Source organism: Cryobacterium psychrotolerans (assembly GCF_900101115.1).
GTDB classification, from domain to species: domain Bacteria; phylum Actinomycetota; class Actinomycetes; order Actinomycetales; family Microbacteriaceae; genus Cryobacterium; species Cryobacterium psychrotolerans.
The window spans coordinates 1-56,840 of sequence record NZ_FNFU01000009.1; the positions used below are offsets into that span (position 1 = coordinate 1).

General features: G+C 69.2%; 51 protein-coding genes, 4 tRNA genes and 2 riboswitches (1 of these 57 running past the window's edge). Of the genes, 17 read left to right on the top strand and 38 right to left on the bottom strand.

The features are described from left to right. Positions 1-192: 192 nt before the first annotated feature. From BLQ39_RS09095 to thiO, 9 genes are all read right to left on the bottom strand, one after another. Complete coding sequence (locus BLQ39_RS09095; RefSeq protein ID WP_092323437.1) at positions 193-435, bottom strand: acyl carrier protein; 243 nt, start codon at positions 433-435, stop codon at positions 193-195. Next, positions 432-1,919: a dihydrolipoamide acetyltransferase family protein gene (locus BLQ39_RS09100; protein ID WP_092323439.1), complete on the bottom strand. Its 1,488-nt coding sequence runs from the start codon at positions 1,917-1,919 to the stop codon at positions 432-434. The genes BLQ39_RS09095 and BLQ39_RS09100 overlap by 4 nt, the downstream gene beginning before the upstream one ends. Continuing rightward, entirely contained in the window at positions 1,912-2,892 is a 981-nt protein-coding gene (locus BLQ39_RS09105; RefSeq protein WP_092323440.1) for an alpha-ketoacid dehydrogenase subunit beta, read from the bottom strand. Before BLQ39_RS09105 ends, BLQ39_RS09100 begins: the two co-directional genes overlap by 8 nt. A gap of 13 nt (positions 2,893-2,905) precedes the next feature. Then, entirely contained in the window at positions 2,906-3,907 is a 1,002-nt protein-coding gene (gene pdhA, locus BLQ39_RS09110) for a pyruvate dehydrogenase (acetyl-transferring) E1 component subunit alpha (RefSeq protein ID WP_241982892.1), read from the bottom strand. Further along, on the bottom strand, positions 3,904-5,709 hold the full coding sequence (acsA, locus tag BLQ39_RS09115; protein WP_092323442.1) for an acetate--CoA ligase: 1,806 nt from the start codon (positions 5,707-5,709) through the stop codon (positions 3,904-3,906). Before acsA ends, pdhA begins: the two co-directional genes overlap by 4 nt. A 523-nt stretch (positions 5,710-6,232) precedes the next feature. Continuing rightward, on the bottom strand, positions 6,233-7,402 hold the full coding sequence (gene moeB / locus BLQ39_RS09120; RefSeq protein ID WP_092323443.1) for a molybdopterin-synthase adenylyltransferase MoeB: 1,170 nt from the start codon (positions 7,400-7,402) through the stop codon (positions 6,233-6,235). Positions 7,403-7,437: 35 nt separating this feature from the next. After that, positions 7,438-8,229 carry a thiazole synthase gene (locus BLQ39_RS09125; protein WP_092323445.1) on the bottom strand — a complete coding sequence of 264 codons (792 nt, stop codon included), beginning with the start codon at positions 8,227-8,229 and terminating at the stop codon, positions 7,438-7,440. 2 nt (positions 8,230-8,231) lie between these two features. Beyond that, positions 8,232-8,486 (bottom strand): sulfur carrier protein ThiS, encoded by a 255-nt coding sequence (gene thiS / locus BLQ39_RS09130; RefSeq protein WP_092323446.1) that lies wholly within the window; start codon positions 8,484-8,486, stop codon positions 8,232-8,234. Further along, entirely contained in the window at positions 8,483-9,715 is a 1,233-nt protein-coding gene (gene thiO / locus BLQ39_RS09135; RefSeq protein ID WP_092323448.1) for a glycine oxidase ThiO, read from the bottom strand. The genes thiS and thiO overlap by 4 nt, the downstream gene beginning before the upstream one ends. Positions 9,716-9,785: 70 nt before the next feature. On the opposite strand from thiO, the gene thiE reads away from it, so the two are divergent. Further along, the gene (thiE, locus tag BLQ39_RS09140; RefSeq protein WP_241982893.1) at positions 9,786-10,430 is read left to right on the top strand and encodes a thiamine phosphate synthase; all 645 of its coding nucleotides are present in this window, start codon (positions 9,786-9,788) and stop codon (positions 10,428-10,430) included. Between the two features lie 14 nt (positions 10,431-10,444). Here the strand turns inward: thiE and thiD are convergent, their stop codons facing one another. The 4 genes from thiD to BLQ39_RS09160 form a co-directional block, all read right to left on the bottom strand. Then, positions 10,445-11,968: a bifunctional hydroxymethylpyrimidine kinase/phosphomethylpyrimidine kinase gene (thiD, locus tag BLQ39_RS09145; protein ID WP_092323562.1), complete on the bottom strand. Its 1,524-nt coding sequence runs from the start codon at positions 11,966-11,968 to the stop codon at positions 10,445-10,447. Then, positions 11,960-12,058, bottom strand: a riboswitch (TPP riboswitch). It overlaps the preceding gene by 9 nt. Before the next feature lie 37 nt (positions 12,059-12,095). Beyond that, positions 12,096-14,411: an ATP-binding cassette domain-containing protein gene (locus BLQ39_RS09150; protein WP_166784452.1), complete on the bottom strand. Its 2,316-nt coding sequence runs from the start codon at positions 14,409-14,411 to the stop codon at positions 12,096-12,098. 55 nt (positions 14,412-14,466) lie between these two features. Further along, complete coding sequence (locus BLQ39_RS09155; RefSeq protein ID WP_092323452.1) at positions 14,467-15,135, bottom strand: ECF transporter S component; 669 nt, start codon at positions 15,133-15,135, stop codon at positions 14,467-14,469. Between the two features lie 96 nt (positions 15,136-15,231). After that, positions 15,232-15,336, bottom strand: a riboswitch (TPP riboswitch). Positions 15,337-15,727: 391 nt separating this feature from the next. Then, positions 15,728-15,817: transfer RNA gene (locus BLQ39_RS09160), tRNA-Ser, on the bottom strand. A 103-nt stretch (positions 15,818-15,920) separates the two neighbouring features. On the opposite strand from BLQ39_RS09160, the gene BLQ39_RS09165 reads away from it, so the two are divergent. Both BLQ39_RS09165 and radA read left to right on the top strand, forming a co-directional pair. Continuing rightward, entirely contained in the window at positions 15,921-16,727 is an 807-nt protein-coding gene (locus BLQ39_RS09165; RefSeq protein ID WP_241986908.1) for an SGNH/GDSL hydrolase family protein, read from the top strand. Between the two features lie 10 nt (positions 16,728-16,737). After that, positions 16,738-18,099, top strand: coding sequence for a DNA repair protein RadA (radA, locus tag BLQ39_RS09170; RefSeq protein ID WP_092323455.1), 1,362 nt, complete (start codon positions 16,738-16,740; stop codon positions 18,097-18,099). Positions 18,100-18,155: 56 nt separating this feature from the next. Here radA and BLQ39_RS09175 read toward each other — a convergent pair whose 3' ends face one another. The 20 genes from BLQ39_RS09175 to tilS form a co-directional block, all read right to left on the bottom strand. Further along, the gene (locus BLQ39_RS09175; RefSeq protein WP_241977143.1) at positions 18,156-18,566 is read right to left on the bottom strand and encodes a dehydrogenase; all 411 of its coding nucleotides are present in this window, start codon (positions 18,564-18,566) and stop codon (positions 18,156-18,158) included. Positions 18,567-18,654: 88 nt separating this feature from the next. Then, positions 18,655-19,293 carry a hypothetical protein gene (locus BLQ39_RS09180; RefSeq protein WP_092323458.1) on the bottom strand — a complete coding sequence of 213 codons (639 nt, stop codon included), beginning with the start codon at positions 19,291-19,293 and terminating at the stop codon, positions 18,655-18,657. A gap of 63 nt (positions 19,294-19,356) precedes the next feature. Next, entirely contained in the window at positions 19,357-19,899 is a 543-nt protein-coding gene (locus BLQ39_RS09185) for an amino-acid N-acetyltransferase (RefSeq protein ID WP_422386354.1), read from the bottom strand. Positions 19,900-20,041: 142 nt separating this feature from the next. Continuing rightward, on the bottom strand, positions 20,042-22,567 hold the full coding sequence (locus BLQ39_RS09190; RefSeq protein WP_092323461.1) for an ATP-dependent Clp protease ATP-binding subunit: 2,526 nt from the start codon (positions 22,565-22,567) through the stop codon (positions 20,042-20,044). An 823-nt stretch (positions 22,568-23,390) separates the two neighbouring features. Continuing rightward, positions 23,391-24,854 carry a cardiolipin synthase gene (gene cls / locus BLQ39_RS09200; protein ID WP_092323464.1) on the bottom strand — a complete coding sequence of 488 codons (1,464 nt, stop codon included), beginning with the start codon at positions 24,852-24,854 and terminating at the stop codon, positions 23,391-23,393. A gap of 6 nt (positions 24,855-24,860) precedes the next feature. Further along, entirely contained in the window at positions 24,861-25,046 is a 186-nt protein-coding gene (locus BLQ39_RS09205) for a hypothetical protein (protein WP_092323466.1), read from the bottom strand. 90 nt (positions 25,047-25,136) lie between these two features. Then, a complete protein-coding gene (locus tag BLQ39_RS15845; protein ID WP_166784453.1) occupies positions 25,137-25,280 on the bottom strand; it encodes a hypothetical protein in 144 nt (47 codons plus the stop codon). Between the two features lie 7 nt (positions 25,281-25,287). Beyond that, the gene (gene lysS / locus BLQ39_RS09210) at positions 25,288-26,826 is read right to left on the bottom strand and encodes a lysine--tRNA ligase (RefSeq protein ID WP_092323467.1); all 1,539 of its coding nucleotides are present in this window, start codon (positions 26,824-26,826) and stop codon (positions 25,288-25,290) included. A gap of 54 nt (positions 26,827-26,880) precedes the next feature. Then, entirely contained in the window at positions 26,881-27,759 is an 879-nt protein-coding gene (gene panC / locus BLQ39_RS15975; protein ID WP_198414454.1) for a pantoate--beta-alanine ligase, read from the bottom strand. Beyond that, positions 27,756-28,496: a Rossmann-like and DUF2520 domain-containing protein gene (locus BLQ39_RS15980; protein ID WP_092323469.1), complete on the bottom strand. Its 741-nt coding sequence runs from the start codon at positions 28,494-28,496 to the stop codon at positions 27,756-27,758. The genes panC and BLQ39_RS15980 overlap by 4 nt, the downstream gene beginning before the upstream one ends. Next, a complete protein-coding gene (locus BLQ39_RS09225) occupies positions 28,493-30,037 on the bottom strand; it encodes a PH domain-containing protein (RefSeq protein WP_092323470.1) in 1,545 nt (514 codons plus the stop codon). Before BLQ39_RS09225 ends, BLQ39_RS15980 begins: the two co-directional genes overlap by 4 nt. Beyond that, complete coding sequence (locus BLQ39_RS09230) at positions 30,034-30,531, bottom strand: PH domain-containing protein (RefSeq protein ID WP_092323471.1); 498 nt, start codon at positions 30,529-30,531, stop codon at positions 30,034-30,036. The genes BLQ39_RS09225 and BLQ39_RS09230 overlap by 4 nt, the downstream gene beginning before the upstream one ends. Further along, on the bottom strand, positions 30,524-31,024 hold the full coding sequence (locus BLQ39_RS09235) for a DUF3180 domain-containing protein (RefSeq protein WP_092323472.1): 501 nt from the start codon (positions 31,022-31,024) through the stop codon (positions 30,524-30,526). The genes BLQ39_RS09230 and BLQ39_RS09235 overlap by 8 nt, the downstream gene beginning before the upstream one ends. Further along, a complete protein-coding gene (gene folK / locus BLQ39_RS09240; protein WP_092323473.1) occupies positions 31,021-31,557 on the bottom strand; it encodes a 2-amino-4-hydroxy-6-hydroxymethyldihydropteridine diphosphokinase in 537 nt (178 codons plus the stop codon). The genes BLQ39_RS09235 and folK overlap by 4 nt, the downstream gene beginning before the upstream one ends. Next, positions 31,554-31,913, bottom strand: a complete 360-nt coding sequence (gene folB / locus BLQ39_RS09245; RefSeq protein ID WP_092323474.1) for a dihydroneopterin aldolase — start codon at positions 31,911-31,913, stop codon at positions 31,554-31,556. The genes folK and folB overlap by 4 nt, the downstream gene beginning before the upstream one ends. After that, on the bottom strand, positions 31,910-32,716 hold the full coding sequence (folP, locus tag BLQ39_RS09250; RefSeq protein WP_092323475.1) for a dihydropteroate synthase: 807 nt from the start codon (positions 32,714-32,716) through the stop codon (positions 31,910-31,912). The genes folB and folP overlap by 4 nt, the downstream gene beginning before the upstream one ends. After that, positions 32,713-33,282 carry a GTP cyclohydrolase I FolE gene (gene folE, locus BLQ39_RS09255; protein WP_092323477.1) on the bottom strand — a complete coding sequence of 190 codons (570 nt, stop codon included), beginning with the start codon at positions 33,280-33,282 and terminating at the stop codon, positions 32,713-32,715. Before folE ends, folP begins: the two co-directional genes overlap by 4 nt. Positions 33,283-33,290: 8 nt before the next feature. After that, the gene (gene ftsH, locus BLQ39_RS09260) at positions 33,291-35,294 is read right to left on the bottom strand and encodes an ATP-dependent zinc metalloprotease FtsH (protein ID WP_092323565.1); all 2,004 of its coding nucleotides are present in this window, start codon (positions 35,292-35,294) and stop codon (positions 33,291-33,293) included. 73 nt (positions 35,295-35,367) lie between these two features. Beyond that, on the bottom strand, positions 35,368-35,940 hold the full coding sequence (gene hpt / locus BLQ39_RS09265) for a hypoxanthine phosphoribosyltransferase (protein WP_092323479.1): 573 nt from the start codon (positions 35,938-35,940) through the stop codon (positions 35,368-35,370). Then, positions 35,921-36,961, bottom strand: a complete 1,041-nt coding sequence (gene tilS / locus BLQ39_RS09270) for a tRNA lysidine(34) synthetase TilS (protein WP_092323480.1) — start codon at positions 36,959-36,961, stop codon at positions 35,921-35,923. Before tilS ends, hpt begins: the two co-directional genes overlap by 20 nt. A 47-nt stretch (positions 36,962-37,008) precedes the next feature. Here tilS and ppa point away from each other — a divergent pair, with 47 nt between their 5' ends. Then, positions 37,009-37,500 (top strand): inorganic diphosphatase, encoded by a 492-nt coding sequence (ppa, locus tag BLQ39_RS09275; RefSeq protein ID WP_092323482.1) that lies wholly within the window; start codon positions 37,009-37,011, stop codon positions 37,498-37,500. A 96-nt stretch (positions 37,501-37,596) separates the two neighbouring features. Here ppa and BLQ39_RS09280 read toward each other — a convergent pair whose 3' ends face one another. After that, positions 37,597-38,904 (bottom strand): M23 family metallopeptidase, encoded by a 1,308-nt coding sequence (locus BLQ39_RS09280; protein ID WP_092323566.1) that lies wholly within the window; start codon positions 38,902-38,904, stop codon positions 37,597-37,599. Between the two features lie 355 nt (positions 38,905-39,259). Here BLQ39_RS09280 and BLQ39_RS09285 point away from each other — a divergent pair. From BLQ39_RS09285 to BLQ39_RS09320, 8 genes are all read left to right on the top strand, one after another. Beyond that, positions 39,260-39,332 (top strand) — tRNA-Glu (locus tag BLQ39_RS09285). A 45-nt stretch (positions 39,333-39,377) separates the two neighbouring features. Beyond that, positions 39,378-39,451, top strand: a tRNA-Asp gene (locus tag BLQ39_RS09290). Positions 39,452-39,519: 68 nt separating this feature from the next. After that, positions 39,520-39,592, top strand: a tRNA-Phe gene (locus BLQ39_RS09295). A gap of 337 nt (positions 39,593-39,929) precedes the next feature. Continuing rightward, positions 39,930-41,477, top strand: coding sequence for a sugar transferase (locus tag BLQ39_RS09300; RefSeq protein ID WP_092323568.1), 1,548 nt, complete (start codon positions 39,930-39,932; stop codon positions 41,475-41,477). 26 nt (positions 41,478-41,503) lie between these two features. Then, positions 41,504-42,124, top strand: coding sequence for an acyltransferase (locus tag BLQ39_RS09305; RefSeq protein WP_092323483.1), 621 nt, complete (start codon positions 41,504-41,506; stop codon positions 42,122-42,124). Between the two features lie 404 nt (positions 42,125-42,528). After that, positions 42,529-44,076 carry a sugar transferase gene (locus tag BLQ39_RS09310; RefSeq protein WP_092323485.1) on the top strand — a complete coding sequence of 516 codons (1,548 nt, stop codon included), beginning with the start codon at positions 42,529-42,531 and terminating at the stop codon, positions 44,074-44,076. A gap of 32 nt (positions 44,077-44,108) precedes the next feature. Next, positions 44,109-44,564 (top strand): FAD synthase family protein, encoded by a 456-nt coding sequence (locus tag BLQ39_RS09315; protein ID WP_092323487.1) that lies wholly within the window; start codon positions 44,109-44,111, stop codon positions 44,562-44,564. Positions 44,565-44,763: 199 nt separating this feature from the next. Further along, complete coding sequence (locus BLQ39_RS09320) at positions 44,764-45,723, top strand: glycoside hydrolase family 16 protein (RefSeq protein ID WP_092323488.1); 960 nt, start codon at positions 44,764-44,766, stop codon at positions 45,721-45,723. Positions 45,724-45,776: 53 nt separating this feature from the next. Here BLQ39_RS09320 and BLQ39_RS09325 read toward each other — a convergent pair whose 3' ends face one another. Further along, positions 45,777-46,679 (bottom strand): glycosyltransferase family 2 protein, encoded by a 903-nt coding sequence (locus tag BLQ39_RS09325; RefSeq protein ID WP_241986934.1) that lies wholly within the window; start codon positions 46,677-46,679, stop codon positions 45,777-45,779. Positions 46,680-46,711: 32 nt separating this feature from the next. Then, positions 46,712-48,007, bottom strand: coding sequence for an O-antigen ligase family protein (locus BLQ39_RS09330; RefSeq protein ID WP_092323491.1), 1,296 nt, complete (start codon positions 48,005-48,007; stop codon positions 46,712-46,714). Positions 48,008-48,146: 139 nt separating this feature from the next. On the opposite strand from BLQ39_RS09330, the gene BLQ39_RS09335 reads away from it, so the two are divergent. The 5 genes from BLQ39_RS09335 (at position 48,147) to BLQ39_RS09355 (ending at position 55,047) form a co-directional block, all read left to right on the top strand. Next, on the top strand, positions 48,147-48,968 hold the full coding sequence (locus BLQ39_RS09335) for a WecB/TagA/CpsF family glycosyltransferase (protein ID WP_092323493.1): 822 nt from the start codon (positions 48,147-48,149) through the stop codon (positions 48,966-48,968). Further along, positions 48,965-50,497, top strand: a complete 1,533-nt coding sequence (locus BLQ39_RS09340; protein WP_166784509.1) for an oligosaccharide flippase family protein — start codon at positions 48,965-48,967, stop codon at positions 50,495-50,497. Before BLQ39_RS09335 ends, BLQ39_RS09340 begins: the two co-directional genes overlap by 4 nt. Before the next feature lie 187 nt (positions 50,498-50,684). Continuing rightward, a complete protein-coding gene (locus BLQ39_RS09345) occupies positions 50,685-51,380 on the top strand; it encodes a hypothetical protein (protein WP_135109298.1) in 696 nt (231 codons plus the stop codon). A 44-nt stretch (positions 51,381-51,424) separates the two neighbouring features. Then, on the top strand, positions 51,425-54,274 hold the full coding sequence (locus BLQ39_RS09350; protein ID WP_092323497.1) for a fibrinogen-like YCDxxxxGGGW domain-containing protein: 2,850 nt from the start codon (positions 51,425-51,427) through the stop codon (positions 54,272-54,274). A gap of 11 nt (positions 54,275-54,285) precedes the next feature. Continuing rightward, a complete protein-coding gene (locus BLQ39_RS09355) occupies positions 54,286-55,047 on the top strand; it encodes a CDP-alcohol phosphatidyltransferase family protein (protein ID WP_092323499.1) in 762 nt (253 codons plus the stop codon). A 27-nt stretch (positions 55,048-55,074) separates the two neighbouring features. Here BLQ39_RS09355 and ypfJ read toward each other — a convergent pair whose 3' ends face one another. Both ypfJ and pip read right to left on the bottom strand, forming a co-directional pair. Continuing rightward, positions 55,075-55,950: a KPN_02809 family neutral zinc metallopeptidase gene (gene ypfJ / locus BLQ39_RS09360; protein WP_092323500.1), complete on the bottom strand. Its 876-nt coding sequence runs from the start codon at positions 55,948-55,950 to the stop codon at positions 55,075-55,077. A gap of 9 nt (positions 55,951-55,959) precedes the next feature. Next, positions 55,960-56,840, bottom strand: partial view of a prolyl aminopeptidase gene (pip, locus tag BLQ39_RS09365; RefSeq protein ID WP_092323502.1) — the 3' portion only. Its footprint extends 76 nt past the window's final position; 881 of the gene's 957 nt are visible here — the last part of the coding sequence; the start codon falls outside the window, past its right edge; the stop codon is at positions 55,960-55,962.

Below are 56,840 nucleotides of genomic sequence, written 5' to 3' on the forward strand. Positions count from 1 at the left end.
GGGGTTTCGGTGGGGGTGTCCATACGTTAAGTCTCCGCCGAACCACCGACATTCCTACCGACAAAGGGCCGGTCAGCCGCATTTTCTGTGGATAACTCCGGCGAGGCGGCCCCTGTGGAGGAATGGACCTCACCTCGCCTCGCCTCACCCTGGCAGCGGCGGCAGTTGTGGGCGAAGTCGGCACGGCGCGTTTCAGCCGTGGGCGGCGACGTATTCGACGAGCCCCTTCACCGTCGACACCTGGGTGTAGTCGCGCTCGGGGACGTCGACGCCGGTCGCCTGCGAAATCGTCTCGATCAGCCGCAGGAAGTCGAGCGAGTCGAGTTCGAGGTCCTGCCTCAGCCGGGAGGTCTCCACGAGGTCTTCCGTGTCGACATCCGGCGCCACCTGGCCGATCGCGGCGTGCACGGCCGCTCGGGCGTCCTGCTCGTTCATAGTTCCTCCGGTTTCTGCAGCAGCTCGTCGACCCGCGCCAGGAATCTTCCTCCGCGCAAGCCGTCGCTCACGCGATGGTCGGCGGACAGGGTCGCGGTGACGGCGGGGCGCACTCCGATCAGGCCATTCTGCGCCCAGGGCTGCTCGACCACCCGGCCGAAGCCGACCAGCGCAACCTGCGGCGGGTAGATGACGCCGAAGACGCTCTCGACACCGAGGTCGCCGAGGTTTGTGACGGTGATGGTCGGGTCGGCCATCTCCGCACGCTGCAGCCGCCCCGCGCGGGCGCGGCTGACCAGGTCGCGCAGGCGCTCCATCAGCAGGTCGATCGACAGGGTGTCTGCGTCGTGGATCGCGGGCGCGACCAGTCCCCCCTGGCGCAGCGCCACCGCCACGCCGAGGTGCACCGCGTCGCTCGGCTGGTAGGCGTCGTCGGTGAAGAACCCGTTGACCTCCGGCACGTCCCGGGCGGCCAGCGCGGATGCCTTCAGCAGCAGCGCCGCGGGGACAAGCCGGGACGCGATGGGCCGGCCGGTGTTGGTCGACTCCATCCAGGCGAGGGCGGCACGCAGGTCAATGGTCGTGCTGAGGTAGTAGTGCGGGATCTCCCTCTTCGACCGGGACATCAGCGACCCGATGGCCCGGCGCAGGCTCGCAGACCGCTCCGCGGCCTCGGCCGGTGTCGGGCCGGGGCGAGTCGCCGCCTTCTCCGGCGCGGCGGCCGGAGTTTGGGCGGCCGGCGCTTCTGCGGCGGGCATTTCGGCGGCCGGCGCTTCTGCTGCCGGGAGCGGCGGCGGTGCGGCCGCGGTTGCAGCCCGTTGGACGTCGGTCTCGGTGATCGCGCCTTCGGGGCCCGTCCCCGACACGGCGGCCAGGTCGACGCCGAGCTCGGCCGCGACCCGCCGGGCACGCGGCGAGGAGCGGACCCGGCCGGCGGCGGCTGCGGGCGGGGCCGGGGCGGCCTGGGCCCGGGCCGCTTCGGGCCCATGCTCCGCCGCGGCGCGCTCGACGTCGGCGTGGGTGATCGCGCCGTGCTTGCCGGTGCCGCGGAGCCGGGCCGTATCGACGCCGAGCTGGCGCGCGAGGTGGCGCACCGGAGGAGAGACGAAGCCGAGTGCCGGCTCCTTCGCGGGCGGCTTCTCGGCGGGCGGCTTCTCGGGCTTTCTGGCGAGCTTCTCGGCGGCTTTCTCGGCGGGCTTCTCCGCCCGCGCCCGGGGTGCCGGCCGGGCCGGTTCGGCACCCTCGGCGGGGGTGCCCGTGATCCGCGCCAGCGGGGTGCCGATCGGAACCGTAGTGCCGACCTCGACGAGCAGGTCGGCGACCACGCCCTCCTCGAAGGTCTCCACGTCCATCACGGTCTTCTGGGTGTCGACGACGGCGACGATGTCGCCGCGGTGCACGTAGTCGCCCGGCTTGACCAGCCATTCGATGATCTTGCCGCTCTCCATGTCCGAGCCGAGTGAGGGCATCCGGAAGTCACCCATGCGCCCCCACCGCCTGCCGTGCCGCCGCGACGACTCGCTCCACCGAGGGCACCGCGGCCAGCTCGAGGTGCCTGGCGTAGGGCGTCGGCACCTCGGCGCTGCAGACCCGGCCCACCGGGGCGTCCAAGTCGAAGAACGCGGCCTCGGTGATCCGGGCGCTGATCTCGGCGGAGATGCTGCCGCTGCGCCAGCCCTCGTCGACCACGACGGCGCGGTGCGTTTTTGCCACGGTGGCAAGGATCGCCGCGTCGTCGAGCGGACGCAGGGTGCGGAGGTCCAGCACCTCGGCGTCGATGCCCTCCTCCGCCAGCTGATCCGCGGCGTCGAGGGTGGTCTGCAGCGTTCCGCCGTAGGTGATCAGGGACACGTCGGCGCCCGTTCGGCGCACGGCGGCGGTCTGGATGTCCACCGCGCCGGCGTCATCGTCGAGGTCGCCGGCCATGTTGTAGAGCGAGCCGTGCTCGAAGATCAGCACCGGGTCGGGATCCTCGAGCGCCGTCCAGAGCATCCCGCGGGCATCCGCGAGGGTCGCCGGGGTGAGGATGCGCAGCCCGGGGATGTGCGCGTACCAGCCCTCGAGGCTGTGCGAGTGCTGGGCGGCGAGCTGGCGGCCGGCGCCCGTGGTCATCCGGATGACGACCGGCACGCTGAATTGCCCGCCCGACATGTGCGAGAGGGTCGCCGCGTTGTTCATGATCTGGTCCAGCGCGAGCAGGCTGAAGTTGACGGTCATGATCTCGACGATCGGGCGCATCCCGCCGAGGGCCGCGCCGATCCCGGCCCCGACGAAGCCGGCCTCCGAGAGCGGGGTGTCGCGGATCCGCTCGGGTCCGAACTCCTCCAGCAGCCCGAGGCTCACCGCGAAGCATCCGCCGTATTCGCCGACGTCTTCGCCCATCAGGAACACCCGGTCGTCACGCTGCATCGCGTCGCGCATGGCGGCGCGCATCGCCTCACGGTAGGTCGTCTTCATGGCAGCACCCCGTTCATGGTGCGCCCCGTTCGCTGTAGACGAAGCGGGTGAGCTCGTCGACGGATTCCGGGGTGCCCGCCTCGGCGAAATCCACGGCCGCCTGCACCTCCGCGTCCACCTCCCGCTGCATGGCGTCCCAATCCTTCTTGCGGAGCTGGCCGGCGGCCTCGAGGGCCGTCCGGAGGTGGTCGATCGGGTCACGCTCGAGCCACTGGGCGACCTCGGCCTTCTCCCGGTACCGCTCGGGATCGAACATCGAGTGCGCCCGGAAACGGTAGGTGCGCAGTTCGAGGAAATGCGGTCCTCCTCCGGCGCGCACGGCGTCCGTCGCCCGGCGCGCGGCCTCCTCCACGGCGAGCACGTCCATCCCATCCACGGCCCAGGCCGGGATTTCGTAGGCGGCCGCCTTCAGGGCGATGTCGGTCTGCGACTCCGAGCGATTCAGCGCGGTGCCCATGGCGTAGAGGTTGTTCTCGCAGCAGAACAGCACCGGCAGCTGCCAGAGCGCGGCGAGGTTGAGGCTCTCGTGGAACTCCCCCTCGGCGACGGCGCCTTCGCCGAAGAAGCATGCGGTGACCCGCGAGCGCCCCGCCATCTTGTCGGCCAGGGCCAGGCCGACCGCGAGGGGCAGGCCGCCGGCCACGATGGCGTTGCCGCCGTAGAACCGAGTGGCCGCGTCGAACAGGTGCATCGACCCGCCGCGCCCGCGGCAGCACCCCTCGGCCTTGCCGTACATCTCGGCCAGGATCGCACCGGCGGAAACGCCCTTGAGGAGCGCATGGCCGTGCTCGCGGTAGGTCGCCAGCACGGCGTCGTCCGGTTGCAGGGTCGCCATCACGCCGGTCGCGACCGCTTCCTCGCCGATGTACACGTGCAGGAACCCGCGGATCTTCGCTTCGCTGTAGAGCTCCACACACTTCTCTTCCAGCCGCCTCACCCGGAGCATCTGGTGGAGCAGATGACGGACGTGCCCCGGGTCGGCGAAGTGCGGCGCCTCGGCCGCCTTGCCGGTCACCGCGGCACCTCCACCGTCGACGTGTCCCCCTCGGGCAGGCCGAGTTCGCGGGCCTTCAGCAGCCGGCGAAGGATCTTGCCGCTGCGGGTGCGAGGCAGCGACTCGGCGAACTCGAGCAGGCGCGGCGCCACGGCGGGGCCGAGCCGCTTGCGGGCGAAGCCGATGATCTCCAGGCGCAGCGCGTCCGTGGGTTCGAACCCCGCGTGCAGCTCGACGAAGGCCTTGACGATCTCGCCGGCGACGGGGTCGGGGACTCCGATCACGCCGGCCTCGGCCACGGCCTCGTGCTCCATCAGCGAACTCTCCACCTCGAACGGTCCGATGAGATGGCCCGACGATTTGATCACGTCGTCCCCGCGGCCGACGAACCAGTAGTAGCCGTCGGCGTCCCGCTTGGCGAGGTCGCCGGTGAGGTACCAGCCGCCGACGAAACAGCGCTGGTAGCGCGCCTCCTCGTTGAGGTAGCCGCGGAACATGGACGGCCAGCCGGGGCGCAGGGCCAGCTCGCCCACGACATCCGGATCGGTCACCAGCACGGCGGTGATGTTGTGCAGCACCGGCTTGCCCTGCTCGTCGCGCGCGACCAGCGCGGCCTCGACGCCGGGCAGCGGCCGTCCCATCGAGCCGGGCCGGATTTCGGTGGCCGCGTAGTTCGAGATCATGATGCCGCCGGTTTCGGTCTGCCACCAGTTGTCGTGCACCGGCTGGCCGAACGCCTCCTGGCCCCAGACCACGACCTCGGGGTTGAGCGGCTCGCCCACGCTGGCCACGAAGCGGAGGGCGGACAGGTCGTGGCCCCTGGCCCGGTCGGCGCCGGCCTTCATCAGCATCCGCAGCGCCGTCGGCGCCGTGTACCAGACCGTGACCCGCTGCTCGGCGAGGATGCGGTACCACCGGTCGGCGTCCAGCTCCTCCTCGTCGACGATGCTGGTCACGCCGTGCACGAGCGGCGCGATCAGCCCGTAGGAGGTGCCGGTGACCCAGCCCGGGTCGGCGGTGCACCAGTAGATGTCGTCGGGGTGCAGGTCGAGCGCGAAGCGCCCGGTGGCGTAGTGCGCGGTCACGGCGTCGTGCACGTGGATCGCTCCCTTGGGCGTTCCGGTCGTGCCGCTCGTGAAGTGCAGCAGTGCCATGTCCTCGCGGTGCGTGGTCGCGATCCCGCCGAACTCCGGGGCGTTGCGCATGAGCTCGGCCAGGTCGAGGGTGCCCGGTTCCGGGGCGCCGTCGGCGTCGACGAGGAGCACGTGCAGCAGCTCGGGAAGTTCGGCGCGGATCGGCGCGACCTTCTTGCGATAGAGCGCCCGGGTCGTGATCAGCGCCCGGCCGGCGCCGAGGTGCAGCCGCTGGCGCACCGGCTCCGGTCCGAAGGCGGAGAAGAGCGGGCAGAAGACGCTCGCGTTCTTCAGGGTGCCGAGCATCGCCACGTACAGCTCGGGGATGCGCCCGAGGAGCGAGAAGACGCGCTCCCCCCGCTCGACGCCGAGTGCGCGCAGCACGCTGGCGAAGCGGTTGGTCTGCTCGAAGAGATCCGCGTAGGTGAGCGCCCGGGTCGTGCCGTCGGCCCGGACGAAGCGCAGCGCATCGCGGGCGGCGTGCGGGCCGGCCGCGTGCCGGTCCACCGCCTCATACGCGATGTTGAGGCCCCGGCCGCCGGGCAGCCCGGACAACCCGCGCCGGGCCGAGTCCCAGGTGAAGGCAGCGCATGTCGCGTCGTAGTCGACGAGATTCGGCTGCACCGGAAAACCGGCGATGTCCTTGTGGATTGTGGGCCAGCGGGTGGCCGACTCGATTCCTGCCGTCATGCCCACATCAAACTCCCGGCGGAGCCTCTGGCATAGGGCACGGAGACCCCCTCGTTCCGGGGTCCCCCGAAATGATGACTTTCGGATTCGGCTCCGCACCTGCAGTATTAGCTACGAAAGCTCCCCGGTTCTTCGTAACCGGAGCTGAGGCAGGGTGACATTCGGGTTGTCGCCCTGCCTCCTTTTTTTTGCCCCGGCCGCCGCGCGCCAGGGAACGAGAAAATCCTCCGCCTGAGATCGCAGCCCTCGGCATCGACCTGGACTCGCTTCACGAAGTCCTCAGACGGCGTTGAAGTGCGCATTCCGCTCTACCGACTCAAGGAACGGAATCCGACCGCCTTCAAGATCGAGAACTGCCACCCTCCCGAGTACCCAGAAGGTCACCGACGAGGGCAGGGGCCGACCCTTCCCCGCATGCGCTGAGTATGCGAGCAGCGAAATCACTGGCAGCAGCATTGCCCTCACTAACCGACGACGTCCTCGACACCGTCACCATCTGGCTTCGAAACGCAGTAGTCACGCCTTAGTACAGGGGCAGGGACGGATCGATTTCCTTCGCCCACGCCAACACGCCTCCCTGCACATGCTGAATACGGCTGTAGCCCTGCCGTCGCAGCTCAGAGAGTGCCTCAGCCGACCGGATTCCCGCCTTGCAGTACAGCACGATGTTCTGGTCCAGCCGTACCTGCGACACGGCGCCCCCGCCGAGGATGAGAGCCACAGGGATGAGCCGCGACCCGGGGATGCGCACGATCTCGTGCTCCCCCGGCTCCCGCACGTCGATGAGTTCGAAGTCGCAGTCACCGCGCCCTCGCGCGGCCAGCATGCCAGCCAGCTCGCGAACAGACAGACCGGCGCTGGCATCCGTGTCCGGCCGGTGGGATGTTCCGCAGAAGAGCTCATAGTCCACGAGTTCGGTGACCGGTTCGCCGGCGGGGTCCCTGGCGACCGTGATTTCGCGCCAAGACGCGCCCAGCGCATTGAAGAGCAAAACCCGTCCGAGCAATGTACGTCCTACGCCGGTGATCAGTTTCACCGCCTCCGACACCATCATCGCGCCGACCACGCCGCACAGCATGCCGAAGACCCCGCCCTCGCCGCAGCTCCGGACCGATCCAGCCGGCGGAGCCTCCGGGTACAGGTCGCGGTAGCTGGGGCCGTGCTTCGCCCAGAAAACGCTGACCTGCCCATCAAAGCGGGAAACGGATCCCCAGACATACGGTTTGCCCAGAATCGCCGCGGCGTCATTGACCAGATACCTGGTGGCGAAGGTGTCCGAACCGTCCACGATCAGGTCGTAGTCGGCGAACAACGTCAGCGCGTTCGTGCTGTCCAGCCGGGCGTGGTGAAGCCGCACTGCCACCAGCGGGTTGAGCTCGGCAACGGCGTCGCGAGCCGACTCCAGTTTCGACCGCCCGACATCCGCGACGCCGTGGATCACCTGGCGCTGTAGGTTGCTGAGGTCGACGATGTCGTCGTCGATGATGCCGAGAGTGCCGACGCCGGCGGCCGCCAGGTAGAGCAGCACCGGCGAGCCCAGGCCGCCCGCGCCTACCACGAGCACCCGCGAGTTCCTCAGCCGGCGCTGGCCGACGGCGCCGATCTCGGGGATGATGATGTGCCGCGAGTAGCGTTCGGTCTCCGCCACGGTGAGATCGGCGGCCGGTTCGACCAGCGGCGCCACGGCCGACATAGACGCGGCGAGCGCGGATGCTGTGGTGGCAGCGTTCACAGGTCCGGCCGTCCGTCCATCGCCGACGAGGCCAGCGCATGTTTCCGTTTGGGGATGCGCCCGGCCTGCGAGGCCATCCGGCCTGCGATGACGGCGTGCCTGAAGGCGTCGGCCATCCTGACCGGGTCCTGCGCGCGCGTGACGGCTGTGGCCAGCAGCACGGCGTGGCAGCCCAGCTCCATGGCGAGCGCAGCGTCAGAGGCGGTGCCGATTCCGGCGTCGAGCACCACCGGGACTCCGGCGCGGGCAACGATGAGCTCGATGTTGTGCGGGTTGAGAATGCCGAGGCCCGTGCCGATCGGCGCGCCGAGCGGCATCACGGCGACGGCGCCGAGGTGCTCGAGCCTCAACGCCAGCACCGGGTCGTCGTTCGTGTACGCGAACACCTTGAAACCGCGCGCCACCAGCTGTTCGGTCGCATCCACCAACTCGACGGCGTCGGGGAGGAGCGTCTGCTCGTCGGCGATGACCTCGAGTTTCACCCAGTCGGTTTCGAGGGCCTCCCTGGCCAGTTCCGCCGTCAGCACCGCTTCCCTGGCGGTGAAGCAGCCGGCGGTGTTGGGCAGAACGCGGATTCCGTGCTCGACCAGCAGCTCGAACAGAGACCCGGCGGCGCCCGGGCTGTGCCGGCGCATGGCCACCGTGGTGAGCTCCGTGCCGGACGCCAGCAGGGCCGCGCCGAGCCCGTCCAGGCTGGGTGCGCCGCCTGTGCCCATGATCAGGCGGGAGGTCAACGGGATGCCGTCGATCACCAGCGGATCTGGGCCCGGTTGCGTGGTCAGCGTCATGGCTAGCCTCCCTGCGTCGCGGTGACGATCTCGACGTCGTCGCCGGGCATGAGTGTGGTTGTGGCCCACTGGCTTCTCGGCACCACGCCGGCGTTCCGGGCGACGGCGACACCGAGTCGCTTCCCGTCAGTCGCCTGCCCGTTCCCCGCGATCCGGCGGCCGGTGATTTCGCCGACCAGTTCGGTGACGGTCTCGCCCTTCGCCAGGATCCGGGCCGAGCCATTGACGGTGATCTCGGCGGGTTGGGGTTCAGTCATGGGCGGACTCCTTCTGGCTGGGCGGCGGGAACGGGGTGGGCTGAGAAACGGTCGGGGAGGAAACGAGCCCATCTGGCGTCCGCCGTGCCGTCGAGCAGGTGCAGGCAATGCTCGGCCGCGATGGGGGTAAGCAGAACGCCGTGGCGAAAGAATCCGGTGGCGATGACCAGGCCCGGAATGTCGCCGGCTGCCCGCCCGGGGCCGCGGGCGACCCGTCCGAGCAGCGGCGCGTTGTCCGGTGTCCCCGGGCGGGCGCGGGCGGTGACCTCGATGAGTTCCAGTTCGGCCACCGCCGGCACCAGCACCTGGGCATCCCGCAGCAACTGGTGCACACCTCCCGCAGACACCGCGGCTGACCCGTCTTCGCGTTGGGTGGCACCGAGAACGACCGTTCCGTCGGAGCGCGGAACGAGGTAGACGGGAAGGCCGCGAACGAGGCCGCGGATGGTGGCGGTGAGGAGAGGGCGGAGATGCTCCGGGACGCGCAGCCGGAGGATCTCGCCGTAGACCGGGCGCAGCGGCAGCGCCAGCCAATCCGGCAGCCCGCCCAGCCGGGCGGCGGCCAGGCCGTTGGCAACGATGACCTCGCCCGCCGTGACCGTGGAGCCGTCCGCCAGGGTGACCCCGACAACGCGGGAGGAAGCATCAGCCGGATTCTCGTGCACGAGCCCGGCCGCGTTCTGCCTGAGGAACGCCTCCTGGGTCCAGTGGTTCGCCGCCGCGGCCTGGCCAATGGCGGATTCCAGCCGGTGCGCCAGCAGCCGGGGGTCGACCTGGTGGTCCTGCGGGGTGTTGAATGCGCTTGACAGCTGCGGGCTGAGCAGGGGTTCCTGGGCGCGTGCTGCGCGGATGGTCAGCGGTTCCACGGCCAGACCGTGCCTGAGTTGCGCCTCGCGCAGGTCGGCCAGCGACCGCCGGTCTGCCGCGTCGGCGCCAACGGTGATGGTCCTGGTCGTCCGGTAGCCGGCGTCAGCGGCGGCCACACCCAGGGACTCGACAAATGCCGGGTACAACGCCGCGGAAGCCAGCGTGAGCTCGAGCAGGTCTTCCTCCTGATAATGCAGCTCGCTGACGGGAGCCAGCATCCCTGCGGCGGCATACGTAGCCCCGGTGGCGGGCGCGGGGTCGAGGACGGTGACGGTGCGGCCGGATCGCGCGGCCGTCCAGGCTATCCCCAGCCCGATGATGCCGGCGCCAATGACGACGACGTCCACGGCGCGCTCAGCCATGAACCCGGTGCATTTCGGTCTGGGTCCGGAGTGGGGCCGACTCGCGGAAATCGCCTTTATGGTGGGTCACATGGATCATGATCACGCCCGGCTGTACCTGTGCACCGACGCCCGGAAATCGCGCGGCGATTTCGCCGAGTTCCTCGATGCCGCCTTCGCCGGGGGTGTGGACATCATCCAGCTCAGGGACAAAACCATCGAGGCCGCGGAGGAACTGGAGCTCCTCGAGATCCTCCGTGACACCGCAGAGCGTCACGGGAAGCTCTGGGCCGTCAACGACCGGGCCGACATCGCAGTCCTGGTCGAGGCCCCGGTGTTCCACATCGGGCAGAAGGACCTGCCGCTGGCCTCCGCCCGCAAGCTGCTCGGTGAGACGGCCGCGATCGGCCTCTCCAGCCACACGCCGGAGCAGATCGACGCCGCCCTGGCCGCCGAGGCGCTGGACTACTTCTGTGTCGGTCCGGTCTGGGCCACGCCGACGAAACCGGGGCGTGCCGCGGTGGGGACCGCGCTGGCCGGGTACGCGACTGAGAGGATCAGAGCGACGGGAAGCAACCTGCCCTGGTACGCAATTGGCGGCATTGACCTGACCAACATCGAGCAGGTCGTGGTGGCCGGCGCGACTCGCGTCGTCGTGGTTCGCGCGATCACCGAGGCGGATGACCCGACGGATGCCGCGCAGCGGCTGCTCGCTCACCTGCCCCCGCTGCGCTAGCCGCTCGTCCGCTCTCATGACGAGGCGCCCGCATGCAGCCGGGGCGCGTCGAAGAAGTCCAGCTCGCACCGCGAGGACTGGGCAAACGCCGTTCTCATGGCCGCTCGCTCCTGGGCGGAGGCGTTGCCCGCCGCCTCGTCGGTGAAGGCGATGGCCTGCCGGGTGGCCGCGGCGAAGCCCTCGTCGGCGTAGGTCTCGAGCCACGCCGCGTAGGGGTGCACGCTGCCGTCGCCGCGAGCAAGGAACCGGGCATGGAGCCGGTCGCCCACGTCCGCGTAGAGCCAGTAGCACGGCAGGATCGCGGCCACCAGGACCGCATAGCTGCCCTGCACGCTGGCGGCCAACAGGTGGTCCAGGTAGCCCTTGGTGACGGGGCCGAGTTTCCGCGGCGCGGTGTCAGCGCCCAGCCAGGTGCGGTGCAGGTCTGATTCAACTTCCAGGCACACCCGGGCGGAGTTGGCCCAGAACAGCTGGGCGGACTCGGTCGGGGCCAGGGCGCTGGCCCGGGCAAGCACGCGCGAGTAGGTGTTCAGGTAGAGCGCATCCTGCGCCAGGTAGTAGGAGAACTCCGCTTCGTCGAGGGTCCCGTCGCCGAGCGCCTCGATGAACGGCAGGTCGAAGATGGCCGTCCGGGTGGGTTCGATGTCCTGCCAGAGACTCCGGCTGAATTCCTGCCCGACCGGAGCCTTCCCGGCGAAGAGCCGGTGGAAGTGGTGGATCGGCCCGTTGCCTGCGCCGACCTCCAGGTCGTCCGCGTGCACCAGGGCGTCGTGCAGCCAGGCCTTGACCTGCGCCAGCGAGTCGGCCCAGTCCCCGGTCCGCGCCTGCACCGTGGCCATGGCGGAGGACAGCGAACAGCCGGTGCCGTGCGTGTTGCTCGTCTCCACCCGGGGCAAGGCGAACTCCACCACGGTGTCCGCCAACAGCCCGTGGCTGTTGACCAGGGCGTCGGGGCAGCTCTCGCCGGTGAGGTGTCCCCCCTTGACCAGCACAGTGACCCCGGTCGCCGCCGACAGGCGCCGGGCCTGCTCCACCGCCTCCGACCAGTTTTCGGCCGGCGGCTCCCCCAGCAGCACGGCCAGCTCCGGCAGGTTGGGCGTGACCAGGTCGACGAGCGGCACCAGGTTCCGCAGGGCCTGCTCCGCGGAGGGCTCCAGCAGCCGGTCGCCGCTGGTGGCCACCATGACCGGGTCGAGCACGACGAGCGGTGGGCGGTTGGCCTCCAGCCAGGACCGCACCTCCCGGATGACTGCGACGTCTGCCAGCATCCCGATCTTGACCGCATCGATCGTCACGTCCTCGCTCACCGCGTCCAACTGTTGCCGGAGGAACTCCACCGGGGGAGTGTGCACGGCGCGTACCCCGCACGTGTTCTGCGCCACGAGGGCGGTGACCACGGCCATCCCGTAGCCTCCGTTCGCGGCGATGCTCTTCAGGTCGGCCTGGATGCCCGCGCCGCCCGTCGGATCGGTCCCGGCGATGCTCAGCACCCTCGGCGTGACTCTCAACTCGAGGCCTGGGGCGACGTGCGTGTTCATCTGCGACATCCCTTCGCTAGTGCTAACTAGACAGGTTCAACGGGTTTCATCTCAGCTCCCGCATCCGGCGGAGCACCCCGTGTCAATCTGGAAAGCCTACAAGACCGTTCCCCGGGAGCGGCGCGGATTACGGCCACGCGGCCTGGAGCAGGATCGGCGTGCCGGCCACGATGAGCCCCAGGGCGAGCAGAGCGGAGTCAGCCGGCAGCCAGGGTGCGGGCTCGGCCCAGGTCCGGCGGACGCCTGCGCTGCGGCCGGCCGAGAAGCCGCGCGCCTCCATTGCCACGGCCATCCGGCCCGCCTGGCGCAGCGACTGCACCAGCAGGGCGAAGGTCATGGCCGCCGCTTGCCGGCTCCTGGTGCTCGGTCCACGCCCGGCGTCCAGTCCCCGCACCCGCCGGATGCGGCGCAGCTGGTCCCACTGCCGGCCCAGGCCCTCGAAGCGTTGCAGCGCGGCGACGGCCGCGACAACGGGTCGCGCGGGCAGCCGGAGTCGCTGGGCGAGGTGGTCACCGAGCGCGAACGGATCCGCGGAGCCCGCGAGCAGAACTCCGGGCAGCACGAAGAAGGCCACCCGCAGGCCGGCCGTGACGCCCGCCAGCGGGTCCTGTCCCGTGCTGAGCAGCCAATTCGAGAACCCCACGGATGCGACGGCGAGCAACCCGGGGATCAGCCGGACGGACGGACGAGCCCAGCCGAAGACCAGCGGAGCCAGGAGCAACTCGACCGCGACGCACGCCGCGGCCACACGGACATCGGTGATGGCCAGCCCGCCGACGATCAGCAACAGGGATGACCCGAGCAGCGACAACGGCCCACAGCGTCTCGCGAGGCCGGTGGGGCGGGGCCGGCGGCGGGGCACAGGTGCCGGTGTGTCCGCGTCGCCGCTGCCCTCGGCCACGGCGGATGCCCCGACCGGCGTCGCCGCGGCATCCGTCAACGCCCCCCTGCCGTGCTCGAGGTGGATCCTTCGGTCGGCCAGTGCGATGAGCAGAGGATCGTGGGTGGCGACGACGACGGCGACGCCGGCGGCCCGGGCGGACAGGATCAGCCCGGTCACGGCAGCCCAGGTGTCACGGTCCTGCCCGACCGTCGGCTCGTCGAGCACCAGCACCGACGGCCCGTGGGCGAGCGCTCCGGCGAGCGCAAGCCGCCGGAGCTCGCCACCGGAGAGCTCGTGCGGGTCGGCGTCCCGCAGCGCCGACAGGCCGAGCGCCTCGATCAGGCCGTCGGCTCGCTGCGTGGACGCCTTTTCGTCCAGGCCGAGCGCCCGGCTCGTGCTCAGCACATCATTCAGGACCGTGCGGGCGACCACGGCGAGTTCGGCATGTTGCGGCACCCAGCCGACACGACGTGCGAGGTCCGTGGACGACCACCGGGCCGGGTGCGGGCCGACGCCGGCGGCCAGCTCCCGTCCCGCGCTCACCGTCCCGGAGGTGGGCAGCTCGAGGCCGGCCAGCAGCGCAGTGAGCGTCGACTTGCCTGCTCCGCTGACGCCGACGATTGCCAGGACCTCGCCGGAACGAACGCTGGCGTCGACGCGCGAGAGCGCCTGCACCGAGGCAGGCACGGCCTGGCCCCCGGGCGACGCAAGCCCGGCGCGCGGACGGCGGACCACGCCGACGGCATCCGCCCGGATCACAACCGAACCGACCGGCCCGCCCGGCAAAGCCGGAAGGCACAACTCCGGAGGCAACCCGCGGGGAACCGGGGCCGGGAGGCCCGGAGCCCAGACACCCTGCAATGCCGGCGCCGCGCCGCGCTCCAGCAGCGTCTCCGCAACGGTGCCGTCTGCGCTGATTCTTCCGTCGGCGTCCAGGATGATCACCCGGTCGACCTCGTCGAGCCAGGGGTCGAGTTGGTGTTCGACCAGCACCATCGTGGCGCCCGAGGCGCGGCCCGCCACCCAGATCGCCGCGCGCACCGTGTCCGCGGCCGAGCGGTCGAGCATCGAGGTGGGTTCGTCGAGCAGCACGAGCCGGGGGGCCAGTGCGAGCACGCCGGCGAGCGCGAGACGTTGCGCCTCGCCGCCGGACACCGCGTCCACCGGATGGTCCGGGCCATAGGGGAACCCGACCGCGTCCAGCGCCTGCTGCACCGCGGTCCAGATCTGCTCCAGGGGCAGGCCGGCGTTCTCCGGGCCGAAGGCCACCTCGCGTCCCACTCGAGGGGCGACCATCGCGTCCGCCGGGTCCTGCACGAGCAGCCCGGCCGGGGCGCCATGCAGGTGCGGGTCCCGGCCGTCGACGCCGATCGATCCGGCGAGGTCGCCGGCATCCGTCGTGGTGAGCACGCCGGCCAGCGCGCGCAGCAGGGTCGACTTACCGGAGCCGCTCGGTCCGGCCAGCAGGATGCGCTGCCCCTCCTCGATCTGCAGGGTCACGTCGTGCAGGACCGGCGTTGCACGCCCGAACGGGCGCCAGGTCAGCTCGTGCACCTCCACCCGCGCTCCGCGCGCGCGCGGCGGGCGGTGCGGCGGAGCGGCGGGCGCGGGCCGGTCAGCGGGTCGCGCGGGACTCACGGAATTCCTGGCCGGCAGGGAAGGCATTGAGGGCACCGGAGCGGGCGAGCGCCCGCACGAGTGCCAGGCCGCCGAGGCCCGCGATCAGGGCGCCGGACGCGACACCGCAGGCGAGGTAGGCGAGCTTCCATGCCGGGGAGTAATCGGCCGTGTACGCCCACCATTCGTAGCCGACGATTTCCAGGATCGCGGCGGCGACGCCGCCGAGCACGGCCGTTGCGGCGCCAAAGCGCCGCCAGCGAACCAGGGCGAGCACCAGCTCGACGCCGAGGCCCTGCAGCAGTCCGGACAGGAGCACGGCGACTCCCCACCCGTTGCCCAGCAATAGCTCGACATTGGCCGCGACGAGCTCGGTGAAGAGCGCGGCGCCTGGGCGCCGGATGACCAGTCCGCCGACGACGGCAGGGATCAGCCAGACGCCGAGCGAGAGCTCACCCGCCGGGGGAAAGCCGACGGTCACGACGCTGAGCAGCGGGTAGATGAACGTGTCGAATCCCCAGAAGGCGACACCGAACGCCACGGCGAGCATGGCGGCGGTGATCAGGTCGACCCCGCGCCAGGCGGTCAGCCGGCCGGAGGCGAGTATGGTGCTCTTGGGTGCACCGGGCGACGATGCGTCCCGAACCGTCGTGTCTTGCGTAGTCATGTTGTTCCTGTTCCCGTGGATTCCGATGGATACCGCGGGGACGTTCCCTCAGGCCGCGCTCACCCGGGCAAGCCCGGCGGGGCACGGCACGAAGGCACGTGAGATTTCCCGACTCCCTTCGCCGGTGCTAACCGGAGCAGGTTCGAGGGTCTGCGGCTTCCCGCACTCTCAGCGCAGTGAAGCGCTCCCCTGTCGTTCACCGATGATGTTACATGGGCACTCGCGCGACGGGACCGGCCGTGCGGCGCATTTCACTATGTGACGTGCCCGAGTCAGCCGCACCCTCGGTGGTCGATGTACGCAGAAAAACGAGCAACCTCGTGCGGGGAAGTCCACCGGCAAACCGCGAGACGCTGGACAGCCCCGGCTGGGATGATGCCGGACCGGCCTCAGCCGGCTGAGATAGCCCTGGCCGCTGAAGCTATAGCCCGGTTCTGCAAAAGGTGCGGAATTTACGCGGGCCAGCGGACAAGCTTGAAGATCATCCGCTCCCGCTATCCGGAAACGACAAATGGCCTCCGAAATCTCGGAGGCCATTCGTTTTGGGACGAGTTCTTGGAACAGAATCAACCAGTTCTAAGAACAACCCCCGTGGCGGTACCGGTGGGATTTGAACCCACGGTGGAGTCTCCCCCACACAACTTTTCGAGAGTTGCACCTTCGGCCGCTCGGACACGGTACCGGGGTCGATTGTAGTTGAGTCGGACGTCCCGGCGCGAATCCGCGCGAGCACGCGCCCAGCCGCCAATCAGCGGATGCCCAGAGCAGGGTTGTATTCTCGGCGGGTGATATCCCTGAACCAGCGACTCCGCTCCCTCGTCCTGACCGCCGGCACCGTGGCTGCGGCGGCAGGAATCGGTGCTGCCGCCACGTTCAACTACAAGAAGTTCCGCCTCCGGCTGGCCGAGAACGCGGCAGTGCTGAACGAGACCCTGCCGATCCACTCGCAGTGGTGGAGGGATCACGCCAAGGAGAAGGGCGAGCTGCTCTACGTCGCCATCGGTGACAGCGCGGCGCAGGGCATCGGCGCGAGCAAGCCCAACCGGGGGTACGTCGGGATCCTGGCCGATCACATCCGCCTGAGCACCGAGCGCACCGTGCGGGTGATCAACCTCAGCGTGTCCGGCGCCACCGTGCACCTGGCCGTGCGCGACCAGCTGCCGCGCTTCGTGAAACTCGACCCCGACGTTGTCACGATCGCCATCGGTGCAAACGACATCGCGCTGTGGGATGCCACGCTCTTCGAGACCGGGATCCGGCAGATCTTCGCAGCCCTCCCCGCCCATGCGATCGTCGCCGACCTGCCGTGCTTCCACCTGCCCCACAACGAGCGCAAGGTGGCCGAGGCCAACGGCATCCTGCGCGGCGTCGCGGCGGAGTTCGGGCTGAGCGTGGTTCCGCTGCACACGACGACCAAACGGCAGGGCCTGCGGAGCGTCGCCACCCAGTTCGCGAACGACTTCTTCCACCCCAACGACCGCGGCTACCGGGTCTGGGTCGAAGCGTTCCTGCCCGAACTCAGCGCCGACATCGCGCGTCGGATTCCCCAGGCCAGCGCCGACGCGCAACCCGGCGTCGGTGGCCCCGGCTAGGCTCGCTGGCATGGCCAAGCCCCTCTCGACTTTCCGCTGCACAGAGTGCGGCTGGACCACCCCGAAATGGGCGGGTCGCTGCGGCGAGTGCCAGCAGTGGGGCACCGTTCTCGACGCCGCAGAAAAGGCCGGGATCGGCCGCTCTGTCAAGCCGACGACGGTAACCGGCGACGGCATCGCCCGGCCCATCACGCACGTCGACACGACCTCGGTCGCGCACTGGCCCACCGGCATCAACGAATTCGACCGGGTGCTCGGCGGCGGCATCGTTCCCGGCTCGGTGATCCTGCTGAGCGGTGAGCCCGGCGTCGGCAAGTCCACGCTCCTGCTCGAGGTCGCGTCGAAGGCGGCGGCCGCCAAGTCCCGCGTGCTCTACGTGAGCGCCGAGGAGTCCGTGAGCCAGGTGCGCCTCCGGGCCGAACGCACCGGCGCGCTCCAGCCCGAGCTGTACATCGCCGCCGAGACCGACCTCGCCACCATCCTCGGCCAGATCGACGCGGTGAAGCCCGACCTCGTCATCGTCGACTCGGTGCAGACGGTCGCCAGTTCGCTCTCCGACGGCCTCGCGGGCATGCCCAGCCAGGTGCGGGAGGTGGCATCCACCCTCATTCGCGTGGCCAAGGACCGCAACCTGCCCATCCTGCTCGTGGGCCATGTGACCAAGGACGGCTCGATCGCGGGGCCGCGGCTGCTCGAACACCTGGTCGACGTGGTCTGCCAGTTCGAGGGCGACCGGCAGACGGCGCTGCGGTTCGTGCGCGCGCTCAAGAACCGGTTCGGGCCCACCGACGAGGTGGGCTGCTTCGAGATGACCGGCGACGGCATCGCCGAGGTGCCCGACCCGAGCGGGCTCTTCCTCAGCCGAGGCACCGATCCGGTCTCCGGCACCTGCGTCACGGTCGCCCTCGAGGGTCGGCGGGCGATGCCCGTCGAGGTGCAGGCCCTCGTCGTGGCGAGCCAGGCTCCGAACCCCCGCAGGGTGACGAACGGCGTCGACCCTTCACGGGTGGCCATGCTCCTGGCCGTGCTCGAGAAACGCGCCGGCCTGCAACTGGGCGGAATGGATGTCTACGTGTCGACGGTCGGCGGCATCCGTCTCACCGAGCCTGCCGCCGACCTGGCGATCGCCCTGGCCATCGCGTCGGCGGTGCGGGACCGTCCGATCGCACACACCGTGGCCGCGTTCGGGGAGATCAGCCTGGCCGGCGAGATCCGCGCCGTCTCCGCGGCGACGCAGCGCGCCGGCGAGGGCGTGCGACTGGGCTTCACGACCCGCATCGACGTCGCGAGCGGATCGATCGCCACCGCCGTAAGCCAGGCGCTGGCCACCGGCGTGCCCGACCGCGAGGCCGAGCTCGACCGGGCCTTTTAGGCCGACACCGCCAGCACGGATGCGAGCGGCACCGCCCCGCCTACCCGTGGGGGCGATTATTCCCCGCCCTCGCCCTCCGCGGGGAGCGGTCCGAGCGCCCGCATCAGGTCCGCCGGGGCGGCCTGCATCACATGCGGACCGGCGATGTCGAAGAACACCATTTCCAGCGTTTGCTCGTGCACGGTGAGGAACTCGCGCAGCCACTGCGCGTCGCCGACCATGACCCGAGGGTCGGGGTCGTCCGGCAGCATCCGGGCGTAGTTCTCGGTCGACGAGAAGAGCAGCAGCATCCGCTTGTCCGAGCCTTCGCGGCCGAAGACCCGAACCTGCTCGGCCCGACCGTTGACGACGAGTTGCGGAACGATGATCACGTCGTTGCGCAGGGCGTAGGCCACGGCAACGACGTCCTGCGCGGCGAGGGCCGCGGCGAGGGGCTCGGAACGGGTGGGAGGAGTGGGTTCGGTCACCAATCCATTCAACCAGCCGGCGCCGCTGCAGGTCCAAGCGAAAGCACCTGCCGTGAGCGAACGATCGCTCGGTGCAGCGGCACGGACCTCAGTACAGCAGGAACTGCTTCGGCGTCTCGGATTCGATTCCGTCGACGCTGACCCGCAGGTGGTACGACGCACCACCGGCCGGCGCCGCGTCGCGGGTGTCCGCGTCGCAGGTGTCCTTCGCCGAGCGCACACGCTGCCAGGCGACAGGCGTGGTCGAACTGATCGGGTCGCCGGGCTCGAGCAGGACCGCCTGGTCGGCCGAGTCCTGCTGGCAGTCGGTGGATGTCCAGTAAACGTCCTTGCCGCTCGAGATCGTGAAGACCTGCTTGGAGGTTCCGGCGTTGATGGTGCAGGAGGTGTCGCCGGTGTTGGTGACACTCAGGGAGAGCTGGGGCAACTTGCCCGGCTCATACTTGACCGCATCGGTAATCGCTTCGACCTGCACATGGGCGGCAACGCAGGGGGCGCCCGCGACCGCGGGTTCCGGGGTCGGCTTCGGCGCGGCATCCGTCGCGGGGGCGGAAGCGGACGCGGCCGGCGGCGTGGGGTCGACCGGTTCGCCGCGGCTGGAACCGGGCTTCACGATGATGAGGACGATGATGACGAGCACGGCCAGCAGGCCCAGCCCCACCATGAGGCGGCGGCGCCGGTACACGGTGCTGGACTGGCGACCACCGGAGTTCTTTGTCGTCGACATGCCCCAAGGTTAACGAGCCGTCGCGCCGCTGCCCGGTAATGGCGTGCGTGTCGGCGGAATGGTTCAGGCCAGACGCTTGACCATGCGGGTGTTGCCGAGCGTGTTCGGCTTGACCCGCGCGAGGTCGAGGAATTCCGCGACGCCCTCATCGTGTGATCGCACGAGTTCGGCGTACACGGCGGGATCGACGGTCTCGGAGCCCATGTCGACGAAACTGTGCCGGCTGAAGAACGGCACCTCGAAGGTCAGGCAGAACAGACGGCTCAGGCCGAGTTCGCGGGCATCCGCCTCGAGGCGGTCCAGCAGCGCGTGGCCGACGCCGTGGCCGAGCCAGTCCGCCGACACGGCCAGGGTGCGCACCTCGGCGAGGTCCTCCCACATCACGTGCAGGGCGCCGCAGCCGATCAGGCGCCCCTCGGCGTCCTCGGCCACCCGGAATTCCTGGACGGCTTCGTAGAAGACGACCCGGTCTTTACCGAGCAGGATGCCCTCCTGGATGAGCGGCTCGACGAGCGCCTGGATGCGCGGCACATCACTGGTGCGCGCCCGGCGCACCGAGTAGCCCTGCACTGCGTGGTCCTGCCCTGCGTGGTCCTGCGCTGGCACGCTCGGCCCTCTCTCGTCGTTCTCACCCGGAACGTCCAGTCTACGGATTCCGCTCCGCTCCCCCGCCCTCATGACGAAAGCCGAAGGGGCCCGGCGGATTGCTCCGCCGGGCCCCTTCCCGTGAGTTGCCCCGGGTGCCGGACTACTCGCTGGTCACCGCGAGGTCGGGTGTGCCCGACCCGGTGCCGATGCTGGCGGTCGCGTTGACGCCGATCCCGACGGCCGACTCGCGCACGGTCGTCGTGAAGACGAACTCGCCGGCCTGGAAGTCCACGTGCACGTGGTCGCCCGCATTGAGCTCGCCCTGCAGGATTTTCTCCGACAAGCGGTCCTCGATTTCGTGCTGCACCGCGCGGCGCAGCGGCCGGGCGCCGAGCGCGGGGTCGAAGCCGACCTCGATCAGCCGCTCCTTGGCAGGGAGGGTGAGCTCGACGGTCATGTCGCGGTCGAGCAGGCGGTCGCTCAGGCGCTTGATGAACAGGTCCACGATCTGCAGCAGTTCCGGCTTGGACAGCTGAGGGAAGACGATGATCTCGTCGACGCGGTTGAGGAACTCGGGCTTGAAGTTCTTCTTCAGCTCTTCCTTCACCTTGCCGGCCATCCGGTCGTAGCCCGTCGAGGTGTCGCCCTCGAGCTGGAAACCGACGGGTCCGCCGCTGATGTCCTTCGTGCCGAGGTTGGTCGTCATGATGATCACGGTGTTCTTGAAGTCGACGACGCGACCCTGGCCATCCGTCAGCCGGCCCTCTTCCAGGATCTGGAGGAGCGAGTTGAAGATGTCGGGGTGTGCCTTCTCGATCTCGTCGAACAGCACCACGCTGAACGGCTTGCGGCGCACCTTCTCGGTGAGCTGGCCGCCCTCTTCGAAACCGACGAACCCGGGAGGGGCACCGAACAGCCGGGAGACGGTGTGCTTCTCGCCGTACTCGCTCATGTCGAGCGAGATCATGGCGGCCTCGTCGTCGAACAGGAACTCGGCGAGCGCCTTGGCCAGCTCGGTCTTGCCGACGCCGGTGGGGCCGGCGAAGATGAACGAACCGCTCGGGCGCTTCGGGTCCTTGAGCCCGGCACGGGTGCGACGGATCGTCTTGGCGAGGGCCGAGATGGCTTCCTCCTGGCCGATGACGCGCTGGTGCAGGGCCTTCTCCATGAAGACGAGCCGCGAGGACTCTTCCTCGGTGAGCTTGAAGACCGGGATGCCGGTGGCCTGCGCGAGAACCTCGGCGATCAGGCCCTCGTCGACGACCGCGGTCGTCTTGACGTCGCCCGACTTCCACTTCTTCTCGAGGCGCAGACGCTCGCCGAGGAGGTTTTTCTCCTCGTCGCGCAGGCTTGCGGCCTTCTCGAAGTCCTGTTCCTCGATGGCGGTTTCCTTGGCGGCACGGACCACGGCGATCTTCTCGTCGAATTCGCGCAGCTCGGGCGGGCTCGACAGGATCGAGAGGCGGAGGCGTGCGCCGGCCTCGTCGATCAGGTCGATGGCCTTGTCCGGCAGGAAGCGGTCGGAGACGTAGCGGTCGGCGAGGTTCGCCGCGGCCACGAGGGCTCCGTCGGTGATGGACACCTTGTGGTGCGCCTCGTACCGGTCGCGCAGCCCCTTGAGGATATTGATCGTGTGCGGCAACGACGGCTCGTTGACCTGGATCGGCTGGAAGCGACGCTCGAGGGCGGCATCCTTCTCGAAGTGCTTGCGGTACTCATCGAGCGTGGTCGCGCCGATGGTCTGCAACTCACCGCGGGCGAGCAGCGGCTTGAGGATGGAGGCCGCGTCGATCGCGCCCTCGGCGGCTCCCGCACCGACGAGGGTGTGGATCTCGTCGATGAAGACGATGATGTCGCCGCGGGTGCGGATCTCCTTGGTGACCTTCTTCAGGCGCTCCTCGAAGTCACCGCGGTAGCGGCTGCCGGCGATGAGCGAACCGAGGTCGAGCGAGTAGAGCTGCTTGTCCTTCAGCGTCTCCGGGACATCGCCCTTGACGATGGCCTGGGCGAGGCCCTCGACCACGGCTGTCTTGCCGACGCCGGGTTCACCGATCAGCACGGGGTTGTTCTTGGTGCGACGGGAGAGGATCTGCATGACCCGCTCGATTTCCTTCTCGCGTCCGATGACCGGGTCGAGCTTGTTGTCGCGTGCGGACTGGGTGAGGTTGCGGCCGAACTGGTCGAGGATCTGGCTGCCCGCGGCGCCGGCCGGCTGCTCGTTGGCACCCACCTGCACCTGCTCCTTGCCCTGGTAGCCGGAGAGGAGCTGGATGACCTGCTGGCGCACCCGGTTGAGGTCGGCGCCGAGTTTGACCAGCACCTGGGCGGCAACGCCTTCGCCCTCGCGGATGAGGCCGAGCAGGATGTGCTCGGTGCCGATGTAGTTGTGGCCGAGCTGCAGGGCCTCGCGGAGGCTGAGCTCGAGCACCTTCTTGGCGCGCGGCGTGAACGGGATGTGCCCGGTCGGCTGCTGCTGGCCCTGGCCGATGATGTCCTGCACCTGCTCGCGCACGGCGTCGAGCGAAATGCCCAGGCTCTCGAGGGCCTTCGCGGCGACGCCTTCACCCTCGTGGATCAGCCCGAGCAGGATGTGCTCGGTGCCGATGTAGTTGTGGTTGAGCATCTTGGCCTCTTCCTGGGCCAAAACGACGACGCGACGAGCTCGGTCGGTGAATCTCTCGAACATGATTACTCCCTTGGCGCCAGGGGCAGTTGTGGCGCCGATACATCGAGAGTAACCAGCGAAACTGGGTTGCAGGCGCTTGTTCGCCCTAGGCGTGACGGATGACGCGCGCGGGGAGCCGAGGCCATGCTCGGCCGCAGGCCCCGTCTGCCCTTGCGAGCAGCCGTACCCGCGCAAATAATGGCAGGACGAAGCGTGGGGCAAGCGCGCGAGGGCTGCGATGAATCGCACCGAGAACCCCGAGGATGAGATCGCCCGCCTGACCGCGGAGAACGCCCGTCTGCGGGGCCAGGTGGAGTCCGGGGCGCTCGCGACGCTGCCCCGCACGCGAGCGCGGGGCAGGGTTCGCGGGTTCTTCGCGGTGCTGCTGATCGCGCTGGGGGCCCTGCTCGCGCCCGTCGCCGTGGTCGCGTTCTGGACGAAGGCGGAGGTTACCGACACCACCCGCTTCGTGGAGGGCGTTCGCTCCCTCATCCGAACGGCGGCCGAAAAGGTCGTCATCTCGGAAGCCTTTGCGCAGGTCTGGGAGGAGGCGCTGCGGGTCAGCCACAGCCAGCTCGTAGCGGCACTGCAAGGTGACGAGCCGGCTGCCCTGGTGATCGGGGAGACCGGCGAAGTGGGCATCCAGCTGGCGCCCGTCCTGGGCGCGGTCAAGAAGCAACTCGTCGCGCAAGGTTTCACGCTGGCCGAGAGGATCCCGGAGGTCGACCGCACCATTCCCATCGCCCAGTCGGATGCGCTGGTCCAGGCACGCACGGCCTACCAGCTCCTCGACACCCACGGCGGCGTCGGTCCTGCCCGACACCCGCGGCTGAACCTCCGCCCGCTACTGGACGGCGGAGGTCAGCCGGGCGAGATTGTCGAGCACGGTGGAGCGCAGCGGCTGCCGCATCCACTCCTCAAGGGTGAGTTCGCGGCTGTCGGCCCGGTAGCCGTCTTCCACGGAGCGCATTTCCTGAACGAACGACTTGCCGCGCACCATGAGCGAGATCTCGAAGTTGAGGCTGAACGATCGCATGTCCATGTTGCTGGACCCGATCACCGCGACGTCGTCGTCGATCGTGAAGTGCTTGGCGTGCAGCACGTAGGGCGCCTTGTAGAGGTAGACGTGCACTCCGGCGCGCAGCAACTCCTCGTAGTACGAGCGCTGGGCGTGGTGGACGAGCGCCTGGTCGCCGATCTCGGAGACGAACAGCTCGACATGCAGGCCCCGCTGCGTGGCCGTCGTGATCGCGTACATGATCGACTCGTCCGGCACGAAGTACGGGCTGGTGATGATGATGCGTTCCTGTGCGTAGTAGAGCAGGGCCAGGAACAGCCGGAGGTTGTTCTCGCGCACGAAGCCGGGCCCGCTGGGCACGAGCTGGCAGTCCAGCGCCTGGGACAGCGGTTGCTGCCGCACCGGGTGGATTTCCCGGGTCAGCAGGTCGTTCGTTTCGCTGTACCAGTCGGTGATGAAGATCGCGTTGAGCCCGGCGACGATCGGCCCCTCAAGCCGGGTCATCAGGTCTTTCCATTTGAGCCCGCGTCGGATGTTCCGGGGCGCGTTGTAGGTGCGGTCGATGATGTTCTGCGATCCCATGAACCCGACCGTGCCGTCCACGATCAGCAGCTTGCGGTGGTTGCGCAGGTCGGGCCGCTGCCACTTCCCCTTGAGCGGCTGCAGCGGCAGCATCAGCTCCCATTCGACACCGGCCTCGGTCAGCCAGCGGATGGTTTCCTTGTAGCCGACCTGGCGCTTGGATTGGATGTGGTCCATCAGCACGCGCACGGTGACGCCCCGGTCGACGGCCCGCTTGAGCGAGTCGAAGAACGGCGCGGTGGTGGGATCGAGGGCGAGGATGTAGAACTCGACGTTGACGTACTTGCGGGCCTTGTCGATGTCGCTGACCATCGCGGCGAATGTGGCCTCGTAGTCGCCGAGCAGCCGGGCGGTGTTGTCTCCGACGAGCGGCATGGCGCCCAGGTTGCGGTTCAGCTCGACAACGGATTCCAGCCAGGTCGGCCACACATGGTCGCGCCGCACCAGTTCCATGCCGTCGGTGCTGTCGATGATGAACTGGTTGATTTCCGCCTGCATGGCCAGGCGCCGCCTGGGCAGGGTGCGGTAGCCGATCAGGAGGAAGAGCAGAATGCCGATGTAGGGGAGGAAGAAGATGGCGAGCAGCCAGGCCATGCCCGAGGTGGGCCGGCGATTGCGGGGCACGACGATGATGGCGATGACGCGGATGACGAAGTCCACGAGCACGGCCAGCGCGACGATGATTGTCGTGCCGTTGATGTCGGGCATGCGGGCCTAGTTGGCGGGTTTGTCGTGCGAGGCGAGGCCGAGTTTGGCGCGCTCTTCGGCTTCGATCTGCGCGTAGGCCTTCCGTTCGGTGCGGTCGGCATGGATGATGGCGCGCATCACGAACCAGAAAACGAGTCCGATCAAAACGGTGGGCGCGAGCGACCCCAGTGCGTTGGCCCAGAAATCATCCATAGTCCTCCTAGGGTACCCCGCGAAAACGCAGTTGTGCGCGCTAAAACGTCGCTATAACGCGCACAACTGCGGGTTCGCGGGGTGTCGTCGTTACTTGGTCAGGATCCCGTAGACGCCGGAAACGATCAGGTAGAGGCCGACGCCGCTGACGACCACCCAGACGATGATCCGGTTCGTCGACGGCCCCTTTTTGCCGTCTTCCGGCTTCAGCTCGTCCTTGGGCAGATAGCTCATCAGAATCTCACTTCACTAGCGGGAACAGGATTGTCTCCCGGATGCCGAGGCCGGTCAGGGCCATCAGCAGCCGGTCGATGCCCATCCCCATACCGCCGGTCGGGGGCATGCCGTATTCCAGCGCGCGCAGGAACTCCTCGTCGAGGCGCATCGCTTCGGGGTCGCCGCCGGCGGCCAGCCTGGTCTGCTCGACGAATCGCTCCCGCTGCACGACCGGGTCGACGAGCTCGGAGTAGCCGGTTGCCAGCTCGAAGCCGCGCACGTACAGGTCCCACTTCTCCACGACTCCGGCGATGCTGCGGTGGCCGCGCACCAGCGGGCTCGTGTCGACGGGGAAGTCCATCACGAACGTGGGGCGGGTGAGCCCGCCCTTGACGAAGTGCTCCCACATCTCCTCGACGTACTTGCCGTGGATGGGGTGGTCAATGTCGACACCCTCGCGGTCGGCGAGGGCCTTGAGCTGGGCGATCGACGTCTCCGGGGAGATCGCGACACCCACCGCTGCGGAGAGGCTGTCGTACATGCTGATCCGGTCCCAGTCGCCGCCGAGGTCGAACTCGGTGCCGTCGGCCCAGGTCACGACGTGCGAACCGGAGATCGCGAACGCGGCATCCTGGATCAGGGTCTGCGTCAGGTCCGCGATCGAGTTGTAGTCGCCGTACGCCTCGTACGCCTCGAGCATCGAGAACTCCGGCGAGTGCGTGGAGTCGGCGCCCTCGTTGCGGAAGTTGCGGTTGATTTCGTAGACGCGGTCGATACCGCCGACGACGGCGCGCTTGAGGAAGAGCTCCGGCGCGATGCGCAGGAACAACTCGGTGTCGAACGCGTTGCTGTGGGTGGCGAACGGGCGGGCGGATGCTCCGCCGTGCATGACCTGCAGCATCGGCGTCTCGATCTCGATGAAGTCGCGCGCGGTGAACGTCGCCCGGAGGCTGGCCACGGCCTGCGAGCGCTGCACCACGTTGCGGCGGGCCTGCTCCCTGGCGATGAGGTCGAGGTAGCGGCTGCGCACCCGGGTCTCCTCGCTCAGCTCGCTGTGCAGGTTCGGCAACGGCAGCACGGCCTTGGCCGCGACCTGCCACTCGGTGACCATGATCGACAGCTCGCCGCGGCGGGAGGAGATCACCTCGCCGGAGACGAAGACGTGGTCGCCCAGGTCGACGAGGTCCTTCCAGTCGGCCAGCGAGGCCTCCCCCACCTCGCCGAGCGACACCATGGCCTGGATCCGGCTGCCGTCGCCGGCCTGCAGGCTCGCGAAGCACAGCTTGCCGGTGTTGCGCAGGTGCACGATCCGGCCGGCGAGGCCGACCGTGACGCCGGTTGTGGCATCCGCTTCGAGCTCGCCGTAGCGCGCGCGCACGGCCGGGATGGTGTCGGTCACGGGCACCGAGACCGGGTACGCGCCGCCGCCGGGGCCCGTCGCGGCGGCGTTCAACCGCTCGCGCTTGGCCAGGCGCACGGCCTTCTGCTCGGTGATTTCGTCGGTGATCTCGTCGGTGATCTCGTCGGTGCTGACCGCAGGGGCTGCGTCGTGGTGCTCGCTCATGGTTCTCCGTCGGCCTGCGGCACGGGCGGGGCCCGGCCGGTCGGCAGTGGTTGGTTAGGTGATGTCGAGGGGGACGTTGTCGATGAGCCTGGTGGTGCCGACCAGCGCGGCAACCAGCATCCTGGCCGGCCCGCGGTAGTCGTCGTCGACCGGAAGGAAGGTCTGCGGGTGCACGACAACGAGATAGTCAAGCTTAACGAGTGGTTGGGCGTCGATGACCGCGTGCGCGGCGGCGAGCGCGGCCGGGGCGCCCTGGGAGGCGACGGATGCCGCCGCGGCGAGGCCGGCCGAGAGCGAGCGGGCGCTCTCCCGCTGCACGGGGTCGAGGTACTGATTGCGGCTGGAGAGAGCCAGGCCGCCCTCCTCACGCACCGTCGGCACCACATCGACGGACGCCCGGAAGTTGAGCTCGGCGACCATCCGTTCGATCAGGTGAACCTGCTGCGCGTCCTTCTGCCCGAACACGACGGCGTCGGGATCGACGATGTTGATCAGCTTGGCGACGACCGTGAGCATCCCGTCGAAGTGTCCCGGCCGTGCGGCGCCCTCGTAGAGCGACCCGACGGGCCCGGCGCCCACCCGCGTCTCGGCCGCGCCGTCCGGGTACATCTCCTGCGCGGTCGGAGCGAACACGTAGGGCACCCCCAGCTCGGCCAGGGCTGACACGTCCGCGTCGAGCGTGCGCGGATACTGGTCGAGGTCTTCGCCGGCACCGAACTGCAGCGGGTTTACGAAGACCGATACGACCACAGTGTCGCCCAGTTCGCGGGCCCGACGGGCGAGGGCCAGGTGGCCGGCGTGCAGGGCGCCCATGGTCGGCACCAGCACCACCCGGGTATCGGCTCCGGCCACGGCGAAGTTCTGCGTCGTGAGGCTGAGTCGGTCGCGGAGCTCGGCGATCGTGCCGATCACCTCTGGTATGGGCAGGCTCACTCGTCCTCCGGGTAGTTCGGATCGGGGCTGAAATCGGACAGGTCGAGGGTGTCGGGGCTCGTGCGCGCCAGCGCATTCTCGATGGCGGACCGAACGAGCGGTGCGATGACCGCGCCCGGCCGTTCGATTCCGATCCCCTCCAGTATGCGCGTAGCCTGCTCGACGATCGCGGTCGAGAACGCGGTCGCGGTCTCCACCGCCTCGGCGTAGCTCGGCCGGTCCCCTTCGGAGACGACCACGGGTTCGCCGCCCATCTCCACGACGAGCGCCTGCGCGATCGGCAGCACCGGAGTCGGGGCCGTCACGGCGAAGTAGCTGTCGGCCAGGCGCGCGATGTCGATGCTCGTTCCGGTGAAGGTCATGGCCGGGTGGATCGCCAGCGGGATGGCGCCGCCCGCCCGGGCAGGGGCGAGGACGGCCGTGCCGAATCGCGCCGAGGTGTGCAGCACGAGCTGCCCCGGCTGCCAGGTGTCCGTGGCCGCGAGGCCCGCGATGAGGCTTTCGAGCTGGGCGTCCGGCACGGCGATGATCACGAGCTCGCTGCGCTCGACGATCTGCGGCACGGTCAGGATCGGCACGAGCGGGAGAATCGCTTCCGCCCGGTCGCGGCTCTCCTGCGAGATGGCGGAAATGCCGACGATGGCATGGCCGGCGCCGGCCAGGGCCGCGCCGAGGATGGGGCCGACGCGGCCGGCGCCGATGATGCCGACTCCGAGTCGTCCGGGGCGTTGGGTCATTCGAAGACTCCTGTCGGGTGGTTCCAGCGATGGCTGGTGTCGGAGGTGGCGCAGCTGACCGCGCCCGCCGCGACCGCCTCGAACAGACGCACCGCCTCCTCGGCATCGACGACGGCGAGGGATGCCGACACGGGGCCGGCCACGGTGTGCAGGCGTGCGGACGCGAGGCCGAGCATCCGCCTCACCGGTCCCTGGTCGATGCGCACGCTCTGCAGCCGGGCCAGCGGGACGAGGATGAGTTCGCGGGAGACGATCCCGCGGCGGAGCACCACTGCGCCGGCGGAGAGCGTGTACCCGGTGCGCCGCCAGGAGAACGGCCGCAGCCAGGCGGCGCGCCGCGGGGCATTGATGAAGCCGTCGCTGCCGCCCCTCGAGTGCATCCCGCTCTCGATCACGGCGCCCTGCTCCTCGCCGGTGTACCCGGGAAGGATGAGTTCGAGCACCCTGGCGACGTCGGCTGCGGTGCCGACCGGCAGCACCGTGGTGCCGGCCTCGCCGGCAGCGCCCTGGCTCACGGAACGGCCGGCCTTGTTGATCCGCACCTGCCACCAGCCGAAGGGCCGCCAGAGCAGCGGCTGCGAGATCCCGATCGCGTGGACCCGACCCGGCGGAAGGGTCTCGTTGCTCGTGGAGAGGAGGCCGAAGCCCACCCGCACGCCGTCCGGGGTGCCCGCGATGCTGAAGCGCAGCGACCTGGTCAGCCGGGAGAGGAAGTACCCCGCGCTGCCGATCAGGGCGGGAACGATCGCGATCGGCAGCCACCCGCTGCTGCCGATTGCGCCGCCGACCGCGAGCGCGATGACCCCGACGAGGAGGAAGACGGTGAAGCCGCTGAGCACGATCGATCCGAACAGCCTGGCGGGAGGGATCCGCACGACGGACTCCGGCGGGGCGGCATCCGGGTCGAGCTCCGGCGCCAGGAACTCGACGACGCGGTCGCGGGCGAAGCCGCCCACCGTCACCCCGGGTTCCGAGGGGCCCTCGCCCGGCTCCCGAGCAGGCTCGACGGACTCCGCGGCGGGTCGGCGGGCGCCGGACGCGAGGCGCAGGATGTCGCGGCGGAGCTCGTCCGCCCGGGCCGAGCCGAGGTACGCCAGCGGGACATTGGCGTCCTGCCCGGCGACGCTCACTTCGAGCTTGGCGGCGCCGAACAGCCGCGGGATGAGGGGGCGTTCGATGTTGACGCCCTGGATCCGGTCGAGCCGCGCCTTGCGGTTGCTCCGGAAGACGATCCCGCTGCGCACCTCGACGATCTCGTCGTTCACCCGGAAGGTGTGCGCCCGCCAACTGAGCGAGAACGCGATCAGGATGACGACGAGAGCGCCGGCCACGGCGAGCAGGGCCCAGCCGACCGACCCGCGGCGGTAGATCTCCTCCAGCGGATCGGCGCTGCCGACCGGGATGCCGAAGACGACGTCGAGTACGCGTTCGCGCAGGTTCGCCAGGATGAATCCGATGGCCGCGAAAACGAAGATGCCCCCGCGGAGGAGCGGAGTCGCCGGGTGGAGTCGATGCCACTCGCCGTCGGCCAGCGAGCTCACAGTCCGGCCCGGCGGCTTTCGGCCAGGTCGACGAGCCGATCGCGGAGGCTCTCCGCGTCTTCCTCGGTGAGGCCGGGGATCGCGACGCCGGTTGTCGCCGCCGCGGTCACGAGTTTGAGATCGGCCAGGCCCAGCCAGCGGGCGACCGGGCCGCGCGTGATGTCGACCAGCTGCATCCGACCGTACGGCACGGCCACGAATCGCTGGAACATGATGCCGCGGCGGAACAGGAGGTCGTCCTGACGCAGCTGGTAGCCGATGGATCGGACCCGGCGCGGCTCGAGGATCAGGGTCACCAGGGCGATCACGGCCACGCCGGCACCCGCGTACAACGCCCACTGAAACTCGAACATCAGCCAGAGCGCAGCCGCCGCGGCGCAGGCGAGGAGTCCGCCGACGATCGTGCCGACGATCTCCACCACCACATAGCGGGGGGAGACGCGCTGCCAGCCGGCGCCGGCGGCCAGGTCGAGGCGCCCGGACTGGTCAGGCATGGAGCCCTCCGGCCTCTTCCTGCCGCTCGTCTTCCGGTTTGTCCGGCGGGAGGGTGCAGAAGTGTTCGGCGACGAGACCGCCGGCGAGCAGAATGGCCGCACCGACTGTCGTGCCGATTGCGAGCCACAGCGAGGACAGGTTCGGCACCACCGTGCGGGTAAGGACGTACAAGAGGACTCCGAGGCCGCCGCCGAGGAAGAGCGAGCCGCTGAAGCTGGAGGACTTGGCGAGCACCGCGACCCGCATGGCCCTGAAGGGGTCGACGCGGCGCTTCACGGTACCCTTCGTCGCTTTCGTCGCTTTCGTCGCCTGGCGGATCGGCCAGGCGAGCACGACCACGATGATGCCGATCACCGCGAGGGTGGCGGCCATCGACGGGGGCGGCAGGAGGATGGGCGCCCCGGATGCCGCCGCGGTGACTTCCAGGAGGAAGCCGACGACACTGCCGAGCAGCCAGAGGGCGATCAGCGGGGTGGGACTACTGCGTTTCATGGCCGGCCGTCCAGGCCCGGCGCGCTACCCTGCCGACGCACGCTGCTCGCGGCCGCCGCGAGCAGCTCGTCGACGCGGCCGCGGCCCGGGATGGCGGCGTCAGGGTCGAGCGCAAGCCACGGCGCGAGCACGAAGTCGCGCTGCCAGGCCCGGGGGTGAGGAATCGTGAGCCGGTCGTCGGAGAGTTCCAGCTCGCCGAAGACAATGATGTCGATGTCCAGGGTGCGGTCCCCCCACCGCTCGGTGCGCACCCGGCCATGGGCGTCCTCGATGCCGTTGATCGCGTCAAGCAGCTCGTGCGGGTCGCCGGTGTAGCGTGCGGTGACCACCGCGTTGAGGTACGGCGGCGCGGCGGGGTCCACCCCGTCCGGCTTCACGGCGGCGCTCTCGAAGACCGGTGAGACGCCGGCCACTTCGAGCCTCTCGAGGTCGGCGATGGCCCTCGCCGCGTCGACCAGGATCGCGGCGCGGTCGCCGAGATTGCTGCCGAGGGCGAGCACGACGGATACCGGCGCGTCGGGCGCGGGGGTCATGAGCGCGTTCTCTCGATGCGCACCGCGACGTCCGTGAACGGCACCGAGATCGGCGCGTCGGGCTTGTGCACCGTCACCTGCACCCGCTCGGCCGCCTCGTGGGCGAGCACCACGGCGGCGATCCGCTCGGCGACGGTTTCGATCAAGTCGACCGGGTCGCGTGTGGCGGCTTCGGTGACCTCGACGGCCAGCTCGCCATAGTGGATCGTCTGGCTGACGTCGTCGCCCACCCGGGCGAGGTCCAGCCAGACCGTGACGTCGATGACGAAATCCTGGCCTTTCTCCTTCTCGAACTCGTAGACGCCGTGGTGTGCGTTGACTCGCAGCCCGGTGAGAATGATCGAGTCGGTGCTCATGGGACCATTCTGTCGGAACCGGCGAGGGCGAGCACGTTCAAGGCCGCCCGCGTGCCGGCAACGTCGTGCACGCGAACCCCCCACGCCCCGGCCTGGGCCGCCAGCACGCTGACCACGGCGGTCGGCAGGTCGCGGGCGAGGACGGGCGCGTCGGCCGGGAGCGCCGTGGCGAGGAACCGCTTTCGTGAGGCGCCGATGAGCACCGGAAGGCCGAGCTCGTCGAAAGCGGCGAGGTGGGCGAGGACCTGCCAGTTGTGTTCGGGCCGCTTGGAGAAACCGAGGCCGGGGTCGAGCAGGATGCGCTCCCGGGCCACGCCGGCTCGCACGAGCGCGCCGACCCGCTCTGCGAGTTCGTCCCGCACGTCGGTGACGACGTTCGTGTAGGAGGCCAGCGCCTCCATCTCGTGGGCGTGCCCCCGCCAGTGCATCGCCACGAAGCGCAACCCCGTGCGAGCCGCGACGGACGCCATCTCCGGGTCGGCGAGGCCGCCGGACACGTCGTTGATGATGCTCGCGCCGGCCGTCGCGGCGGCGAGGGCTGTTTCCGAGTTCAGTGTGTCGACGCTCACCGTGATTCCGGCACGGGTGAGCTCGGTGATGACCGGGATCACCCGGGATTGTTCCTCGGCGGGCGACACCCGGGTCGCACCGGGCCGGGTGGACTCACCACCGACGTCAATGATGTCCGCGCCCTGGCCCTGGAGGGTCAGGGCGTGCCGGATGGCGGCGTCCGTGCTCGACCACCTGCCCCCGTCGCTGAAGGAATCCGGTGTGACGTTGAGCACCCCCATGACCAGAGTCACCCTCCGGCTCCGATCAGCGCGATGATTTCGGCACGGGCCACCGGGTCGGTGAGTTCGCCTCGGGATGCCATCGTGACGGTCGAGCTGCTGACCTGCCGCTGGCCCCTGGCGCTCACGCAGCCGTGGACGGCATCGAGGACGACGAGGATTCCCCGGGGCCGCAGGCCGGCCTGCAGCGCCTCCGCGATCTCCTCGGTCAGCCGTTCCTGCACCTGGGGGCGCGCCGCGAGGATCTCGACGACGGCGGGCAGCCGGCCGAGGCCGACCACGCGGTCGCTCGGCAGGTAAGCCAGGTGGGCCGTGCCGATGAACGGAAGCAGGTGGTGCTCGCAGGTGGAACGGAACGAGATATTGCGCAGGAGCACAAGCTCCCCCGTGTCCGGTCCGACCGGGATGGTGTCCCGCAGGGGCGCCAGCGGGTCCTGCTCCAGCCCGGCGAAGAGCTCGGCATAGGCCTCCGCGACCCGCCGCGGGGTCGTTTCCAGGCCCGGCCGGGCCGGATCCTCTCCGATGGCAGCGAGGATCTCGGCGACGGCGGCCTCGATGCGCGCCTTGTCCACTGCCACAGGGCGGCCTAGGCGGTCGCGGGGCGCGGTGCGCGGGTGGGCTCGCGCCTGGGTTTGCCCGAGCCTTCGCCGGCGTCCGTCGACGCCGCGGCGCCCTCGAGGGCAACCTTCGGTGCGGGCATCGCGATCGGCGGCCGATCGGAGACGGGGCGCTTGTCGCTGGAGAGCCACTGCGGGCGCGGCGGCAGCTTGACGACGTTCGCGAAGATCGCGGCGAGGGCGGTCTGGTCGAGCGTTTCGTGCTCGAGCAGCTCGGCGGCCAGCTTGTCGAGAATGTCGCGGTTGGTGACCAGCACCTCGTAGGCCTCGTCGTGCGAGTCCTCGATCAGCTGGCGCACCTCGTCGTCGACGCGCTCGGCCATCCGTTCGGAGTAGTCGCGCCCGTGACCCATGTCACGGCCGAGGAAGACCTCGCCGGAGCCCTGGCCGAGCTTGATCGGGCCGACGGCCGCGCTCATCCCGAACTCGGTGACCATCTTGCGGGCGGTGGCCGTGGCCTTCTCGATGTCGTTGGAGGCGCCGGAGGTGGGGTCGTGGAAGATGATCTCCTCGGCGACGCGACCGCCCATGGCGTAGGCCAGCTGGTCGAGCAGTTCGTTGCGGGTGACGGAATAGCGGTCTTCGGTGGGCATGACCATCGTGTAGCCGAGGGCCCGGCCGCGCGGCAGGATGGTGATCTTGGTGACCGGGTCGGTGTTGCGCATCGCGGTCGCCACGAGCGCGTGGCCGCCCTCGTGGTAGGCCGTGATCAGCTTTTCCTTGTCGCGCATCACGCGACTGCGGCGCTGCGGACCGGCCATCACCCGGTCGACGGCTTCGTCGAGGGCGCGGTTGTCGATCAGCTGGGCGTTGGAGCGCGCGGTGAGCAGCGCGGCCTCGTTGAGCACGTTGGCCAGGTCGGCGCCCGTGAAGCCGGGCGTCTTGCGGGCGAGCACCTCGAGGTCGACGCCGGCAGCCATCGGCTTGCCCTTGGCGTGCACTTCGAGGATGTGCTTGCGGCCGAGCATGTCGGGGGCGTCGACACCGATCTGGCGGTCGAAGCGGCCCGGGCGCAGCAGCGCGGGGTCGAGGATGTCCGGGCGGTTCGTCGCCGCGATCAGGATGACGTTGGCCTTGACGTCGAAGCCGTCCATCTCGACCAGCAACTGGTTGAGAGTCTGTTCGCGTTCGTCGTGTCCGCCGCCCATGCCGGCGCCGCGGTGGCGGCCGACGGCGTCGATCTCGTCGATGAAGATGATCGCGGGGGCGTTCTCCTTGGCCTGCTGGAACAGGTCGCGAACACGGCTCGCGCCGACGCCGACGAACATTTCGACGAAGTCGGAACCCGAGATGGAGTAGAACGGCACGCCGGCCTCGCCGGCGACGGCTCGGGCGAGCAGCGTCTTACCGGTGCCGGGAGGGCCATAGAGCAGCACGCCCTTCGGAATTCGCGCGCCCACGGCCTGGAACTTCGCGGGCTCCTTGAGGAAGTCCTTGATCTCCTCGAGTTCCTCGATTGCCTCGTCGGCTCCCGCGACATCCGCGAAGGTGACCTGCGGGCTCTCCTTGGAGACGAGTTTGGCCTTGGATTTTCCGAACTGCATGATCTTGTTGCCGCCGCCCTGCATTCCGGACAGCATCAGCCAGAAGAACGCGCCGATCAGGAGCAGGGGCAGCAGGAAGCCGAGCATGGAGAGGAACCAGTTCGGCTGCGGCACCTCGTCGGTGAAGCCCTTCTTGGGGTTCGCCTCGGTCACCGCCGCCACGACTTCCTCGCCACGCGGGGCGACGTAGTAGAACTGGACTTCCTTGCCCAGCTCCCCGTCGGCCTCGGTGAGGGTGAGGTCGACCCGCTGCTCGCCGTCGACGATCTTCGCCTCGGCGACCTTCCCGTCCTTCAGGAACTCGAGTCCCTCCTGGGTCGAGACCTCGCGGAATCCGGACATGGTGATCAGGCTCGACCCGACCCAGACGGCGATAACCGCCAGGACGATGTAGAGAATGGGCCCGCGCAGAAGCTTCTTGACGTTCATGATGCTCACAGGCTATCGCGCACGCACTGGGCAAAGGCCGTGTGTTCGCCTAAAGGTGAACTGATCGGTCGCTTCAGGCGGTGGCCGGCTCCACCGGGGCATACACGTGGCTGGCCAGCACGCCGACCGAACGCAGGTTGCGGTACTTCTCCGCGTAGTCGAGGCCATAGCCGACGACAAACTGGTTCGGGATCTCGAAACCCACGTATTTCACGTCGATCTCGACCCGCGCGGCCTCGGGCTTGCGGAGCAGGGCGCAGATTTCAACGGATGCCGGACCGCGGGAATTCAGGTTGGCCAGCAACCAGGACAGGGTGAGCCCCGAGTCAATGATGTCCTCGACGATGAGCACGTGGCGCCCGGTCAGGTCGGTGTCCAGGTCCTTGAGGATGCGCACTACCCCGCTGGACGCGGTGCCGGAGCCGTAGGAGCTGACCGCCATCCAGTCCATCGCGATGGGGTGCTTGAGTTCCCTGGCCAGGTCGGCCATGACCATCACGGCGCCCTTGAGGACTCCGACGAGCAGCAGGTCCTTGCCCGCGTAGTCATCCTCGATCCGCCGGGAGAGCTCGGCGAGTCGATCGCGGATCTGCTCCTCCTCGATCAGGATTTCGGTGAGGTCGCCATCAATGTCGCGAGGTTCCATGGGAGCGAGAAGGTCCTTTGCTGTGAGCGTGTCCGGGTCTGCTGAGAATCAGCCAGCCGTGCTGCCTGACAACTCTAACGCCTGGCAGGTCGAGCGCCCCCTGCCCGTGCCAGTCGGTCACCAGGCGGGCGACGGCCAGCGTGTGGACACGTTCGAGGGAGACGCCGAACTCGCTTTCGGCCACGAAGCGAATGATCCGCTGCCGCAGGGCGGGCGGGTTCGCCGCGAGCGCGGCCACCGAGATCGCGATCCCGGCCTCGGCCGGTTCGCAGATCTCCGGGGCGAGTTCACGCACGAGCGCGTCGAGGGCCTCGGCGTCTTCCCGGAGCTGATCGGCCGTCCGGGCGAGGGCGCCTGCGACCCCGGGACCCAGCTCGCGTTCGAGGATCGGCAGCACCGTGTCGCGCACGCGAACGCGCCCGTAGCGCGGATCGGAATTGTGCGGGTCTTCCCAGGGGACGAGGCCCGCGTCGAGGCAGGCCTGGCGGGTTTGCCGGCGACGGATGCCGAGCAGGGGACGCAGGTACGGGCCGTTCTGCGCGGCCATGCCCGAGAGGCTCGTCGGACCCGATCCCCGGGCGAGCCCGAGCAGCACGGTCTCGGCCTGGTCGTCGAGGGTGTGCCCGAGCAGGATGTGGCGTGCACCGGTCTCCGCGAGCGCCCGGTCGAAGGCGGCGTACCGGGCCGAGCGCGCCGCAGCCTCCGGCCCCTCCCCCGCACCCTCGGCCTGGACCGTCACCGGCAGCACGAGCACCGGGCCGAGGCCGAGTTCCCGGGCCTGGCGCGCCGCGGCCTCCGCCACCTCCGCCGACCCGTGCTGCAAGCCGTGGTCCACGATGACTGCGCCGGCGCCGGGGCCCGCACGGGGCGCCTCGAAGGCCGTGGCCGCGGCGAGGGCGAGGGAATCCGCGCCGCCGCTCAGCCCCACCAGCACCAGCCCGTCCGCTGGAAGCAGGCCGCGTACCGCTCGGCGCACATCGGCGATCGCCGGGGACAACCGCGGGCGCTGTGCAGACTCCATCCAGTAACGTTATCCGCAGACTTAGACCACCGAGGAGATATCAGGCCATGGCCGAATACGACGCAGTCATCGAAATCCCCCGCGGGAGCCGAAACAAGTACGAGGTTGACCACCAGACCGGGCGCGTGTACCTGGACCGGGTGCTCTACACGAGCTTCATGTACCCCACCGACTACGGCTACTTCGAGAACACGCTCGGCCTTGACGGCGACCCCGTCGACGTGCTCGTGCTCCTCGACTACCCGCTGTTCCCCGGCGTCGGAGTGTCGGTTCGGCCCGTCGGTGTGTTCAACATGACCGATGACGGCGGTTCCGACGCCAAGGTCATCGCCGTCCCCGCCGGCGACCCGCGCTGGGCGCACATCCAGGACGTCACCGACATCCCGGAGTACACCCGCAAGGAAATCGAGCACTTCTTCGAGCACTACAAGGACCTCGAACCGAACAAGTGGGTCAAGACCGAGGGCTGGGGCGACGCGGCCGAGGCCGAGCAGATCGTGATCGACGGCATCGCGAAGCTTGCCGCCGAGGGGCACTAACCCCTCTCACCATCGCGCCTCGGGCTGAGTTGCGGAGAAAGTACCTTCGTTCGGAAATTGAAGGGTCTTTGTCCGCAACTCAACCTGCGCGTCAGGTCAGCCGAGCCAGGCGCCGCGGGCGCCCATGAACGGCACGGGGTTGATGCGGCCGCCGTTGACGCGCACCTCGAAGTGCAGGTGGCAGGCGGTGGACGCCCCCGTGCTTCCCGTGCTCGCGATTGCTTGTCCCGTTCCGACCCGCTGGCCGTTGCGGACGAAGATTCCGCCGTCGCGGATGTGCGCGTAGCCGGTCGAGACGCCGCCGCCGTGGTCGATGAGCACGTAGTTCCCGTAGGTGCCGAGCCGGCCGGCGTACATGACCCGGCCCGAGTGCGCGGCGGAAATCGGAGCGTAGCAGCCCGTGCCCAGGTCGGTGCCAGAGTGGTAGCTGGAACTGCACCCTCCGCTGCTGCAGATCCTCGGGCGCGGCCCGTACCCGGCGGTGATCCGACCGTATGCGGGCGAAACCCAGTCTCCGCCGCCTCCGCCGCCACCGCCGGTTGAACCGCCGCCTCCGCCGGCTGCAGCTGCCGCAGCAGCCGCGGCCGCCCGCGCCGCGGCGGCCCTGGCAGCGGCAGCGCGCGCCGCCGCGGCGACCCGCGCGGCCTCGATCGCGGCCAGGCGCTTGCGCTCGGCGACGCCGGCCCGGTAGCCCTCGGCGGTCTTGGCTTCCGTGTCCTGCATGAACGTCAGCTGCGCGGCGAGTTCAACGCCCTTGTCCTCGGATTCTGCCAGCGCACCCGCCGCGGCGTCCGCCGCGGCCTGGGCTGCGATGAGGGCGTCCTCGGCGGCTCGGCGGAGCTTCTCCCGCTCGGTCTTGGCGACCTTCGCCTGGTCCCCCAGCGCCTGGGCCGTGTTCTTGGCGGTCTGGGCCTGATCGTAAATATCCGCACTGCGCTCGACCAGTTTGCTCATGCTGCCCAGCTTCGACAGCAGCTCGTCAGCGCCTTTACCGGATGTCTCGCCGTCGAGGAACAGGTTCACGCTGAGGTCGGTGCCGCCGGTTCGGTAGAGCTGGGCGGCCAGCTGGCCGGCCTGCCGGGTCGCGGCATCCGCAGTCTTCTTGCTCTCGTCGGCCTGCGCCTGGAGGGACTCGGCGCGACGCGTGGCCTCGTCCAGGTCGTCCTGCGCGACTTCGAGTTCGGCCGCACGCGCATCGGATGCCGCCCGGGTCTCCGCGACCTGCGTCTGCAGGCCGGCAATGAGGCTCCTGATCTCGGCCACCTGGGCCCGCGCGGCGGAGGTATTCGATTTCGCGTTCTGCAGGTCCTGCCAGCTCGGGTACTTGGCGGCCTGGGCCGGAGCGACCGGGCTGGCGAGGGTCACGGCCATGACCAGTGCGGCGGTGAATCCGATGACGGTCATGATGCGGCGCCTGGTCACCCCGGCCCACGCTGCGCTTCGGCGGCCGATCAGGCGCGCCGCGGGCCCGGACTCGATCGCAGTTCCCGTGCGCTTCATAATTCCCCGATCAACCGCTCACAAATCACATACGTCACTGTGTTAACTCCGTTCACAGTAACAAAACGGTCCCGCGTCCGGTACCCAGCCCGGCGCCGGACCGGGTGCCGGACCCGAATCTAACCCGCGGAACCGGCGAAACCGCGACCATTCGCGGGCGCGGTGGGAAGCGCGGCGCGCCGTGTGCGACTCGATTTGGGCAAACGAGCATCCGGAACGTATGCTTACTCGTCGGAAGTCATGCGGTTCGTGACGACACGGCCCCATCGTTTAGCGGCCTAGGACGGCGCCCTTTCACGGCGTTAACACGGGTTCGAATCCCGTTGGGGCTACACAATTGAAAATAGAAATACACTATAAAATGGTTCTCATAGCGAGGCCCTGTAGCGCAGTTGGTTAGCGCGCCGCCCTGTCACGGCGGAGGTCGCCGGTTCAAGTCCGGTCAGGGTCGCAAAGCAACAAGCCCTTTCGAAAGGAAGGGCTTTTGCCTTAGAAAGTCACCTCTCGAGGTCTCTTTCTGGCCCTGTAGCTCAGTTGGTAGAGCGTTCGACTGAAAATCGAAAGGTCACCGGATCGACGCCGGTCGGGGCCACGAAGGCCACTCCCAGGCTTCTACTCGGGGGTGGCCTTTTTTGTGCCCGCGGCGGCTCCGGTCCGGGCGAGACTCGCCCCCGAAGTGGCTACAGCACGTCCCCGCGGATTCGGGGTATGTTCGCCACGTGAGTAGCTGAGATTCCGTCATGTTCCCCGGCTGCTTCCGGCGTGAGCCCCCGAAGCTCTCGCCCGATGGACCGCGAGGTCCCGCACACCCGCACCTGAACCTGAACCTGTAACCCGAACTGCAGGGAATGACCGATGACTCCACCCACAATTCGTCGACCCCTCCGTCGACCGTGCGCACCCGACCGCCCCCGGGCGGTGAGTGCGCGATGACGAATCCGACGCCGCGCCTGCCGCTGATCGGCCCTCTGCCCCTCGGGCGTCGCCCGAAGCTGAGGCTCGTCGACCCCGCCACCGAGCTCACGCCCCGGCCGTCCGCGTACGCCCAGGCCTCCGGACTCCGCTGGGCCAGGCAGTACCGGGCCAGGCTTCGTGTGACGGACGTCGGCATCATTGTGGTGGCCGTTTCGGTGGCCCTGGTCGCACGCTTCGGTGTCGAGGGCGCCCAGGCTTCCATCGGAAGCCTCCGCGCGGACTACTGGGCGGTGGCCCTCCTGATCGCGGCCACCTGGGTCGCCACGCTCGCTGCGTTCCACACCCGGGATTCCCGGGTCGTGGGGATCGGGGCCTCGGAATACAAGCAGGTCGCCAACGCGAGCGCGCTCACCTTCGGGATGCTCGCCATCGCCTTTCTCGTGTTCCAGGTCGATATAGCCCGCGGTTTCTTCATCCTGGCCCTGCCCCTGGGCGTCGTCGGACTCCTGCTTGAGCGCTGGCTCTGGCGCAAATGGCTTCTCCACCAGCGGCACTTCGGCCACTATCTGGCCCGGGTGATCGTCGTCGGCAAACGCGATGACGTGGAGTACGTGGCCAATCAGATCGATGAGAAATCCGGCGCCGCGTATCACGTCGTGGGCGCCGCGCTCGAGGAGGGCACCGGGGGAACCGTCAACGCCGGCGACCATGAGGTGCCGGTCGTTGCCGACCTCGATCACGTGGCCGAAGCCGCGGCGGCCATGGGGGTCGACACGGTCATCGTGGCCGGACACCCCCAGGGTGGGAGCCACTACATCCGCAACCTGGGCTGGGAGCTGGAGGGGACATCCGCCGAGCTGGTGCTCTCGAGCCGGCTGACGGATGTTGCCGGCCCCCGCATCCACTTCCGCCCCGTCGAAGGCCTGCCGCTGATCCACGTTGAGATCCCCCAGTTCGAAGGGGGAAAGCACGTCCTCAAGCGCGCCCTCGACGTTGCCGTCTGCGGCGTGGCGATCGTGCTGTTGATGCCCCTTCTGGCCGCGGTGGCGATCGCGATTCGGGCAGAGAGCCCCGGGGCGGTCATCTTCCGCCAGGAAAGGGTCGGGCGTAACGGCCGCACCTTTCCGATGCTCAAATTCCGGTCGATGGTGCCCAATGCCGAAGACCACCTGTCGGTGCTTCGGGATCTCAACCAGGGCTCCGGACTGTTGTTCAAGATCAAGGACGACCCGCGCGTGACCAGGGTGGGCCGGGTGCTGCGCAAGTACTCACTCGACGAGCTTCCCCAGCTGTGGAACGTGCTCGTCGGCGACATGAGCCTGGTCGGCCCGCGCCCGCCGTTGCCCGCCGAGGTACGCGGCTACGAGAACCACGTTCACCGCCGCCTCTACATCAAGCCGGGGCTCACCGGAATGTGGCAGGTCAACGGCCGCTCCGACCTCAGCTGGGAGGAGAGCGTCCGACTCGACCTCTATTACGTCGAGAACTGGTCGCTCGCGGGCGACCTGATGATCATCTGGCGCACCTTCAAGGTCGTCATCCATCCCGTGGGGGCGTACTGATGAGCAATCTGACTGCCGGTCCGGGGATGGCAGCGTCCCCGGCACAGGGCCCCGGCCATCCGCCACGGATCGCGGCGACGGCCGACGTCGACCCCAGCGCGATCATCGAACCCGACACCGTGATCTGGCACCTCGCGCAGGTCCGCGAGTACGCTCGACTCGGCCCGGGCTGCATCCTCGGGCGAGGCGCCTACGTCGGGCCGGGAGTCATCCTCGGCAAGAACTGCAAGGTGCAGAATTACGCGCTCGTCTATGAGCCGGCGCTCATCGAGGACGGGGTCTTCATCGGCCCGGCTGCCGTGTTCACAAACGACCTTTTCCCCCGCGCTGTCAACATCGACGGCACCCAGAAGGCCGCCGTCGATTGGGAAATGGTCGGCGTGACCGTGCGCACGGGTGCCTCCATCGGCGCCCGTGCGGTCTGCGTCGCGCCCCTCACCATCGGGCGGTGGGCGATGGTGGCCGCCGGCGCGGTGGTGACACGGGACGTGCCCGACTACGCGCTCGTTGCCGGGGTTCCCGCCCGGCGCATCGGCTGGGTCGGCCGCAGCGGCGCCCGCTTGCAGGACGCAGGCGACGGGACGTACGTCTGCCCCGCCACCGGAGAACGGTACGTGGAGAACAACGGGGTGCTCAGTCATACCTGAGCACCGGGCGAGGGCGCAATGACGACCACCACCCGGATCTCAATCGGCGGCCAGGCGGCCAGGCGGTCACGACCTGCTGCGCGCACAGGGGCACACCCGTCGCGCCCCCCGAACGGGGTGTGCACCCACGCTCCGGGGGCTCCTCCGCCATGGCCCCCGTAGGGGTTACAGCGCCGGGCCCCCGGATCGGGGTATGTTCGCCGTGTACAGAGGTGAGAATTCATCAGATCTGCACAACAAGACACTGACCTGTAAACCCGAAATGCAGGGAATGCCCGTGAATACGTCGCTTATGCGTCGACTCTTCGTCGACCCCGTGGATCCAGCCCCCGCCCGGGCGGGAGCACCCGCTCCGGCACCCACCGCGCCTCGCTGCGCCTCGCGGCGGGGACGGTGAGGGCGCGATGACCGACCCGAGGCCCCGGCTTCCGTTCATCACCGCGGCGCCGGCCTGGCACATCCCGCGACTGCGGCTCGTGGACACCGAGGCGCCTCCGAATCCGGCCCGCAGCGTCGACACGCACTCCTCCGGACTGGCCTGGGCCAGGCGATACCGGACCACGCTCCTCCTGACCGACGCCGGGGTCATCGCGGCCGCCGTCGCAACGGGGCTGGCTGCGCACCTGGGCTCCGAGGGTGCTTCCGCGGCCGACCTCGGTCAGCACGCCGAGTACTGGGGAGTCTCCCTGCTCATCATCGCCACCTGGATCCTCACCCTCGGCACGTTCCACACCAGGGACTCGCGAGTCGTGGGGGTCGGCGCCACCGAGTACAAGCGGGTGATCAACGCGAGCGCACTGGCCTTCGGGCTGCTCGCGATCGGCTTCCTGCTCTTCCAGGTCCACTCCGCGCGCGATTACTTCCTCGTCGCCCTGCCCCTCGGCCTGGCCGCCCTCACGCTCGAACGCTGGCTGTGGCGAAAATGGCTGCTGCACCAACGGCTCTTCGGACACTATCTCTCGCGGGTCATCGTGGTCGGCAAACGCGAGGACGTTGACTACGTGATCGGCCAGATCGACGCCAAGTCCGGCGCGGCCTACTGCGTGGTGGGTGCGGCGCTGGAGAGCGACGGCGGCCCCGCGGTGATGGCCGGGCAGCACGAGGTGCCCGTCGTCGCCGACTTGAGCCGGGTCGCGAGCGCGGCGGCGAGCATGGGTGTCGACAGCGTGATCGTGGCCGGAGCCCCCGAGGGCGGAAGCCAGTACATCCGCAACCTCGCCTGGGACCTGGAAGGCACCTCGGCCGAGCTGGTGCTGTCGAGCCGGTTGACGGATGTCGCCGGACCCCGCATCCATTTTCGTCCGGTTGAAGGCCTGCCGTTGATCCACGTGGAGATCCCGCACTTCGATGGCGCCAGGCACGCACTCAAGCGAATGCTCGACCTGGTGGCCTCCGGACTGGGGCTCCTCGTGCTGTTGCCCCTGCTCCTGGCGATCGGCATCCTGGTCAGAGTCGAAAGCCCGGGTCCCGCGCTGTTCCTGCAGGAGCGCTGTGGCCGCAACGGGCGCACGTTCACCATGGTCAAGTTCCGCTCGATGGTCCGGACCGCGGAGGATGACCTGGCCGGCCTCCGCGAACTGAACGAAGCATCCGGTGCGCTGTTCAAGATCCGCCATGACCCGAGGATCACCCGGGTGGGGCGCGTGATCCGCAAGTACTCCCTCGACGAATTGCCCCAGCTCTGGAACGTCTTCGTCGGGGACATGAGCCTGGTGGGCCCGCGCCCGCCGCTGCCGACCGAGGTGGAGTGCTACGAGCGACATGTACATCGGCGTCTCTACATCAAACCGGGGCTGACCGGCATGTGGCAGGTCAACGGCCGCTCGGACCTGTCCTGGGACGAGAGCGTACGGCTCGACCTGTTCTACGTCGAAAACTGGTCCCTCCCCGGAGACCTGCTCATCCTGTGGCGCACCGTCAAGGTCGTCCTCCGCCCGACGGGGGCGTACTGATCATGCCCCTCACCCGATCCCAAGGAGCACACATGTCACATCGAATCGGCTACGCCGGCGGCGCCTTCGACCTGTTCCATGTCGGCCACCTGAACATCCTCAAGCATGCAAAGAGCCAGTGCGACTACCTCATCGCGGGAGTCGTGTCCGATGAACTTCTCGAGCTCGTCAAAGGCCGGCGCCCGATTGTCCCCCTCTCGGAGCGGCTGGAAATCGTGCGCCACGTCTCGTTTGTTGATGAGGCCGTGGAGGAAACCTTTCTGGACAAGCTGGACACCTGGCGATCGGTGCACTTCGATATCTACTTCAAGGGAGACGACTGGAAGGGAACCGAACGGGGGCTGCGCCTCGAGCAAGCGTTCGCCGAGGTGGGTGTCGAGGTGGTCTACTTCCCCTACACGATGAGCACCTCGAGCACCGCGCTCCGCCACGCGCTCGACGCGTTGTCGGCGCCCCCGCGCGAGGCCGAGGCGGTGCGCCGGCGCTAGCAGCCGGCGCCCTGGCGCCCGCCGCACCAACCTGAGAGTCCCCCCAGAGGGGGAATACTTGACTAACGCTCAGCTACTGGTCCGTGTGACGATTGTCCTGGGCGTTCCAAATCTTATGTAGCCACCGAGCCATACCCGCTTGTCATGCATACTGCTCTGCCGCTCACCACCTACTCACAACAGCGGCAAGGAGTGACTCATGTCACCATTCGGATTCACGCGCTCCCGGAGGGCGCCCGGCAGGACCCCGGACGGGCGCCGCGGCGTCGCACGAACGATCGGAGTGTCGACAGCGACCCTCACGGTTCTGGCCCTGTCGGCCGTGAGTCTCCCCGCCCAGGCGGCACCGGCGGTCCAGCCGACGGTGAGCCTCGCCTCGGCCGCGACCGCCCCGGCCGGATGGAAGCTGGCCTGGGCCGACGAGTTCTCCGGCACCACGCTCAATCGCGCCGTATGGAACGTCGCGAACAGATCAACCTACGGCGACGGGAACAAGGAGCTCGCCTGCCTGATGGACCGGCCGCAGAACGTCAAGGTATCCAGCGGCCTCCTTACGATCGCGGCGCGCAAAGAGGCGACTCCGATCACGTGCGGCACGCGCGACACGCGTTTCCCCGCCGGGCGCACGTACACCTCGGCCATGCTGCACACGAAGAACAAGCTCGCCTTCCAGTACGGACGGTTCGAGATCCGCGCGAAGATGCCGACCACACAGGGAACCTCGAAGGGACTGTGGCCGGCCTACTGGATGCGCCCGGCCGCCGGCGGGATCGGCGAGCTCGACATCCTCGAGCTGATCGGCACCGGCAAGAGCGACCCGTACAGCGCCGACAAGGTTTCCCAGACCATCCACTACGACTACGTGGGAACCCACCGGAAGCAGTCCCAAGTGCACAAGCTCGCCAGCGGCAACTTCGCCGATGGTTTCCACAACTACGCGGTCGAATGGGCGCCGGGTTCGATCAAGTGGTTCGTCGACGGGACCCTGACCTACACGCGCACCCTCAGCACGACGTCGTGGATTGACAAGGCGTTCGTGGGCAAGTTCTACCTCCGGCTCAACATGGCCGTCGGCGGCACGTGGCCCGGCTCGCCCGATGCCAACACGGCTTTCCCCGCGAACTACCAGGTCGACTACGTCAGGGTCTTCAGGCGCTGACGTGCGCAAGCGCCGACGTTCAGAAGCGCCGACGCAGTCGCAGCGGCCGCGCCTCAGAGGCCGCGGCCGCGGCGGTTGACGGCGTTGACCAGCGGCCCGGCGGGCACCAGGCGCGCGGCGATGGCCATCGCCACGTAGGCGCGCAGTTGGGAGCGGTCGTGGTGGATGGCGCGACCGGCCCAGCTGCGCGCGCCGGCCAGCTGCCCGAGGGCGGCCAGCGCGAAGGCGATCTGGCCCTCGATCCGGGCTGACCCGGCGGCGCTGCCGGCGAATTCCGGATGCTTGTCGAGCAGGTAGCTGAGTCCGTCCGCGATCCCCTGCCACTTCCCCGAGAAGAACGACGCTCGGTTCCAATGGATGATGACCAGCGGCTCCCGTATTCCCAGGATGTGGCCGACGCGGGTGGCCCGGAGCAGAAGGTCGTAATCCTCCCCATAGGACGTCGGCAGCACCTCGTCGACCAGGCCGATGCGGCCGAGCAGATCGGCACGCCGGAGCAGGAACGAGGACGGGTGGATTTCGGTGATCCGCGACGCCAACAGGGCGGCGAATTCCGTGCGTTCGGGGGGCAGCCGATCGACCGTCCGGCCTGGCGTCACAATGCGGATGCCGGTGGCCACGAGAACCGCAGCCGGGTCCTCTCGCCACGCCTGGACCTGCCTGATCAGTTTGGTGGGGAGCCACTCGTCGTCATCGTCGCAGAATGAGGTGAGCTCTCCGCCGGCGGCGAGGATCCCCGTGTTACGGCCCCCGGCCAGTCCCGGCGTGCGGTCGTTCGACATCGTGCGGAGCGCTCGCGGACCGGCCGGCACGACGACATCCTCGAGGGGATCGACGGCCACCTGGTCGAAGACGACGATCACCTCGATCTCGCCCGCGTACTCCTGTCCGAGTGCGGCCCGCACCGCCGACCGGAGCAGCTCGGGCCGCCCGCGGGTCGCGATGACGACGCTCACGCTGGGTAACGTCGCACTCGACTGCGCCGGCATCAGACGAACCTTCCCAACCGGTGCTTGTGCAGACCGGAGGGCAGGACATCCGGACGCATGGTCAGCGCCGCGGCGATCATGGCGATCGCAAGTCCCGCAGTCATGATCCCGTAGTAGAGCGACTCGACGAGCACGACCAGCAGCACGGTGTTGAGGGCCAGGCCTGCCGGGTCACGTTCGCGGATCGACCTGATGTAGGCCCAGGCCAGCCACCCCATGAACAGAACCACCCCGGGGAACCCGTGCGAGAACATGACCATCCAGATCTGGCCCTGGGTGCCAACGGATGGCGCGTCATCCTTTTCGGAGGGGCGCGGGGCCCCGTAGCCGAGCCAGGGCGAATCGAGGGTACGGTCGAATGCCTCCTGGTAGAGGTTCGCGCGGTCCTCGGTCGACGAGCTGGCCGTGATCCTGTGGGTGAGTCGCTCGGCGATGGGCAGGGTCGCGAACGCGACCGCGACGACGGCCGCGAGCGCGAGCAGGCCGAGGAGCGCTTTGCCGTTGCCGCGGATGACCAGGCGAACGGCCACGTAGACCAGCGCGAGTCCGAGCCCCAGGAACATCCCCCGGTTGAGGGTGAGGAAGGCCGGCACCAGGGACACCGGGATGGCCAGGAGGAGCCACCAGAACCGCCGCTCCCCCCGCACCTCGACGAGGTAGGCGATCACGATGGGCAGGAGCATGGAATAGGCGTTGCCCCAGCCGTTCGTGTAGAGGAACGGGGCGCTGGGCCGGGGATCGAGCTTGGCCCATCCGTCCGGGTTGTACTGGGAGACCCGCCGGACGATCATGTCCTGGACCATCTCGTTGGAACTGATCGGGGCCGGGAGCACGAGGCCCAGCGGCGTGTGGATCGACAACAGGGGGAAGATCACGCCGATATACCCACCCGCGACGATGACAAGCCAGAACACGGTCAACACGCCGAGGACGTACCGCGTTGTGAGCGAGGCCCCGGCGTTGTAGACGTAGAGAAAAATGATCGTGACGCTCAGGTAGAGCAGGGCGCGATAGGCGAACCCGACGAGGCGATCACCGGTGTCAATTCCGATCACCGAGATGCCCATCCAGACCAGGAAGAACAGCCAGATGGCGAGCCCGCGCGGGAAACTGATGCCACCGCGGCGAACGAGAAGGAAGAGCATCACGGTGGCCAGCGCTATCCACACGGCCTCACCGAGGCCGAGCAGCCACCAGGCCGGGAACAGCACGAACATGGCCGCAAACGGCCAGCGCGGGAGGGGCTGCCGCAGAACAACGTCAGAGCCCGGCCTGGCCGGAGCGAGTGCCCGCATACGCTGCTCCTTCTCCGGTCGGCCCGGCCGATGCGCCGGTTCTCATGTCACGCGGGTTCAGTATAGGTAGCAACGCGGCGCATTATTCAACCCCGAACGGGGGTAGGTGCCCCCGCGCTGTTGTGCCAGTGTGTGCAGCATGAGGATAGCTCACCTACCAGCCGACGGGACTCCCGACCGCCCCGTCTCTTCCGGCGGCCCGTCGACCGCACGCCGCGTCGACGTCGTCGGCGTGGCCGTCGACACCCTGACCATGGCGGAGGTCGTCGAGACGATCCTGCGATGGACGGATTCCACCACGGTCCATGTCGCCGTTGGCGTCAATGCCGATGTGTGCAACCAGGCTGCCGCGGATCGGGTCCTGTGCGGTGTACTGGCCTCCGCCGACCTCACCTACGCGGACGGTCAGTCGATCGTCTGGGCGGCGCGATTCCTCGGCCGGATCATCCCGGAGCGCGTCGCCACGACCGATCTCATCCACCCGCTGGCCGCGGCGTGCGCGCAACAGGGAAAGAAACTCTTCCTGTACGGGGGGCAGGCCGGGGTCGCCGAGCGAGCCGCCGCCCGCCTGGCAGCCGGGTCGCCTGGGCTTCTGATCGATACGCACGACGGCTTCGTGCTGGAGCAGCACATGGACCGGCTGGTGCGGGAGATCAACGAGTCGGGGGCCGACATCCTTCTGGTCGGGCTCGGCGATCCCCTCCAGCAGCGCTGGGTTTCCAGCCATCGCAGCGAGCTCACCGTTCCGGTCGTGCTGACCTGCGGCGGCCTGTTCGACTGGACGAGCGGGGCACACCGGCGCGCTCCCGCCTGGATGATCGGCGCGGGCCTCGAATGGCTCTGGCGCCTCATGATCGAACCGCGACGACTCGCGAAGCGATACCTGCTGGGCAATCCCGCCTTCCTGCTCCGACTGGGCCTGGAAATCCTGCGCAATCACCGACGGGCCACGGTGTCGTGAGCAGCAGGACGCAGCTCGTCGCCACCGATTCCACCAACCTTGCCAGGGGCGCGGTCGCGGGCTTCGCCGGCGCCGCCACAAGCGCTGTGATGGGTTTCGTGCTGATGGTCGTCCTGGCCCGCACGCTCGGCGACACCGGCTCGGGCGTGGTCTTGCAGGCCATCGCGGTCTTCTCGATCGTCCTGAGCCTGGCCAGGGCCGGCATGGATTCCGCCGCCGTGTGGATCATGCCCCGCCTGGTCGCGCACGATCCGGCACGGATCCGCAGCGCGCTGACGGTCATGTTCGCGGCGACGGCAGCCGCCGGCGTCCTCTGCGGCGCGGCAACCGTGATCCTCGCGCCAGGCTTCGCGTTGACCGGGGACTCCCACGCCAGTGACGTGGCGGATGCCGTGGCCGTCGCCGGATGGTTCCTTCCGGTCGCGGCGCTCCTGCTGGTGGGGCTTGCGGCCACCCGGGGTCTGGGCGGCGTCCTGCCGTACGTGAGCGTGGGCAGCATCGGCCTTCCCGTCGTGCGTCCCATCGTCGTCTGGCTGGTCGCTGCCGGCGGCGGATCCTTCGTTGCCGTCACCCTGGCCTGGGCCGCCCCGCTCCCGGTCGCCCTGATCGCCGCCGCCCTCGTGCTGCGGGTCCAGGTTCGCCGTCACGAAGGGGCGGCCGGGGTGCGCGGGCTCTGGCGCCCTGATCCCTCCCTGCGGAAGGGCATCGTGTCCTACGCCTTGCCTCGAACGCTGTCGGCCGGCCTGGAACAGTCGGTGATTTGGCTCGACGTTGTGCTCGTGGGCATCCTTGCCGGGTCGGCTTCGGCCGGTGTCTACGGCGGCGCCAGCCGTTTCGTGGCCGCCGGACTCATCATCGACACGGCACTTCGCCTCGTCGTGTCCACTCGATTCAGCACCCTCCTGTTCCAGGAAAAGGTCGCCCAGGTCCAGGCGCTCTACCGGGTGGCGGCCACCTGGCTCGTGCTGTTCGGCACACCGATCTACCTCGTCCTGGCCGTTTTCGCGCCGGTGGTCCTCCAGCTGCTTGGACCAGGCTTCACCGAAGGATCGACGGCGCTCATGATCCTGTGCGCCGGCGGAATCATCAGCTTCACGGCCGGCAACGTGCAGTCGGTGCTCCTGATGAGCGGGCGGAGCGGCTGGGCGGCATTCAACAAGGCAATCGTGCTCGTCGTCAATGTGGCCGGGAACCTCGTGCTCGTGCCGCTCATCGGCATCAATGGCGCCGCGATCTCGTGGGCACTCAGCATGCTCATCGATGCCGCCCTCGCGACCGTGGAGGTCCGACGGTTCATCGGCATCCGGCTGGATGCGCGCGCCGTGGCGTACGCACTCATGGTGCCGGTGATCACGGTCGGCATCCCGGCCCTGGCCCTGCGGCTCACGGTCGGTGACACCCTGGCCGCGTTGCTCATCGCCCTCCCCCTGTGCGCGGCACTGTTCTTCGGCTGGTGCGCCCTGGACCGCCGGAGGTTGCAGCTGCATGACCTGGCGCTCCTCGCACGCCGCCGGGCCCCGGTGAAGTGATGCCAACCGAATGCGGGGGGTTCACTTCAGTGTTCGCTGGGGGTACTGTGCGTCGTAGTCGGAGCTCTCCCACCCCCGGGAGGCACCCGGCTGACGTGGGAACCAACCTGTACACCCGAAATGCAGGAGATGATCCAGTGAACCCGACCCTTGCGCTTGCGTGCGCTCCCGCCCCCGGGAGTCCGTCATGACGAAGTCCACGCACGCCCCCCAGCCCGGCGGCGAGCCGTCGGGCGAGCGGCGGCCGCCCCGCCCCCGGCGCCGAGCCGTGCTTGTCGGGCTGTCGGCCGCGGTGACATTTCCGCTCTGCCTGGCAGCCTGGGCGTCCTTGCCCGCCCCGGCGACGGGCGCGGTCGAGAAAGCGGCGCCTCCCGCGGTGGGCGGCACGATCCGCGCGGCCGCCCCGGCGGCCCCGTCCCCCACCGCGACGCCTCCCGGGGCCTCGACGACGGCCCCGCTGGGAGCCCTCAACAAGGAGCTGGCGACATCGACTGTCAAGGGATTCCTGGAGTCTGTCGCAGCCGTTGATCCGACGTCCAAGAGCCTGGGCGCCAAGCTGTCCGCCGTGGCCAGGGGCGCGATCGTCGACGAGCTCGAGAACGAGCAGCAGGAGTTGGAGTCGAACGGCTGGACGCAACGCGGCAAGGCCACCGTGAAATCCGTCACCATCATCAGCACCAACCTGACCGCAACGCCCCCGGCTGCGGTCGCACAAGCCTGCGTCGACTCCGGCAAGGTCGTGACGCTCGATGCCGACGGCCGGCCGCTGGCCGGCACGGACCCGGCTGCCGCGCACGCCGCCCTGAACATCTACTCACTGCAGCAGGACGGCGGAACGTGGCGCATCACGGCCCGGACGTTCCCGGACGACCCGGCCTGCTGATGCGCCGATCACGGCCGACCCCATCACTCACGAGGAGAACCGACATGCAGCGCTCAGGTACCGGACCCGCCGCCACGCGACGTGCCGCCTGGCTCACCGCCGGCGTCCTGCTGGCATCCGTCCTGACGCCGACCGCCGCGAATGCCGCGAGCCTGCCGGTGCCCAACGGGTTGACGGCAGCGAGCGCCGCGGCATCCTGTTGGGAAATCAAGCAGGTCACTCCCTCCGCTCCGAGCGGCGTTTACTGGCTGGCCACGCCCGCGCTGGGAGCGCCGGACCGCTTCTACTGCGACCAGACGACCGGCGGGGGCGGCTGGGTGCTCGTCGGACGCGGCCGGGAGGACTGGTCGCAGTCCGACGAGGGCAAGGGCAGCCCGGCCACCGTGAGCGGAACCATCACCGGGCAGGCCGCCTTCGCCCCGGCCCAGCTTTCGGCCGCCGTGATCCGCGCGCTCCTGAACGGGGCCGCCGTCAAGTCCCTCTCGGACGGCGTGCGGCTGCGGCGCGCAACGAACGCCACCGGGACCGCGTGGCAGGAATCCACATTCACGTTCTCCTCGCCGCGCGACGACTGGTCCTGGATGTTCAACAACGAGCAGCGCCTCGCCTCCTGGAAGATCGGCGCGGCCTCCGGCACCGGCGGCCAAACGGCCGCCTTCGGATCCGGCACCGGCCTGGAGCGCATCGAGACGATCACGACCGTCAACCAGGGCTGGAAGCCCGGCTTCGGATTCGGCACGGCCGCCCGCGGCACGACCAGTGCGAGCAGCTACCTCTGGGCACCGAGTTCGACCGCCCCCAATCCTCGCCCGTTCACGCAGGTGTACCTGAGGCCGAAGCTGCTGAGCTCCACCATCTTCTCGGCCATCCCCGACTCGGGCACCGCGAAGTCCGAAAACGCGGGGGTGGCGCAGAGCTTCGCCGCGCCGACCGTCTGGGGAGTCACCGGGCTGGGCGCCGGGCCGTCCACAACAGAGGGCAGCAACGAGGTCTCCGCCTTCGCAGAGGGCAACGGCATCGTCTACGTCGGCGGGAACTTCCTCGCGGTACAGCGGAACTCGGCGGGAAGCGGCAAGGTCACGCAGTCCTACCTCGCTGCCTTCGATGTGCGGACCGGGGAATGGATCTCCTCGTTCCGGCCGACCTTCAACAACCAGGTCAAGGCGCTCGCCGTGCTGCCCAATGGACGCCTGGCCGTCGGCGGCTACTTCAGCACGGTGAACGGGGCTTCCCGCGCCGCCTTCGTCGTGCTCGATCCGACCACGGGGGCCACCGACGCGAGCTACACCACGAAGATCTTCAACAACATCGCCGGCGGCGTGCCCGTGGTTCGTTCACTCGACGTGCAGGACAACTGGCTCTATCTCGGCGGGGCCTTCACCCACATGACCGGAGGTACCGCGACATCCCAGAGGTACATGCGGTCCGCGGGCCGGATAGCCGCGACCGACGGCACCCCCGACCGCACCTGGAACCCTGAATTCAATGGGACCGTGATCTCGCTCGACGCTTCGGCCCGGGGAGACCGCGCCTATTACGCCGGGTACTTCACCACGTCGAAGACCACAGCCGCCGTCAAGGGCGCCGCGATCAGAACCGCGGACGCCACGGTGGTCCCGTGGACCATCGACTTCTCGAGTGCGAACAACTACCAGCAGGCCGTCAGGGAGGTCGGCAGCAGGGTGTGGATCGGCGGATCCAACCACATGCTGTACAGCTACGACCGCGCGGCGATGTCCGAGCTGAGCACCAACATCACCAAGTCGGGAGGTGACTTCCAGGCGATCTCGAGTGACGGATCCGTCGTCTACGGCGGCTGCCACTGCTTCTATACGAACTATTCCGGGGCACGGAGGTGGCCGACGATCGGCACGAACTGGACCCAGGCATCGAAGATCAGCAGCGCCGGGGCCTGGGACAACGCGACGGGCAAGTACCTCAACGCCTTCAGTCCCATCGTGAGCCAGCGCGCCGGCGCCGGAGCATGGGCCCTGTTCAACGACTCGACCGGGACCACCTGGTTCGGCGGCGACTACAGCAGTTCGTTCAAGGCCGGGTTCGTGTCCCAGTGGTCGGGCGGTTTCGTGCGGTTCGCACACAACGACACGCAGGCGCCGACCATCCCGTCGCGGCTCACAGCCGCGGTGACCGCCGGGGGTGACGCGCTGGGCTGGAGCGGTTCGACGGACAACCGTGGTTCCGTCACATACCAGGTGCTGCGCCAGGACCGCGTCATCGCGGCGACCACGTCGACATCGCTGACCGTTCCGGCCGCGCCGGCGGGGACGAAATATTTCGTTCGCGCCGTCGATCCCTCCGGCAACCGCTCGGCCAGCACCCCGGCGGTCACGGCCGACACGGCTGCGCCGCCGCCTCCGCCGCCGCCCGCGGACGCAACGCTGATCGGCGCGGGAAGCTCCTGGAGCTACTACTACTCCGCGACCGACCCGGCGCCGGGCTGGCAAGCGCCGACGTATGACGCATCGAGCTGGCCGACCGGCCCCGCGCCTCTCGGCTGGGGCCAGGCGACCCTGGGGACGACCCTGACCGCCGCGACCCCCAAACCGCTCACGTCCTACTACCGCAAGGCCTTCACGGTCGCCGATCCGGCCCAGGTCGGAACGGTCGAGGTGACGACGCGGGCAGACGACGGCATCGTCGTGTACCTGAACGGCGTGGAGATCACCCGGGTGAACATGCCGTCGGGCACCGTGACGAGCGGCACCTATGCCATCTCGGCCATCTCGGCGAGCACCGCCCTGGCCAACCCGGTCGTCGTGCAGGTCCCCGGCTCGACCCTCGTCGCGGGCACCAATGTGATCACCGCGGAGGTCCACTCCAATTACCGTGCCACACCAAGCGCCAGCTTCGAGCTGTCGGCCGTCGTGAAATAGAGGGTCCACGGATGTCCCACGCCCACTCATCCACCTTCGAGGCGGCTCAAACCAGCGCCGGGAGTGACAGACGGTTCAGCGTGGCCCTGGCCCGGCTCGGATCGGCCCAGAAGCCGGCAAGCGGGGTGCCCGCCTATACCCGCTGGGTCAACCGGCGCCTCGCCCGGTTCGCGGCCGCGGCCGCATATTCCGCCGGCTGGTCGGCGAACGCCGTCACGGCGGCATCCGCGGCACTGTCTTTCGTCGCGCTTGCGCTCATGGTCACGGTGCCGACGACCGCCCCGCTCGGAGTCGCGGTCGGGGTGCTGCTCGCCGCCGGCTACGTGCTCGACTCCGCCGACGGGCAGGTCGCCCGGCTCGGCGGCGGCGGGAGCGCTGCCGGCGAATGGCTCGACCATGTTGTCGACGCGATCCGCACCCCTGCGCTGCACCTGGCAACCCTGATCGGGCTGAGCGCCGTGCCGGGGATCGGCACCTGGCCCCTGCTGATCGCGATCGGCTACTGCCTCGTCAGCGTCGGCCAGTTCATGAGCCAGATCCTGGCCGAGCAGCTCTCCGGCGCGGCCGCACCTCGGTCCGATGCCTCCGGGATCAAGCAGTCTCTCCTCTTAGTGCCCACGGATAACGGAACGTTGTGCTGGATCTTCCTGCTCTGGGGGATGCCGTCGATCTTCGTGTGGGTCTACGCGGCCATGTTCCTGGCCAACACCGTCCATGCGGCCGTGTCCATGCGCCGCAAGTACGTGCGGCTGACCGTGCTGCGGAAGCGCTGAACCGCGGCTTCTCAGTTTCTGCGGCGCTCAGAGCGCGGCGTCGCCCGGTGCGAACGTGTCGCAGCCGTCCGCGCCCTGCTCGAAACCGGTCATGAACCAGCGCTGCCGCTGCTCGCTCGAACCGTGCGTCCAGCCCTCCGGATTGACCTGGCCCTGCGTGGCCTGCTGGATCCGGTCGTCACCGACGGCGGATGCGGCGCTCAGCGCGTCCCGGATCTGCGCCGGGGTGATCGGCTCGAGGAACGGGACTCCGCTCGGATCTTCCGTCGTCGATGCGGAGCCGGCCCAGGCGCCGGCGTAGCAGTCGGCCTGCAGCTCGACGCGAACCGCGTTAGAGCCGGCTCCGGTGCGCCCGTCCTGGGACTTCTCGAGGACCCCCGTGATGTTCTGGATGTGGTGGCCCCACTCATGCGAGACGACATACATCTCGGCCAGCGGCCCCCCGGAGGAGCCGAAACGCGTGCGCAGTTCGTCGTAGAACGCCGTGTCGATGTAGATCGTGGCGTCGGGCGGACAGTAGAACGGGCCGGTCGCGCTCGAGGCGCCGCCGCAGCCGGTGCTGACGCTGTCGGTGAACAGCGAGAGGTCCTGCGGCGGCTGGTAGTCCACGCCGAGTGCGGGCAGCTCGTTGGCCCAGTAGGAGTCGAGCGAAGCCGCAGCCCCCTTCATCCGGCAGTCGATGTCGGCATTGGCGTCGGCGCCGGTCTGGCAGTTCTCGAGGGAGGAGCCGGTGGGCTGCGGTCCGGCGCCGCCGACCAGTCCGGTCAGGTCGACGCCGAGGATCTGCGACAGGATGATCAGGGCGACGACGCCCAGGCCACCTCCACCGACGGCGATGCCGGTGTTGCGCCCGCGCTTGCTTGCCCTGCCGCCGCCGATGTTGGCATTGTCGTTGAACGTCATCTGGACAGGCTACGCCGCGAAGCGGTCGGTCGCCGCGATGATGGCGTCGAGGTTGCCGGGCTGGTCGAAGGCGTGGCCGGCATCCGGAATCATGTGAAACTCGGCCTCGGGCCACGCCTTGTGCAGCTCCCAGGCGGTGAACGCCGGGGTGCACATGTCGTAGCGGCCCTGCACGATCACCCCGGGGATGTCCTTCAGCTTGCCCGCGTCCCGGATCAGCTGGTTCGGCTCGAACCAGCCGCCGTTTTGGAAGTAGTGGTTTTCGATCCGGGCGAACGCAACCGCGAAAGCGGGCTCGGTGAAGTGCGCGATCGTCTCCGGCTGCTGCAGCAGCGTGATCGTGGACGACTCCCACGTGGACCAGGCGATGCCGGCGCGTTCGCGAACGGCCTGGTCCGGGTCGTGCAGCAGTCGGCCGTAGGCCTCGATCAGGTGGCCGCGTTCGTCGACCGGCACCGGGGCCAGGAAGCTTTCCCACAGGTCAGGGTAAATCGCCGCGGCGCCGCCCTCGTAAAACCAGTCCAGCTCGACCGGGCGCAGGGTGAAGATGCCGCGAACGACGAGCTCGGTGACGTGCTCGGTGTGGGTCTGTGCGTAGGCCAGGGCGAGGGCGCTGCCCCACGAGCCGCCGCAGACCAGCCAGCTGTCGATGCCGAGGTGCGCGCGGAGCCTCTCCAGGTCGGCCACGAGGTGCCAGGTGGTGTTCGCCTCGAGGTCCGCGGCCGGCTCACTCGCATGCGGCGTGCTCCGGCCGCATCCGCGCTGGTCGAAGAGGATGATCCGGTACTTCTCCGGGTTGAAGACGCGGCGCTGTGTGGCGCTCGACGCGCCTCCGGGGCCGCCGTGGAGGTAGACCGCCGGCTTGCCGTCGGGGTTTCCGGATGCCTCCC

Bases quoted from the DNA above. Each gene is read 5' to 3' on its own strand.
- BLQ39_RS09230 (WP_092323471.1), bottom strand. From the start codon at position 30,531: ATGCCTGACCAGTCCGGGCGCCTCGACCTGGCCGCCGGCGCCGGCTGG.
- ypfJ (WP_092323500.1), bottom strand. From the start codon at position 55,950: ATGACGTTCAACGACAATGCCAACATCGGCGGCGGCAGGGCAAGCAAG.
- folK (WP_092323473.1), bottom strand. From the start codon at position 31,557: ATGACCCCCGCGCCCGACGCGCCGGTATCCGTCGTGCTCGCCCTCGGC.
- cls (WP_092323464.1), bottom strand. From the start codon at position 24,854: ATGCCCGACATCAACGGCACGACAATCATCGTCGCGCTGGCCGTGCTC.
- BLQ39_RS09235 (WP_092323472.1), bottom strand. From the start codon at position 31,024: ATGAAACGCAGTAGTCCCACCCCGCTGATCGCCCTCTGGCTGCTCGGC.
- BLQ39_RS09310 (WP_092323485.1), top strand. From the start codon at position 42,529: ATGACCGACCCGAGGCCCCGGCTTCCGTTCATCACCGCGGCGCCGGCC.
- thiD (WP_092323562.1), bottom strand. From the start codon at position 11,968: ATGAACACGCACGTCGCCCCAGGCCTCGAGTTGAGAGTCACGCCGAGG.
- thiE (WP_241982893.1), top strand. From the start codon at position 9,786: ATGGATCATGATCACGCCCGGCTGTACCTGTGCACCGACGCCCGGAAA.
- folB (WP_092323474.1), bottom strand. From the start codon at position 31,913: ATGAGCACCGACTCGATCATTCTCACCGGGCTGCGAGTCAACGCACAC.
- BLQ39_RS09205 (WP_092323466.1), bottom strand. From the start codon at position 25,046: ATGGATGATTTCTGGGCCAACGCACTGGGGTCGCTCGCGCCCACCGTT.
- BLQ39_RS09350 (WP_092323497.1), top strand. From the start codon at position 51,425: ATGCAGCGCTCAGGTACCGGACCCGCCGCCACGCGACGTGCCGCCTGG.
- BLQ39_RS09345 (WP_135109298.1), top strand. From the start codon at position 50,685: ATGACGAAGTCCACGCACGCCCCCCAGCCCGGCGGCGAGCCGTCGGGC.
- BLQ39_RS09315 (WP_092323487.1), top strand. From the start codon at position 44,109: ATGTCACATCGAATCGGCTACGCCGGCGGCGCCTTCGACCTGTTCCAT.
- BLQ39_RS09125 (WP_092323445.1), bottom strand. From the start codon at position 8,229: ATGACGCTGACCACGCAACCGGGCCCAGATCCGCTGGTGATCGACGGC.
- thiO (WP_092323448.1), bottom strand. From the start codon at position 9,715: ATGGCTGAGCGCGCCGTGGACGTCGTCGTCATTGGCGCCGGCATCATC.
- acsA (WP_092323442.1), bottom strand. From the start codon at position 5,709: ATGACGGCAGGAATCGAGTCGGCCACCCGCTGGCCCACAATCCACAAG.
- BLQ39_RS09180 (WP_092323458.1), bottom strand. From the start codon at position 19,293: ATGTCGACGACAAAGAACTCCGGTGGTCGCCAGTCCAGCACCGTGTAC.
- BLQ39_RS09190 (WP_092323461.1), bottom strand. From the start codon at position 22,567: ATGTTCGAGAGATTCACCGACCGAGCTCGTCGCGTCGTCGTTTTGGCC.
- ppa (WP_092323482.1), top strand. From the start codon at position 37,009: ATGGCCGAATACGACGCAGTCATCGAAATCCCCCGCGGGAGCCGAAAC.
- tilS (WP_092323480.1), bottom strand. From the start codon at position 36,961: ATGGAGTCTGCACAGCGCCCGCGGTTGTCCCCGGCGATCGCCGATGTG.
- BLQ39_RS15980 (WP_092323469.1), bottom strand. From the start codon at position 28,496: ATGACCCAACGCCCCGGACGACTCGGAGTCGGCATCATCGGCGCCGGC.
- ftsH (WP_092323565.1), bottom strand. From the start codon at position 35,294: ATGAACGTCAAGAAGCTTCTGCGCGGGCCCATTCTCTACATCGTCCTG.
- BLQ39_RS09305 (WP_092323483.1), top strand. From the start codon at position 41,504: ATGGCAGCGTCCCCGGCACAGGGCCCCGGCCATCCGCCACGGATCGCG.
- BLQ39_RS09155 (WP_092323452.1), bottom strand. From the start codon at position 15,135: ATGACTACGCAAGACACGACGGTTCGGGACGCATCGTCGCCCGGTGCA.
- BLQ39_RS09095 (WP_092323437.1), bottom strand. From the start codon at position 435: ATGAACGAGCAGGACGCCCGAGCGGCCGTGCACGCCGCGATCGGCCAG.
- lysS (WP_092323467.1), bottom strand. From the start codon at position 26,826: ATGAGCGAGCACCACGACGCAGCCCCTGCGGTCAGCACCGACGAGATC.
- BLQ39_RS15845 (WP_166784453.1), bottom strand. From the start codon at position 25,280: ATGAGCTATCTGCCCAAGGACGAGCTGAAGCCGGAAGACGGCAAAAAG.
- BLQ39_RS09100 (WP_092323439.1), bottom strand. From the start codon at position 1,919: ATGGGTGACTTCCGGATGCCCTCACTCGGCTCGGACATGGAGAGCGGC.
- BLQ39_RS09105 (WP_092323440.1), bottom strand. From the start codon at position 2,892: ATGAAGACGACCTACCGTGAGGCGATGCGCGCCGCCATGCGCGACGCG.
- hpt (WP_092323479.1), bottom strand. From the start codon at position 35,940: ATGGAACCTCGCGACATTGATGGCGACCTCACCGAAATCCTGATCGAG.
- radA (WP_092323455.1), top strand. From the start codon at position 16,738: ATGGCCAAGCCCCTCTCGACTTTCCGCTGCACAGAGTGCGGCTGGACC.
- BLQ39_RS09280 (WP_092323566.1), bottom strand. From the start codon at position 38,904: ATGACCGTCATCGGATTCACCGCCGCACTGGTCATGGCCGTGACCCTC.
- moeB (WP_092323443.1), bottom strand. From the start codon at position 7,402: ATGTCGGCCGTGGCGCCGCTGGTCGAACCGGCCGCCGATCTCACCGTG.
- BLQ39_RS09330 (WP_092323491.1), bottom strand. From the start codon at position 48,007: ATGCGGGCACTCGCTCCGGCCAGGCCGGGCTCTGACGTTGTTCTGCGG.
- BLQ39_RS09320 (WP_092323488.1), top strand. From the start codon at position 44,764: ATGTCACCATTCGGATTCACGCGCTCCCGGAGGGCGCCCGGCAGGACC.
- BLQ39_RS09300 (WP_092323568.1), top strand. From the start codon at position 39,930: ATGACGAATCCGACGCCGCGCCTGCCGCTGATCGGCCCTCTGCCCCTC.
- BLQ39_RS09355 (WP_092323499.1), top strand. From the start codon at position 54,286: ATGTCCCACGCCCACTCATCCACCTTCGAGGCGGCTCAAACCAGCGCC.
- BLQ39_RS09335 (WP_092323493.1), top strand. From the start codon at position 48,147: ATGAGGATAGCTCACCTACCAGCCGACGGGACTCCCGACCGCCCCGTC.
- thiS (WP_092323446.1), bottom strand. From the start codon at position 8,486: ATGACTGAACCCCAACCCGCCGAGATCACCGTCAATGGCTCGGCCCGG.